Source organism: Nocardia lijiangensis NBRC 108240, from assembly GCF_001613045.1.
GTDB classification, from domain to species: Bacteria; Actinomycetota; Actinomycetes; order Mycobacteriales; family Mycobacteriaceae; genus Nocardia; species Nocardia lijiangensis.
The window spans coordinates 1-56,651 of record NZ_BDBP01000064.1 but is presented as its reverse complement, the minus strand read 5'-3'; the positions used below and the strand labels follow the sequence as shown (position 1 = coordinate 56,651).

Here is a 56,651-nt window from a genome sequence, read left to right as displayed (position 1 = left end):
GCACCGTCGACATCGTCGCCGATCCGGCGCACCTGGCCGCGGATTTCGCGGCGATGACCCACACCGCAATGGCGAAGGCGATACCCGAACTGACGCTGCGGGTGTGGACTCCGGCCGGTGCGACGGTGCGTTTCGTCAAGCAGGTCGCGCCCGCCATCGAGGACCTCACGGCCCGCCGCCTCGAGACGGGCGCACAGGTGGGGGAGTATCCGCTCGGGGCGTGGGGCGCCGAGGAACGCGACTATCACGTGCAGGTGCGGGTGGAGCCCGCCGCGCCGGGACGGGAGAAACTCGCGGCGCGGATCAGCGTGATCGCGGACGGCGAGATCATCGGGCAGGGGCTGGTGCGCGCGGTCTGGACCACCGAGACCGAGCTGTCGGCCCGGATCAGCAGGCGCGTCGCGCATTACACCGGTCAGGCCGAGTTGGCCGACGCGGTGCAGGAGGGTCTCGCCGCCCGCAAGAACGGCGATGTGGAGACCGCGACGGCCAAACTGCGGCGCGCCGTGCAGCTGGCCGCCGAATCGGGCAACGAGAGCACCGCGAAGCTGTTGCGTGGCGTGGTCGAGGTGGACGAGCGCGACGGCACCGTCCGGCTGCGGTCTCGCGTCGAGGCCGCGGACGAGATGGCGTTGGACGCTCGCTCCACCAAGACCGCGCGGGTCCGCAAGGGGTCCTGATGGTGACCTGCCCCGAGGGACACCTGTCGACGGCGGTCGACTACTGCGATGTGTGCGGAGCACCGGTTGGGGAGCCGCCGACGCCGGTGGCCGCGCCGCGCTGCCCGGCCTGCGGCGCGCCGAGCGGTGGGCGCTTCTGCGAGGCCTGCGGTCACGATTCGGCGCTCGCACCGCCACCCGAGCCGCCGCCACCCGCTCTGCCTGTACCCGATCCGGTCCCGCACGATCCGAGACCGGCTGCCGAGCCCGCGACGGTGCGGACCACGGGGGTCACCTGGATCGCCACGGTCACCGCCGACCGCACATTCTACGACCGGGTCCTGGCGCGGGAGGGGCCGGACGCGGACCGCGTCGAGTTTCCCGCGTACTATCCACCGCGCCGAATCACCTTGCAGGGCACCGAGATCCTGATCGGCAAGCGCAGCGTCTCGCAGGGTCTGCACCCCGATATCGATCTCGGCATCGCCCCCGCCGACGCGGGCGTCTCGCGCGCCCACGCACTGCTGCACCTGACCCCGACCGGCCTCACCGTCACCGATCTCGGTTCCACCAACGGCACCAGCCTCAACGACAGCGACGAGCTCATCCCCGCGGAGCAGCCGGTCGCGCTGCGCAGCGGCGATCGTGTCCACGTCGGCGCGTGGACCACCATCACGGTTGCCGCCGAGCCCGGCTGAGGTCTGCGATCATGATCGAATGGACTCCGCCGTCTATCTGATCACCGGTATCCAAGCCGCGGGCAAATCCACGGTGGCTCAGGCGCTCGCCGAGCGTCTGCCCCGTTCGGCGCACGTGCGCGGGGACACCTTCCGCAGATTCGTGGTGAGCGGCCGCGAGGAGATGGGCCCGGAGCCGTCGGCGGCCGCGCTCGATCAGCTGCGGCTGCGCCACCGCCTCGCCGCGTCGGTCGCCGACGAGTACGCCGCGGCGGGTTTCACCGCAATCCTGCAGGACGTGGTGCTAGGCGAATTTCTGCCGTACATGGTCGACCGGATCCGTACCGATCCGCTGTACGTGGTGGTGCTCGCACCGAGCCACGAGGCGATCGCCGCCCGCGAGGCCGCCCGCCCCAAGGATGCCTACGACACGTTCACGGTCGCGGCCCTCGACGCGGTGTTGCGGGAAAGCACACCCCGGCTCGGCCTGTGGCTGGACACCTCGGAGCTGACCATCGATGAGTCCGTCGACACCATTCTCGACACCGCCCGGCCGATCGTGCGGGAACCCTCCGGATTCTGAGCGCCAGCGCCGCTAGGACAGCGCCCGCGCCACTAGAACACAGCGCCTAGATGTCCTCGCGCAGCACCGAGCGGCGCGTGAGTGGCTTGGTGGCGGGACCCTCCAGCACCGCGCCGTCCGGCGCGAAACGAGAGCCGTGCAGCGGGCAGTCCCATGACCGTTCCGCGTCGTTCCACCGCAGGATGCCGTACAGGTGCGGACAGATCGCCGAGACCTCGGTGGTGACCCCGTCGACGGTGCAGATCCCCGAGGGAACCAGCCCGTGGCGCTCGACCCGGCCGCAGCCCTCCTCGGGCACGGTCGCCGAACCGCCGCCGACCATGCGCAGCCACCCCGTCGAGAGCTGTTGTGCCACAGCAGTATTCGCCCGCGCGCCGGAGAGCAACGAGCGCAGTTCGGCGGGCCGCCAGGTGGCGAACGTGGCGGCCCACAGCGGCGGCTTGCCTGTGAGCCTGCCCGCCAGCGCGAGCGCGGCGGCCACACCGTTGGTGAGGCCCCATTTGGCATAGCCGGTGGCGACCAGGATGTCGTCGTGTCCCGGCAGCAGCGGACCGACGTAGGGCAGTTCGCCCACCGGGTGGTAGTCCTGGGCCGACCAGCGGTGCAGCACTTCCGCGCCGGGGAACCAGGCGGCGGTCCAGTCCAGCAGTGCGTCGGCGTGCGCGGCCGCGGCGTCGGTCCGCCCGACCGCGTGCCCGCTGCCGCCGACCAGGAGCAGGTCGCCCTCGGGCGTCGGGTGGTAACGCAGCGAGCGGATCGGCTGTCCCGCGCTGATGTACATGTCGTGCGGCACCGGCCCCGGCACACGGAAGGCCGCGAGATACGAGCGCTGGGCCGTGAGCCGTGCGAAGAACCCGCCGCGGTCCAGTATCGGCGTCCCGGTAGCCAGCACGACCGTGCGCGCGGTCAGGTCACCGTGTTCGGTCTGCACGACCAGCTCGCCGCCGGAGCCATGCACTGCCTGCACGCGGGTCGATTCGTAGATCGGGGCGGTGTGCGCCTCGACCTCGGCGGCGAGCGCGGCCAGTACGGTCATCGGATCGATCTGCGCCTGCTCGCCCAGCCGCACCCCGCCGTACGCCGGGAACGGCGTGTCGAGTTCGTCGATCAGCTCGGTCGGCAGGCCCGCCGCCGTTGTCGCCTCGAATTCGGCTCGTACGGCCTGCTTTTCGCGTTCAGTTTGGGCGTAGGTAACCGCCGTACTTCGCTGATTGGCGATGCCGCGCTCGTCACAGAACCGCAGCAGCCAGTCCTGGCCGTCCCGATTCGCCGCGATGTACTCCGCGAGGACGCCGATGCCGTGTTGTCCGGCGATGCTCTGCGCGCGAGTTCCCTGGAGCAGACTGAGCTTTCCGGTCGTGCCCCCTGTCGTCCCGACCCCGACGCGCCTGCCTTCGACCACCGCGACGTCGACGCCGCTCTGCGCCAATAGCAGCGCCGTGACCAGACCGGTGATTCCGGCGCCGACCACGACGGTGTCATAGTGCGAGCCCGGTGTCAGCCGCAGTCGCGCGGGTACTTGGGCGTCGTTCAACCACAGGGACGTCATAGTCGGGAGATAGCCGCTCGCTTCGGCCCGAAACCCGGCGCCGACCGGCCCGTCACCGCGCCGCCCCTGCCTACTGGGGGACGAAAATGCCCGTCAGATCCGCTTTCCGGATGGGGGTGTCCGGATTGGCCTGCGCGGTGCACATCAATTCGATCGAGGCGATGGCGGCGTCGACCATCCGGTCGTCGGGCGCCTCCTGGCCACTGCGCTCCTGTTCCAGGAACTTCGTGACGGTGGTTCGCTGCTTGTCCGCGTCCTGCTCGACGAACTCGTTGCACGGCGTGTCACCACCCTTGTTCACGGCCTTCTCGGCTTCCTCACAGCCCACCGCGAACACCGCGGCGGAGGCCAGCGCCGCGACGGCGAGGCTACGCATTCTCATCGGGACCCTCCTTGTCCGGGCACGCTCAGAAACCGGCGAGGCCTGCGCGTGCACCCCGGTCGGACGATCGGTGGTGCACGTGATCAGTGCCCGCGGTCGTCGTAGAGCGCGTTGTTGTCCTTGTTCCGGACGCGCTTGTGCTCGGCGAAGACCATTGCCACTCCGACGACGATGCACAGCCCCGCGGCGATGCCGGCGACGATCGCCCAGCCCTCGAAGCCGTAGCCCGCGGCGGTGAGCGTCAGCGCGACGAGGACGATGCCGACGCCGACAAGGACCATTCCCGGCAAGTTCTTGACGTCCTCGATCGCCTCGCCCGCGTGGGTCCGCGTGGTCCGGTGATGGTCGGGAAATTCGCCTTCGGGCGGCTTGTCGGGTCGGAACTGGTTCTCGGCGCTCATGGTGATCTCCTTCCGGTCCCGTCGAACGGGTGCCGTTCGACGGATACCCGGGAAAGCGCAGGGCAATCGGCCGGGCCGGGCAACGTCAGCCAAGGGAGGTGCTGCGGTGATCGCTGACGAGGGCGGCGAACAGCCGGTCCCAGCGCTGCAGGAAATCGACGAGGCCGAAATTGGCCTGCGCCCAGTGGCGTGCCGCTTTGCCCGCCAATTCGGCGAACATCGGCTCGTGCAGGAACTGGCGGACCGCCTCGGCCAGGATCGTCGGCTCGGTGGATACCACGCCGGCTTCGGTCGGAATCGAGGCGGAGACCTCGGTGGTGCCGAGCGCCACGATCGGCATGCCGAGATACATCGCCTCCAGCACCGACATGCCCAGCGAGGTCCAGCGCGGCACGTGCAGGAACACCCGGCGGCGGGCCAGCTCTTCGTGCAGCCGATCCTGGGCGAGGTCGCCCGCGCCGGCGATCCGTTCGGGCGGACAGTGCAGCGCCTCGGCCAGCCGCTCGGTGCCGGAGCCGTAGACGTCGATCGGCGCGGCTTCGGACAGCGGCGCGAGCAGATCGGTGCCGGTGATCCGGCAGCGGCGAACCGGATCGTGGATGATCGTCGCGGCCCTCGGCAGTTCGCCGGTGTACAGATGGCCGGGATCGGGGATCCCGTAGGGAATCACCATGCTGGGGCAGCGGCCGTTGTCCCACATCAGCCGGTTGAACTGGGTGACGTGCACCAGCTGGATGTCGGAGCGGCCCGCCAGCGGATGCCTGGTCAGCGCCGCGTGCTGGTGCGGTGTGTTGTGTTCGACGTACACGGCGGGCACGTCGATGCCTGGCGCGCGGCCCAGCCATTCGTGCGCGAGATCGATTTCCCTCGGGTGTTGCAGGACAACGAGATCGATGTCGGCGTCGACCAGGTCGGCGGGTGCGATCTCGATCGCGTTCGCGGGCCAGGGACGACCGCACCGGCCACGCGCCCACTCGCCGCGGCGTGCGTCGTAGGGCACCAGATAGCGGTGCCCGCCCTGGACGAAAGCTGTCATCCACGGGCTGTGCGCATGCCACACCAGGACGTTCAGCGGTCCGGCCGCCCCGTTCGAAGTGATCGTCGGAGCTTCCATGGCTGCCGGATGCCCCGGCAGGTCCGCCCGAAACCTGGGCGGCGCGCGCTCAGGTGGTGACGGCCCGCTGCCTGGCCGGTTCCAGCTCGTAGATGGCGTATGCCGCCCGGATCACCGGCTCGGCGACATTGCGCACCCGGATGCCGCCCGGCGTGGTCCCGCGCTCGGTGCCCGCGTGCGCGTGCCCGTGCAGCGCCAGATCCGCGCCGAACTCGTCGATCGGTTCGCCGAGCAGATAGGAACCCAGGAACGGGTAGATCTCCCTCGGCTCGCCGTGCAAGGTGTCGCTGACCGGCGAATAGTGCGTCAGCGCGATGGTGACGTCGGTGTCGAGGCCGGCCAGCGCGCCACGCAGCGAATCGGCCAGTTCCACCGTGTAGCAGGCGAATTCGCGCATCACCCGCTCACCGAACACACTGGCGCACTTACCTGCGAAACCGCCGCCGAAACCCTTCGTGCCCGCCACCCCGAGCGTCTGCCCGTCGATCGAGACGGTGGTCGCACTGCCCTCGAGCACGGTGATGCCGTAGTCGGTGAGCAAGGCGGTGACGTCGTCCTGGGCGTCGCTGTGGTAATCGTGATTGCCGAGTACGGCGATCACGGGCACACCGAGATCGGTGAACTCCGTCGCCACCACGCGCGCCTCGTCCAGGGTGCCGTGCCTGGTCAGGTCTCCGGCGAGCAGCAGTACGTCGGCGCGCAGGGGAAGTTCGCGCAGCACGGGCCGCAGCTGGCCGGAGGACTCCGCTCCCAGATGTATGTCGCCTACCGCGGCGATCCGCATGGCGTCAGCTCCCTTCGTGCGACGACAGATGTTCGGTTCCGGTCGGTGCGGTAGGCACCGTGACGCGCACGTCGTTGTGGATGACCACGCCGGGCAGCTGTTCGCGCACCACCTCCTCCATCTGCTGTTTGCGCTGGGCGCTGGTCACTTCGCCGTCGAGCACCACCACTTCGCCGCGAATGGTGACCTGCACGCCGAGTTCGGCGGTGCGCGGGTCCTCGGCGAGCGCGCGGCGCAGACGGGCCACGAGATATTGGGGTTTCTCCATCGGCTCAGCCTTCTCCTCGATGCTGTTGCCCGGCGGCGGTCCAGCCCGCGTCGGTGATGCCGAGGTCGTCGACCAGGCCGAGAAACGCTCGGGCATACGGTGATTCCTTCGTCTGACTGCGCACGACAGCCCAATCCACCTGCTCGCGCAGATCGCGCGCGATGTGCAGCAGCGGGCTCAGATCCAAGCGGTGCGCGTCGAAGACGAGCAGCTTGTCGATCATCAGATCGGTCGCGCTGATCACCGGCGCCACCGTGGGCCCGACGCGCATGACCGTGGCCCGGTCCAGCAACTCGTCGGTGACGTCCCGGCAATTGGGGCGGTAGATGACGTCGACGAGGGTGTCGCCGTCGTAGACCTTGGACAACCAGTCCTCGGGCGGCTCGCACACCCGCAGGCCGGACTTGGCGAGCACCTGGATGGCCTGCGAGATGTCGGCCGGTTTCACGAAGATGTCCACATCGTGATCCGTTGCGGGACCGCCGCGGGCGTACACCGCGCAGCCGCCTGCCACCGCGAACCTGATCTCCGCCTCGTGCAGCGTGTTCGCCGCGCGGGTCAGCGCGTGCAGCAGTTCGTCCATGGTGGCGACCATGCTGCGGTGGTACCCGGCGGATACCGGGTTAATCAGGGGCTGAGCGGGTACGCGAAGGCATGCGCCCCGATGGTGACGACGAGGGCAGGCACGAAACCGAGCTCGAACGACTGGACCGCAACTGGGCCAGCCTTGTCCAGGAGTTGCGCGTCGTGCAGACCGGCGTGCAGTTCCTCGTCGGCGCGCTGCTGCTGTTGCCCTTCCAGGCCGAGTTCGCCGCGGTGTCGCAGCAGATGCGGGTGCTCTATCTGGTGACCGTCTGCTCGGCGTTCGGCGCCGCGGTGTTCCTCGTGGCGCCGGTGTCCTGGCATCGCATTCTGTTCCGCAGGCATCGGCTCGGCCATGTGGTCGCGGCCGCGCATCGGTGTGCGCTGGCGGGGATCGCGCTGCTGGGTGTCGCGCTGACGGGATCGTTGATCCTGGTGGTCGACGTGGTCGCGGGCGACGCGGCGGGAGTCGTGGCCGGTATCGTGACCGCGGTGCTGTTCGCCGCGACGTGGCTCATCGCGCCGTGGCGGTGGCGCGCCCGGAGCCGGCCGCACCCGTGACGACGGCGGGACGCGCGGGAGCGGCGCGGCGGTAGGCCGACAATGTCGCGGCGGCCACCTGATCCCACGAGTAGCGACTGCTCGCCCGCTGCCTGCCCGCCGCACCCCAGGTTTCGCGCAGGGTCGCGTCCTCGAGCAGCGGACGTACCGCGCGTGCCACGGCCTCCGGCTCGGGCGGGGCGACGAACTTTCCGGTGACGCCGTCCACCACCGTGTCGAGCATCCCGCCGACGGCGGTGGTCACCACCGGCTTACGGCAGGCCATCGCTTCCAGGGGAACCAGGGCGAACGGCTCGTACCACGGCGTGCACAGCACCACGTCGGCCGAGCGGTAGAGCCGGGGCATGGCGCTGTGCGATACCTGGCCGAGCAGCCGGACCCGTTCCTGCACACCGTGTTCCATGGCGATGCGGCGCAGCCGCTTGCCTTCGGCATCGTCGGCGACGTCGTCGCCCACCGCGCCGCCCGCGATCACCAGTTCGGTCTCCGGCAGGTCGGGCAATGCGCGCACCGCGAGGTCGAAGCCCTTCCTGCGCACCAGCCGTCCGGCCGCGAAGATCCGGTGGCGCGTCTTGCGGTCGGCGACGCCGCCCTCGGGACGGAAGGCCGCGAGGTCGACACCGCACGGCGCCACCGAGATACGGAACCGCGGCACGCCCATCCTGACCAGTTCGACGGCCTCGTCGGCACTGGTCGCCAGCACGTGCGCGGCCCTGGTCGCGATGAGCCGCTCGAATCGGATCCGCGAGCGCGGGCTGGTGTCGGCCAGCCCGTGGTGGCGGCGCTCGACGGTGCCCAACGCGTGAAAGGTCACCACGACCGGGATGTCGTGTGCCCTGGCCGCCAGCTCGGCGGCGAGTGCGGAGATCCAGAAGTGCGCGTGCACCAGATCGGGGGTGTCGCTCGCCCAGTGCTTGCGCAGGTAGGTGCCGAATTCGCCGAGGTGGGGCAGCGTCCGGTCGCCGCTGAGGGGCCGCGGTGGTCCGGCGGGGACGTGCACGACCTGGTATCCCTCGCGGGTCGTCACCTCGGTACGGACGTGCGGGTCGTCGCGCCTGGTGTAGACCGTGACCCGGTGCCCGCCGCGGACCAGCGCCGCAGAGAGCGCCGCGACATGGATCTGTTGACCGCTCGCGCCGCCGCCGGAATCCGCGAGGGGACTGACGTGTTCGGAAACCATGGCGATCTTCACGGCTGCTCCGTTCTGGAGAGAGGCGGACGCACGACGACACCCGGCGCGGGCGATGCCCGGCCGTGCCGTCGGCGATATGTGCGAGATATGCCCGCCCGAGCGCTCCGCAAACGGTGGTGGCGACGTTCCTGACCGATCCCGCCGTGCGCACCCCGGTTTTCGTGCGGTTCTCCACCGTCGCGGGCTCGCGCGGCTCTGCCGACACGGTACGCGACGTGCGCGGATTCGCCACGAAGTTCTCTACGGCGCAAGGCAATTACGATCTGGTCGGCGGTGCCTGCGTGAGTGCCGCGCTGCACGCGTGGGGCCGATAGTCCTCGGACGCACCGAACGCTCGCCGCTCACCCGGCGACGACGGATACTTGCCCTGTGACGGAGAGTGGTTCGGTTCCGCCCGGAGATGCGTCCGTGCTGAACCGGGTGATCGGTATGGGAACGCCGCAGAATGCCGGTAGTTTCCGGTTCTGGTTCGCGGACCAGCGGTGGGAGTGGTCGGACGAGGTGGCGTTGATGCACGGATACTCGCCGGGAACGGTGCGGCCGACGACGGAATTGTTGCTGTCCCACAAGCATCCCGACGACCGGGAGCAGGTCGCGACGGTGCTGGCGAAGAGCATCGAGACCGCCGAGCCGTTCTCCAGCAGGCACCGGATCATCGACACCAGGGGGACGGTGCACCACATGATCGTGGTGGCCGACCGGATGACCGACGAGTCCGGCGAGGTGGTCGGCACCGCGGGCTACTACATCGATGTCACCGAAACGCTCGAGGAGCATCGGCAGGAGACCCTGGACGACACGCTGCCCGAGCTGTACGAAGCGCGCGCGGTCATCGAACAGGCCAAAGGCGCGCTGATGCTGGTGTACGGTGTGAGCGCGGAACAGGCGTTCCGCGTGCTGAGCTGGCGTTCCCAGGAAACCAACGTGAAGCTGCGGGCCCTGGCCGCTCAGTTGATCGCCGATATGAGCGCCGCGACGCAGGCCGCCGTGGGGCTGCGCACGGAATTCGATCACCTATTGCTCACCGCGCACGAGCGAACGCAGTGAGCGAGTAATGTGACAGCGCGCCTCGCGCATGCCGGAGCCGAGCGCCAGCGAGGCGAAGGCATAAGCGGGTGCGGCAGTAGGGTTGGTACCCACGTCGGCGGTGACCGACGTTTCAGTTCGTGTCCGATGGGTAAGCGCAACGATGAGGGACGCCGCGGTCGCCTGACCGCAACGCCGGGTGATCGTTGCGCGGTCGCCTGACGGATCGGCCGCGCGAAACAAGGTGGTGATGGGTGATGGGGGAGTGGACCTCTCAGTCCTCGACAGAAACGACGACCATCGGTGTCCGCGTGCCCGCGCGGCTCGAACAGCTGACGATGCTGCGCGCCCTCGCCGAAACCGTGGCTCTCATCGCGGATTTCGCCATCGACGAGGTCACCGACATCCGGCTCGCACTCGACGAGGTCGCCACCGCGTTGATCTTGGACGCGGTGCCGGGCTCGGACGTCGACTGTGCTTTCACCTACGACGAGAACCGCATGTTCGTCCACGTGTCGTCGGTGGCGACGACCGAATCGGTAGTGGAACAGGCCGGTTTCGGATGGCACATCGTGCGGACCCTCACCGAATCCATCGCCGCGCGGCAGGAGCCCTACGACGGGTCGCTGTCGGGTTATTCGACGATTGTCGACTTCACCTGGGTGCGAGGGGGCGCCGATGGCGGGTGAATCGAAATCGGCGGGCGACAGCTACGACAACATCGAGCCGCTCTTCGAGAAGATCGCCGCCCTCGGCCCTGACGACCCGCGCCGCGCCGCCCTCCGGGAGGAGCTGATCGGGCGTTGCCTGCCGTTGGCCGAGCACATCGCGCGCAAATTCTCCGGGCGCGGTGAGGTCTTCGACGACCTGCTGCAGGTCGCGCGGCTCGGGCTGGTGCAGGCCGCCGACCGGTTCGACGTGAGCCGCGGCTCGTCCTTCCTCGCCTTCGCGGTGCCGACCATCATGGGCGAGGTCCGCAGGCACTTCCGCGACAACACGTGGGCCGTGCGGGTGCCGCGGCGCACCAAGGAGATCCAGCTCAGCATCGGCACGACGGTGGAGGCGCTCTCGCAGCGGCTCGGCCGGATGCCTCGGGCCCGCGAGATCGCCGACGAGCTCGACGTCGACCTCGTCGAGGTCACCCAGGCGCTGATCGCGGGCAATGCTTACCAGTCGTCGTCCATCGACGCCGTCGCCGGCGACGACATCGACAACGCGCCGCTGCCGCTGCTGGAAAGTCTCGGCGCCGACGAACCCTCCTACCACCTGGTGGAGGACTACATGGCGGTCAAGCCGCTCATCGCCGACCTGCCCGACCGCGAGCGGCAGGTGCTCGTCATGCGCTTCTTCGAGGGCAAGACCCAGACGCAGATCGCCGACGTGCTCGGCGTCTCCCAGATGCACGTTTCCCGGATCCTGGCGAAGACCCTGCGCTGGCTGCGCGAGGAAGCGCTGCGCGACTGATCCGCGCCGCCGTCAGCGGGATTTCCAGCTCACCTCATCGCGGGTTCGGCGGTGCGGGTGCCGGATCGGGTCCAGGCACCGGTGGCGGACCGGGTTCGCCCGGCTCCGGGCCGGGCACCGGCGGTGCCGGACGATCGGGCTCCGGCCGGACGGGGTGGGCCGGTCCCGGCTCCGGTTCCGGCGGCAGCGGAGAGGGGCCAGGATCGGGCGGGAACGGTGGCGGAAACGGATGCGGCGCCGGATCCGGGTCCGGAATCGGTTCCGGCTCCGGCGGCGTCGGCACCGGGTCCGGCTGCGGAATCGGGGGTACGGGATCGGGTATCGGCGGTGGCGTGTGGTCGTCCATGCGGCATCTCCTCGGTGGCGCCGTGACCCGCGCCGACGCGAAACTCGTGGCGGCACAGGCCGATCATCGAGCCGGATACCCACCGAACACCGGACGAATCGGGTGCGGCAAACGCCTCACTCCCGTTTGCGGACGTTCCGGTTCGGGTACGTGGTGAGACAACCGGACAAAGAGATACGAGGGCGCAGAGGGAGTCGTCATGGACGATCAGCGACGACCCGCCACCCGGACTCCGCACGCCGGGCCGGGGCATTCGCGGTCGCTGCAGCAGGCACAGGAGATCACGTCGCCGACCCAGCGACCGGACCGAGCGGGCCGAACCCTGGTCACGCGCAATCACGAGGTGATCCGGCGGTGGGCCGAGGAGCGCGGCGCTCGCCCCGCCACCATGCCGGGCAGCGAATACAACGGCCGTCTCAACGTGCTGCGCTTCGACTTCCCCGGCTACGGCGGCGCGGTGCTGCGCCCGGTCGGATGGGACGAGTGGTTCGAGACCTTCGACGACCGGCGGTTTCGCTTCCTCTACCAGGAGCAACGGGCCGACGGATCGCCAAGCAATTTCAACCGGCTGGAACGCTCGCGCCACGAGGATCGCTGACCCGTTTCGGCGGCCCGCCGAGGGCAACTCCCCGAATATGAACGAAGCAACCGGCGAGGATTCGCTGGACTACACGACGACGTGGACCGATCAGATCCCATCCACCACCGAACAGCTCGACGAGGACGAACTCGACGCCGATCCGCTCGAGGAGGCGATGGACCCGCCCGACGCGTGGACGGCCGCCGAACGCTACGCCACATCGCCCGCAGAACAGCGCGCGGGCGAGTCGATCGGCGAGCGTCTGTCAGCCGAGGAGCCGGACGTCGTCCCGGACCAGCCTCCGCTCACCACGGGCCCGAACGAGGCCTGACCGCGCGAGCCGGGTGATCGGCGCGGGCCACAGTGCCGCGCCGATCCGAATCGCGCGACGGTCTAGCCGTCGGCGGTCGGTGCGGGCAGGAAGCGGGGGAGTAGCACGGAGCCCGCGGTTGCCGCGGCGGCGGTCGTTGCGGCGATGGTCCAGCCGATCGGGCCCAGCGGGGTGCAGCCGAAGTAGTTGCACACTCCCGGTGTCATGACCACGGCGCCGAGCACCGCACCGCTGGCCGCGGTGGTGACCCAGACCAATGGGCTGCGGTGTCCGGAGACCAGGGTCTGGCCGAGCTGGGTGCCGATCAGCGCGACCAAGCCGATGGTGGCGGCGCGCCGGTGCGACCCGGTGTAGCGGCCGATGGTCCACGCGGTCGCCGCACCCGCGGCGGTGGCGATGCCGCGCACCGCGATGGTGTGCGCCAGTTCCGGCCCGAGTCGCGCGGGCGGGATCTCCGAGAGCTGCCGCGCCCGCTGTTCCGGATCGGCGGCGTCCTGCTCCTCGCGGTCGGGGGACAGGGCGAGGGCCAGCGCGGGGAACATGTCGGTGAGCATGTTCACCAGCAGGAACTGGCGGGTGCCGAGCGGGGCGTGCCCGCTCACCGCGGTCCCGTACAGCGTGAAGGCGACCTCGCCCGCGTTGCCGCCGACCAGCACGCCGACAGCGTCATTGATCCGCTGCCACATGCCACGACCCTCCACCAGGGCGTGCAGCAGGACGGTCGGGTCGGGCTCGGTGAGAACCAGGTCGGCCGCATTGCGCGCGGCCGCGGAACCGTGTGCGGCCAAACCGATTCCGACGTCGGCGCTGCGGATGGCGGCCGCGTCGTTGCTACCGTCGCCGGTCATGCCGACGACATGCCCGGCGCGGCGTAGCGCGGTGACGATGCGTACCTTCTGCTCCGGAGCCACCCTGGCGAACACCGAAGTCTTCTCGATCAGCCTGGTCTGAGCGCTGTCGTCGAGCTGGTCCAGATCGGCGCCGGTGGCCACCGACTCGGCGTCGATGCCCAGCTGCCGCGCGACGGCCGCGGCGGTGACCGGATGATCGCCGGTGATCATCCGGATGCCGATCCCGTTCTCGCGCAATGCGGTCACCAGCGGCAGGGTCTGTGGCCGCGGCGCGTCGGCCAAGCCGAGAAAGCCGAGCAAGGTGAGGTCGTCGACCGCTTCCTCGACGTCCTCCGGCTCCTCGTCGAGATCGCGGCGCGCCACCACCAGCACCCGCAGACCCTGTTCGGCGAGATCCTGAACGACCGCCTGCGCGCGCTTGCGATATTCGTCGGTGAGCGGCTGTTTGTCCTGCTCTCCCGTGTGCACCTTGGCGCAGCGCGGCAGCACCACCTCGGGAGCACCCTTGACCACGAGGCGCAGCCTGCGAGTGGTGTGGCCGAGCGCGGCGGCGTAGCCGCGATTGGACTCGAACGGAATCTCCTCGATCGGATCCCATTGTGCGTCGTCGCCGAGGACGTCGGCGGCGTCGATGACCGCGCGATCGGTGGCGTGCAGCACCGGGCCCTCGTCCGGGTCGGGACAGGCCCGCGCGGCGGCGCGCAGCAGGCGGCGCGGGGTGTCGGAATCGGCGTCGTGCGGCCACTGCTCGTCCAGGTCGGCGAGCGTGGTCAGCCGCAATCGCCCTTCGGTGAGTGTCCCGGTCTTGTCGAAGCACAGGGTGTCGACCCGGCCGAGCGCCTCGACGGTGCGGCTGGCCCGGACCAGCACACCGTGCCTGGACAGCCGACGTGCGGCCGCCAGCTGAGCGACGGTGGCGACCAACGGCAGACCTTCCGGCACCGCCGCCACGGCCACGCCGACGCCGTCCGCGATCGCGGTGCGCAGCAGCTGTCCGCGCAGACTGCCCAGCGCCGTCACCGCGCCGCCGCCGCCCAGGGTGAGCGGCAGGACGCGATCGGTCAAACGCCGCAATTGCGCTTGGACGCCGCCCTTTTCGGGCGGTATCGCACCCGCGGTCGCGCGGCCTGCCTGCGTGTCGGCCCCCACGGCGACGACGACGGCGCAGGCCTCGCCGCTGACCACCGTGCTGCCCTCGAACACCATGCACGCCCGGTCGCCGAGTTCGGCGCCGGGGGTTCCGGCCAGCTGCTTCTCCACGGTCACCGATTCGCCGGTCAAGCCGGATTCGTCCATCTCGAGATCGTCCAGCCACAGCAGGCGCGCGTCGGCGGGCACGACATCGCCCGCCCGCAGCGCGACGATATCGCCGATCATGAGCCGGTGTGCGGGCACGACGTTTTCGTCGGCGCGGTCCGCGTCGGGCTCGGTCCCACCATCCCCGAGCACGGCGCGGCCCAGCAGCCGGGCGGTCACCTGTTCGTCGGCCAGGAGCTGGTGCAGGGCCTGCTCCGCCTTCTGGCGTTGCCTCGCGGAGACCAGCGCGTTGACGGTCAGCACCGAGGAGAGCAACACCGCGTCGGACGGCGCGCCGAGTATGGCGGTGGCGACCGCACCGACACCGAGGATCGGCGTGAGCGGATCGGCCAGTTCACGCCGAATCTGCCCGGCGAACGAGGTCAGAGCGGCAAACGGCGCGAGAACCGCTGGAGTACGGGATGTTTCGGTGCCCCGCTCGTCCAGCGCCGGTGGTTCCGGCAGCCGGGACAGGACCTCGTCGGGTTCGAGCGCGTGCCACGGCAAGAGCGGCGTCGAGGTGCCGCTCGGTTCGGTGCGCACGGCCCGCCAACCCGCGACGGCGCCGTGCAGCAGGCCGACGCAGTGCGCGGTGACCATCGGTGAGTAGCGGCCACGCCGCGCGGGCCCGGTCGCCAGCAGCAGTCCGCCGAGCGCGCACGCCGAGAGCGCCATCGCCCGGCCGCGTTCGCTGACCTGCCGCGCCGGGGTCACGGCGGCGAGCACCCGCTGGGCCTGGGTCAGATCACGGCAGATCAGGTCGGCGCTCCACGGCAGCCGGATCGACCCGCAGTCACCGCCGCACAGACCGATCGCCACGTCGGCCCAGGCCAGCGCCTTGTGCGCCCGCGGGCTCAGCACCGCGACGACGTGGCCGTCCTGCTGCGCACCGTGCACCAGCTTGCTCATCGACACCCCGGCGGAGGCGAATTCGTCGGCGAGGGAACGCAACTCGGCGACGTCCTCGCCGCCGACCAGGGTCACCCGCAGACCGGCGCCGCGCGCCGCGCCGAGCACGTCATGGGCGCGGGGGCCGGACCCGTTGGCCGACACGCGGTGTGCGTGCTCGGACGCCGATCGTGGCGCCTCGCCGGAACCGTCGCGGGTCGTTGCGCCCGCACCGTCTGCCTCGGCCGAGCCGCGATCCCGCCGACGACGCCGGTGCGGGTCGCGCCACCGCGGATCGATGGCCTCGGCGGCGAGCACCAGACGGCGCGAGGTCAGCAAGGATTCGCCGTCCACCACGACGGCGCTGAGGCGGTCCAACCGACGCCAGACGACCGGTTCCAAGGTGAGCACGCCCGCACGCGACAGGGTCGTCGACACCGCGGCGGCGAACGCCTCCCTGGCGGCGCGGGCGGCCTTGGGTGCGCCGAGTTCCAGCGCCTCCGCCGCGGCGCCCACGCCCCGGGTAGCGCCGAACGCCGCGGCGCTGAGCAACGCGCTCGCGGAGGTCTCGTCGGCGACCCGCTCGACGGGTCCGCGCGGCAGGTCGACGGGCCTGGTGTGCGGCGGCAGCGGATCGTCGACGGAGAGCGCCTCGTGCGTGGTGAGTTCGCACTCCCAGCTGCGCCACTGGGCGCGCCGCGCCACGACCTCGGTGAGCACCATCGTGCGCTGCACCGTGTCGGCGAACAGGTTCGCCATGCCTTCGGCGGGCGCGTTGCCGAGCGCGTTGCCGATCGCCGTCGCTGTGCTCAGCACCAGATCTGTTCTGGGACGGCCCAATCGCTCTTCCAGCACGCGCCGCAACCGTGGCTGGGCATCGGTGAACGCGGCCACCGAACGCAGCGCGCGCACCGGCGGCTTGATCGGCAGCAGCCAGGCGGTGCCCGCGACGGCCATCGCGCACAGATCCCCGGCGACCTGAATTCCGGCGACCAGCAAGGGTTCCCGATCCGCGGGAAACTCGTCGCGGCGGCTCCACTCGCGGTCGGCGACCGCGGCGTCACGCTCGGTCCGCTCGACCTCGGCGAGCAGCGCGGGCAGGTCCGCCGCGCCGCCGGCGAGGGCCGCGACCACCCGTCCGGTGATCGCGTTGACCTCCCACCAGCGCACCGCGCGCAGGCGATCGAGTCGCTTGCCGAGCGCTTTCGTGATGGCCGGGTTGTCCTCGTCGGTGAGGCCGCGCACCTCGACGGTCGCGCGGTCCTCGCTCACGGCGATCCGGCGCTGGGTTCGTCCGGGGTGCGGATCGACGAGGTCGGCCAGGTCGTCCCGCAGGTGTCCCGCGGCGTCGGGAAGCACCAGTTCGGCGCCCGCGACGGCCGCGCGCACGCCGGTCTCGGCGACGCGGAGCGGCACGGTGGCGACCTTCACTCCGGCATCGAACGCCAATCCGGCCCCGGCCCGTGTGACATCGACCGCCGTGCCCGCGACGGCGGAGACGAGCGGGTTGAACACCATTCCTCGCACCGATGCACCCATGTCGGTCAGCTACCCGGCAGTGCACCCGGCAAACAGCTGCCGAAGGTGCTTCAGACCCTGTTCCGGGCGCTGACGGTGCATGTACTGGGCGTGCCGCTCCCTGGCGGCCGAACGTGTCGTAGATCACCGTCGACTTGCGATCGCCACGGCCACAGGCAAGGGTAGACAACCGGACGCACACCACAAGCCCGGCAATCCGGGCATGGAAAGGGAGCCGCAGATGCGTGGAACGGTGACGACATTGTCGGCACTGGCTGCGGCCGCCACCGCGCTCACTCTGGGCGCGGGCGCTGCCTCGGCGATCGCGGTGAACCCCATTCCGAACGGCACTCGCGTCGACCTGAACCAGGCCGAGGCGGGCGCCATCGCGACCCTGAACCTGGGACCCGCGCTGGGTGCGTTGCCGCCGAACTACACGCCGCTGGGCAAGCAAGCCCTCGGACAGACCCTCGCCGAGGGCGCCGCGCAGGCCGCGCGGACCCCGGGCGGCACGCTCAGCGTGCTGATTCTGGGGGAGCTCACCGCACCGTCCGCGGTGGGCGTAACGGTCCGGTAGAACCGGCTCACGACGGTCACCGCGACCGTCTGGAGCAGCGCGCACCGGCTACCCGATGTTTACCGAACGGTCGCTACGGGTATCCGTGTGGTCGGCAAGCTGCTCGAAGCGGACTGTCGCGTGCTGGGTATGCGATTTCCGCATCACGCCGCGCTTTCCGCCTGTCTGCAAGGGATGAGGTCTTGAGCGCGAACCTGATGATCGTGGATGACGACGACCAGATCCGCGGCGCACTGCGTGTGGCCATGGAGGACGAAGGGTACGACGTCTCCGAGGCGCACGAAGCCGAGGACGCGCTGATCCACCTGCGCAGCAACGGCGCACCCGACGTGATGATCGTCGAGCTGATGCTCGGCGACATGGACGGATTCGATTGCATCCGAGAGATCCGACGCGACCATGACGTCCCGATCATCGTGATCAGCTCGCGCGACGACACCCACGACGTGGTGGCCGCGCTCGAGGCGGGCGCCGACGACTTCGTCACCAAACCTTTCGAAATCAAAGAAATCTCCGCCCGCATGCGCGCATTGCGCCGCAGGGCGCGATTGGCGGCCGAACGCGACGCACCGCGGGAAATGGTGCTCGACGCGTTTCCGGGCGCGCCTTTGATTCTCGACCGCGACGGCGGAGCAGTGCGCCGCGGCGATTCGGAAATTCGCCTGACCATTACCGAATTTCGCCTCCTCTGTGAACTCGCGGAATCGCCGGGACGGGTGCTCAGTCGCACGCTGCTACTCGAACGTGTCTGGGACGACGGATTTTTCGGCGACGAGCGCATTGTAGACGTTCATATGCGCCGGCTGCGCACAAAAATCGAGCGCGACCCTTCGGAGCCGTGCGTCGTAGTTACTGTGCGCGGGCTCGGATATCGCCTCGACGTGCAACGTTGATCACATTTTGTTTCGGCTCGTGATCTGTTCGTAATACAACCGCAAAGAGATCGACCACTTCAGCTCAAAGTTGGTTGGCAAAGCTGGACAAGTACTGCAGACCCGACCTGGGAGTTGTATGTCACTGCCAACCTTGTCCACGGAAACGATCGATCGCGCCGACATCCCGTCGGCATGGCGCAGATCCGACCGAATCGGTGTTCCACTCCTGCGCGCGCCACAGCTGGGCGATGCCGCCCAGATCTGGCGGATCGCCAAGGATTCGCACGTGCTCGACACCAACTCGAGCTACGCGTACCTGCTGTGGTGTCGGGACTTCCCCGGCACGACGGTGGTCGCCGAGGTGGACGGCAGAGTCGTCGGCTTCGTCATCGGCTACCTGCGTCCGCAAGCGCCGGACACCGTATTCGTCTGGCAGGTGGCGGTTTCGCACAGCGAGCGCGGCCGGGGCACCGGCACCGCGATGATCGAGCACCTGCTCGACGCCGTCGCCCCGCACGGGGTCACGGCGCTGGAAACCACCGTCTCGCCGGACAATCCCGCCTCGGTCGCGATGTTCGCGGCGGTGGCCCGCGGTCGCGACGCGCGGATGACCAAGCGCCCCTTGTTCGATCCTGGCGTCTTCCCCGACAACCACGCCGCGGAAGACCTCTATCGCATCGTGCCGACCGCACAGCGAAAGCCTGAGAAGGAGCTTCGATGATCACCGCCGAAACCACCGTCTTCGAGTCACTGGAATCGAATGTCCGCGGCTACTGCCGCGCCTGGCCCACCGTGTTCACCACCGCGAAGGGCACCTGGCTGCGCGACGAGGACGGCAAGGACTACCTCGACTTCTTCGCCGGCGCAGGCGCGCTGAACTACGGCCACAACAACCCGGTCCTCAAGCAGCCGCTGCTGGACTACATCGCCGGTGACGGCATCACGCACGGCCTCGACATGTCCACCGCGGCCAAGCGCAAGCTGCTGGAGACCCTGCGCGACACCGTCTTCGCGCCCCGCGACCTGGACTACAAGGTGCAGTTCCCCGGGCCGACCGGTGCCAACGCCGTCGAGGCGGCGCTCAAGCTGGCTCGCAAGGTGACCGGCAGGGAGACCATTCTCAGCTTCACCAACGCCTTCCACGGCATGACCCTCGGCGCGCTGTCGGTGACCGGCAACGCCGCCAAGCGAGCGGGCGCGGGCGTGCCGCTGGTGCACGCGGCGCACATGCCCTACGACGGGTACTTCGACAACACCACCGCCGACTTCCAGTGGATGGAGCGGGTGCTCGACGACACCTCCTCGGGCTTCGACCGTCCCGCCGCGGTGATCGTGGAGACGGTGCAGGGCGAGGGCGGCGTGAACGTCGCTCGCGCGGAATGGCTTCGGCACCTCGCGATGCTGTGCGAGGCGCGCGAGATCCTGCTGATCGTCGACGACGTGCAGATGGGCTGCGGACGGACCGGTCCGTTCTTCTCCTTCGAGGTCGCCGGGATCACCCCCGACATCGTGACGCTGTCCAAGTCGATCGGCGGCTACGGATTGCCCATGGCGCTGGTGCTTTTCAAGCCGGAGCTGGACCAGTGGGCGCCCGGTGAGCACAACGGCACCTTCCGCGGCAACAACCCGGCCTTCGTCACCGCCCAGACCGCGCTGCAGCACTACTGGTCCGACGACGCGCTGGAGAACGCGACGCAGGACAAGGGCACCCGCATCGCGCAGTCGCTCGGCGAGGTGGCCGATCACTTCCCCGGCCTGTCGACGCGCGGGCGCGGCCTGGTGCACGGCATCGCCTTCGACGACCCGTCGCAGGCGGGCAAGGTCTGCCAGGTGGCCTTCGAACGCGGCTTGCTGGTGGAGACCTCCGGTTCCACCGACGAGGTGGTGAAGCTGTTGCCGCCGTTGACGATCACCGACGAGGAGCTCGACCACGGTCTGCAGCTGCTCACCGGCGCCATCGACACGGTGTGCACCGGGTGGGGCCGTCTGCACCACCGCGGCCCGGTCGAGGGAGGTGAGCTGCAGTGATCGTGCGCAGCACCGCGGAGATCACCGGGACCGACCGCGACGTCGCGGGTACGGGCTGGCGCAGCAAGCGCATCGTGCTCGGCGGCGACGGCGTCGGGTTCTCCTTCCACGAGACCACCATCGCGGAAGGCACCGTGCACGAGTTCCACTACCGCCACCACGTGGAAGCGGTGTGGTTGATCGAGGGCGAGGGCACGCTCACGGACCTGGACAACGACGTCACCTACGAGCTCGGCCCCGGATCCATGTACCTGCTCGACGGCCACGAACGCCACCGTCTCGAGGTGCGCAGCACGATGCGGATGATGTGTGTGTTCAACCCGCCGGTCACCGGGCAGGAGGTTCACGACAGCAACGGCGTCTATCCGCTGGTCGCGGCGCCGATCGGCTGAAAGGAGCGGTGAGAAGTGTTACCACAGACCGTCGAGCGCGACGAGGTCGAGCGCATCGATCGGTATCCCACCCGCACCGGTGCGCGCGCACGGCACATCGAACGACCCGATCCGACGGTGTGGGGCGACCTCGAGTCCGAGGAGCTGGCCACGTTCGATCGCGACGGTTTCGCGGTCGTCGAGGATCTGCTCAGCGCCGACGAGATAGCGCTGTTCAGTGCCGAGATCACCAGGCTCGCCGCTGATCCCGCACTCGCCGAGGACGACCGGCTCATCGTCGAGAAGACCTCGCGGCGGGTCAGGTCCATCTTCGAGGTGCACGAGCTCAGCGGCGCGGTGGCCGATCTGGTGCGCGAATCGCGGGTGGCCGGGCTGGCCAGGCAGGTGCTCGGATCGGAGGTCTACCTGCACCAGACCCGGATCAACTACATGCCGGGTTTCCGCGGCACGGGCTTCTACTGGCATTCGGATTTCGAGACCTGGCACGCCGAGGACGGCATGCCGCGCCCGCGCGCGGTGAGTCTGTCGATCGCGCTGACCGACAATCACCCCGTCAACGGGAGTCTGATGGTGATGCCGGGCTCGCACCGCACCTTCGTGCCGTGCCAGGGCAGCACACCCGCCGAGCACTACCGGGAATCGTTGCAGGAGCAGGAGATCGGGGTGCCGACCACCGACGACATCGCGACGCTGGCGAGCAAGTACGGCATCGTGCAGTTCACCGGCCGAGCGGGGTCGGCGCTGCTGTTCGACTCGAACATCATGCACGGCTCGTCCAACAACATCACTCCGTTCCCGCGCTCGAACATCTTCCTGGTGTTCAACAGCGTGGAGAACACCTTGGAGGAGCCGTTCGCCGCGCCGGGGCGGCGCCCCACCTACATCGGCAGCCGGGATTTCACGCCGGTATAGCCGGGTGATCCGACGCCGCGGCGTGTGATGTCGGGTCGGCGCCGCGGCGGGATTTCGCACAGTGTCGTGCGGGATTCCGACACCGCGCCGTGCGCGTCCCGCAGGGAGACGCGCACGGCGCGGTGTTTTCGGCTGTTCCGATGGGCGACGACGTCAGCCGTAGATGTTCATCGTGACGGTGAGCGTGGCGAGGCGGGTGTCCAGCCGCAGCTCGCGAACCCGCCGTTCGAGCATGTCCCGTTCCGCGGCGGGCAGTTTCGCCCACACCTCGCCGAGACGGGTCTGCGTCTCGGCGTCGATCTCGGCCAGGATCCGCAGCAGCGCGGGCCAGAGCCTGGCCTCGGTGACGATCGCGGGCAATTCGGCGAGCACCGGGTCGTCCGATTCGAACAACCGCCTGCCCCAGCGCCGCGTCGTCTCGGCGTCGGTGCGCTCCAGCAGGTTCACCAGACCGCGCAGCGTCGCGGGTTCGGGCCGCTCGGCGACCTCGGCCACCAGCGCCGACATGACGGCGTGGTCGCCGGTGACCGGATTGGCGGCCAGCGTGTCCAGTGCCGAGGGGCCGAGATGCCCGGTGAACGTGAGCAATTCGCGGACCGCGCCCGCCTCGACCGCGACACGGACGAAGTCGGCGTTCTGCTCGGGCGAGCCGACATCGAAGGTGACGTCACCGAGCGCGGCGATCACGTCCTCGTCGCAGCGCGCGTACACCGACAGCGCGGTCGACCGCAGCTCCGCGGAGCCGGACAGGACGGCGGCGGTCAGGCGCGGGATTCGTTGCGCGGGACCGTGCAGCATGTGCCGGATGATGGCACTGATGTTCGCGCCCGAATAGGCATAGGCGGCCGACCGGATCATGCCCTCGTCGTCGTGCACCCCGGCTTCCACGGCGCGGATGAGAGCCGGTGTGGCGTAGGCGAGGAACGGTCCCGCGGTGACGTAGTCGCCGCGGCGCAGCAGCTCGTTGGTGATGGCAACGACCGGCCCGGGCGGCGCGACATCGGCCAGCGCGCCCACCGTGCGCGGATCCACGTACGGCACGCAGTCGGCGGCGTAGGAGACGTCGAGCATGCCGAGCGCCTCGGCGGCCTTCTTCGGATGCTGGACGCCGACCGCGCCCGCGGCGCGCCCCGCCATCGTCGGCGGCACCACGCGCTGAACCAACGGCAGCGAGATGCTCAGCGGAATCACCGGAACCAGCATGGCGAGGCGCCGGAAGGTGGTCGCGTGTTCGTCGAAGATCCGGCGCGCGATGCGCTGTTGCAGTTCGTGTAACCGTGCGGCGCCGAGTTTCTCGAAGTGCGCGAGACGCTCGGCGGGGACGTGCAGGGTGCGGGCGAGCAGGACGATCTGGGCCCTGGTGACCAGGTCGCTCATCAGCCGAGCCGGTTTCCGAACATGATCTTCTTGGCCGCCGTGCGCAGCGGCCACGGCAGGGCGCTCACCACCGCGTCGACGGAGTCGGTGAGGGTGGCGGTCTCGGTGCGCAGCGCGGCGTCGACCGTCGCGGCCAAGTCTCCGATCTCCTGATCGGTCAGCAGATCGAGGGCCGCCAGCGGTCCGCCCAATTCATGCTCCAGGTCGGCTCTGGCGGTCATCGTTCTCCCGTCGTGCAGTCCCGTCGACCGGGTGCGGCCGCGAAGCTCTTCTCGATCACATTGTGCAGGTCCGCACGAAATGCGGGACGGATTCCCAAAATTGGACATTCGACCGAAAAGTCACCGGCCCTTCCCTGGCGCAACACCGGGCCTTGACCTAACTGTTACTCATCGGTACAAATACGTGACCACGCCGACCCGCGCACACGGGTGGGCCGGAGAGAAATGCACACAGTTGGTTACCGATGTCATCACCGTCGATGCCGAGTACGCCGTCGACCGCAGGGCGATGTGGGATCTGCTCACCGAGTCGCAGACCTACGCGCGAATGTTTCAGGGGGTCGGATCCTGTGAACGCACCGAAACATCAGAAACGCAAACCGTTCTGATAATCCGCGCCGGTGGACCCGACATCGAGATCACCGTACCGCCCATTCATCTGGTTGTCGCGCGGGAGCGCGAAATACTCGAATTTCAATGTCGCGCCGCGGGCGGATTCGCCTCGGTGCGGCTGCGCGGCGACGCGCGACAGACCCGGGCGACGGTGACTTATGTCGGTGTGGGACGGGTACATCCGAGCATCGCCGCGTTCGACAAAGCCCAGGTGATCGCGTGGACCAGGGCGGGCCTCGACCGGATCGCCGACGCGCTGCGCGGTGCGCCGACCTCGGTGCTGGTCAACGGCGAGGACTCCCTGGCGCGGCTGCAGGTCGGCATCGCACGGCAGCTGGTCACCACCGGCGTGGTGCGCAGTTACCGACCCGACCGCGGGCTCAAACAGCTGGGCGGACTGGCCAAATGGGGCTTCACGCTGGCGGGCGGCTACGCGGCCGCCGCGGCCTACACCCCGAAGCGTCCCGCGCTCGTCGACGCGCGCACCACCTACACCTTCGCCGAAGTGCACAGCCGCACCCATCGGCTGGCAGGCGCGCTGGTGGCGGCCGGCGTAGGGGAGGGCAGCGCGATCGGGGTGCTCTGCCGCAACAGCGCCGCCATGGTGGAATGCATGGTCGCTGCGGGCAAAGTCGGCGTCGACGCCGTGCTGCTGAACACCGGGCTTTCGGCGCGCCAGATTCGCGAGGTGGTCGAAAAGCACGATCTCGCCGCGATATTCCGCGACGACGAGTTCGATCCGCTCCTGCGTTCGGTGTCGCCCGAGCTGCCGCGCTACTCCACCTCCGACCCGTATCAGGGCGGCCCGGCGACGGTCGACGACCTGGTCGCGTGGGACACCCCGCCCTTCACCAGGCCACCGCAACCCGGACGGCTGATCGTGCTCACCTCGGGCACCAGCGGCGCACCGAAGAGCGCACGACGCCCGCAGCCCAAGGGTTTCGGCACCGTCGCCGCCCTGCTCTCGCGCATTCCGTTCCGGATGGACGAGACGATGCTCATCCCGGCGCCGCTGTTCCACACCTGGGGCCTGGCCGCGCTGCAGATCAGCACGCCGATCCGGGCGAGCGTGCTGCTCACCGAGCGCTTCGACGCCGAGGAATGCCTGCGGCTGATCGATGAGTACCGCGTCACCGCAATGGTGGTGGTGCCGGTGATGGTGAACCGCATTCTGGATCTGCCCGCGCACGTCAGGGCTCGCTACGACACCTCGTGCCTGCGCATCGTGGCCAGTTGCGGTGCGCCGCTCTCCGGTTCGGCGGTGCTGCGATTCATGGACGCCTTCGGCGACATCCTCTACAACATCTACGGCTCCACCGAAGTGTCCTGGGCGACCATCGCCGATCCCGCCGACCTGCGCGCCGCGCCGACCACCGCGGGCCGCCCGCCGCTCGGCACGAAAGTGGCGGTGCTCGACGCGGATCTGCGCCCGGTGCCGCGCGGGGTGACCGGGCGCATCTTCGTCAACAACCACATGCTCTTCGACGGCTACACCGATGCCGCGCCGCCCACCGAATCGGGCGGCATGCTCGACACCGGCGATCTCGGGTACGTCGACGCCGACGGTCTGGTGTACGTCGCGGGCCGCGACGACGAAATGATCATCTCCGGCGGCGAGAACGTCTTCCCGCGCCCGGTGGAGGAGGCGTTGCTGCGCCTCCCGCAGGTCAGTGAGGTGGCCGTGGTCGGCGTGCCGGACCGGGAGTTCGGCCAGCGCCTCGCCGCGTTCGTGGTGACCCGCGAGGGTGCCGGGCTGGATCGCGACATGGTGTGCGACTACATCCGGCATCGGCTCAGCCGGTTCTCCGTGCCGCGCGACGTGACGTTCCTCGACGCGCTGCCGCGGAACGCGACCGGCAAAATACTCAAGCGCGCTCTCGTCCGTCCCGGCTGATCACCGCGCGACGATGCGCTCCAGCGCGGCCAGGTCCTTCTCCAGCATCCGGAACAACCAGTACACGCCGACGAAGGCCGCGGCGCTGCCCACGCACAGCACGCGCAGCGCCACGATGACCGACGGAATGTCCTCGGCGGGAATGAAGGTCGCGCCCGCGACGCCGAGCAACGGCACCGCGGCGGCGATGGCGAGGAAGTAGGTACTGCGCTGGTCCAGCCGCTCCAACTGGTCGGTGTCCGCCTGGCCGAGACCGCCGTGCGGCAGGAACATCGGATACAGGCTGCGCACGGCGTAGAAGCTGACCAGGAAGTACGGGTAGGCCATCGCGATGGCGCCGCACACGATCTGGGTGATGAAGAAGTGCAGGTAGGCGTCGGCGCTGAGTTGGCTGCCCGAAGCCTGCACCGTCGCCGGCACGACGACGCCGGACAACGTCCACAGCGCGAAGCACGTCAGCACGTTGCGCTGGGCGAGTTGCAAGGTGTCCGAACGTGCCCTGGCGAGCCGAGCCGCGTCGTACTCGCGACCCCTGTGCAGCCCGAAGGCGATGAACATGGGGCCGGCGATCAGCACATTGGTGACGATGAAGCCGATCAGGAAGCACAGACCGTAGGCGTTCACCGCGATCTCTTCGAATTGCCGCTGGGCCCGATCGTCGAGTTTGTCGATGATCAACGTCCGGTTGTGGTGATAGCTGTAGAGGATGGCCAGCGAGTTCGGGATGCCGATGGCGACGGCCATGACCGGAATCATCATCAGCCGGGCCCGCAATCGCCAGCTGCCCGGCGGCGGATCGACCAGGTCGCGGGCGCGGGCGTCCAGGCAGACGTCGAGCTGCTGGGCCATGTCCGCGCCGGTCGCCCAGCGCCGGTCGGGATCGGGTTCGAGCGCACGCACCAGCGTGCGGCGCAGCGCGGCCGGGCAATCCGGCGGCAGATCCTCGTAGGGCAGCGCGGCCGGGCCCGCGGCGCGACGACCGAGCATGCCGTCCAGGGTGGTGCGGTCGCCTCCGGTCACCGACTCGTCGTGGAAGGGCTTGCTGCCCGTCAACAGCTCCCACAGCACCACCGCCAGCGAGTACAGATCGGCGCGGGTATCGAGATCGGCTGCCGTGGCGGGCTTGTCGGGATGTACGGCCGCCAGCTGCTCCGGCGACATGTACGCCAGCGAACCGCCGAAGTAGGCCACCGGGCTGGCGCCGGAGACGTTGCCGCTGAAGCTGATGTTGAAATCGGCGAGCTTCGGGATGCCCTCCGCGGTCAGCAGGACGTTCGCGGGTTTGATGTCGCGATGCAGCACCCCGGAGCGGCCCGCGTAGTCCAGCGCTTCGGCCAGTCGGCGGCCTAGCCAGGCAATCGTCTCCGGCCACGACAACGTGGCCAGTTCGGCGCGCACCGACGACTCGACCCGTGTGATCTCACCTTTGCCCGCCAGCACCGCGTCCACGACGTCCAGCAGCATCGCACCGCTGCGTTCGGCGGGCGGCGTCGCGCGCACCCGCTCCAGCACCGAGAACAGCGTGCCGCCCGGCACGTACTGCATATAGAGCAGGCGCAACCGGCGCGAGGGCAGCACCCGCTGATCGAAGACCCGCACGATGTACTCGTGGTCGAGCTGGGCCAGGGTTTGCGGCTCCGAGCCTTTGTCGTGCGAGATCTTCACAGCGACCAGCCGCTGCATGGACCGCTGCCTGGCCAGGAACACCCGCGCGAAGGCGCCGCGGCCGAGGCTGGTCATCAAGTCGAAGTCGTCGATGCGCTGGCCGACGTCGATGTCGTCGAGGCGGACCGGTTCGGTGGCGGCCGTCAGCATGGTGCTGTGATAGTCGTCGGTCGCCAGCATCTCCGAAAGCTCTTGGGCCTGCGCCGGATACGCCGAGGTGTATTCGCCGACCTGCACCGAGCTGCCCGCCTGCCTGCGGACGTGGAACTCCTCGTAGATGAGATCCGGCGGCAACGGCCAAGTGCTCAGCTCGGGCAGTTCCTCGACGTATTCCGCGAGCCGCTTCGGTTCGGTGTTGCGTGACCACCGATTCACCAGATCGACCTTGATCAGCTCGATCAGCGACACCCGGCGGATGGCGGGGGAGTCGGGCAAGAACGCAGGCAAGTCCGGTGGCGTCGGCGCGTCCCGCCATGCCTCCACGAACCGGGCCACCACCTCCGCGACACCGGTGCCACGCCCCGCCGCCGCGGGCGACGAGGCCGGTGCGACCGTCGCCCCCGGCACAGGTGTAGCGGGGTGTGCCATGTGCGCATACTAACGCCGCGCCGGGTCGGCGGCCCGCGCATTCTGGAACGAGATCGGCGAAGCGGCGTCACGACAGGATCCGATGGAGTGCGATCCACCGTTCCGGGTCGATCGTGCCCACCGGTTCGTCGGTCGGCACGCCCGCGATCCGGCAAGCCGCACGCACTCGGCGAGACGGAAATGCGGTCGCCAACGACGCGGCGAGCGAGCCGCCGACGCCGGAGAAGCCGAGTTCCACCAGGCGCCGATACTCCCGCAGCGCCCCCGGGGCGAGCAGCGGTCGCGGCCGGTTGCGCAGGTGCAGCACCGCCGAGTCGACTCGCGGAACCGGGCGGAAACACGTGCGGTCCACGCGCGGACCCATCGCGAACTCGGTGCTCGGCCAGTGCGTGATCGCCAGCTTGCTCCAGCGGCCGTAGCCGCCGGAGTGCTTGCGCGCGAATTCCAGCTGGGTCAGGAGGGTCGCCGAGGTCAGGTGCCGCGCGGCGAGGCACCAGCGAACGATGTCGGTGGTGCTGGCGTAGGGGATGTTGGCGACGACCGCGAACGGTTCGCGCGGCGCGGTCACCGACCGGAAATCCGCCTGGAAACAGCGGACCCTGTCATCGGCGGCGTAGCGCTTGCGCAGCAGCGCCGCGTAGTGCGGGTCGATCTCGTAGGCGAGCACGCGACCGGCCGCGCCTGCGAGCTGACGCGTCAGCATGCCCGCGCCGGGTCCGATCTCGAGCACGAGATCCCGGGAGCCGATGCCGGACGCGCGTACCAGCAGGCGCGCGGTGCCCGCGTCGGCGAGGAAGTTCTGGCTCAGCCGCTTGCGCGCGCTGAGGCCGGAGTGATCGCGCGCGTCGCGGGCGCGCGGCAGGGAACGAGGGCGGGACATGGGTGTCCTCCGAACGGAGTGGCCGAATCAGGAAAGGTGATTCGCCCGGACCCATGCCAGGGCACGGTCGACAGACCGCGGACGCGCGGTCGTCGTGCGGCGCGTTCAGCGCCGAGGGAGCCGGATCAGAGTGATACCGGAGCGATGCGGTGCGCTGGCAAGGCCGGGGCCTCCGCGCGCAGCCGAATGTAGAACGCGCCGACCGCGCACGCTCCGTTCATGCCTGGACCTCCCATGGCGGCCAACCTACCGGCGGGCCCAGATCCGATGCCACTCCTTTTCCGGCGATCACTTCGCGATTAATCGGAGGCGTGCATCGTGCCCCGTCGGGCAGACTCGCGACCATGCGTTCGGTCGACGATCTGATCCGATTCACCGCGGCGGGTGGCGCCGTGAAGTATCTGCCGTTCTGGGGCCATCGCCCGCAGGCCGACGGCAGCGTCGGCAAGGGCTGCTTCAGCCAGTGGTGGCCCGCGCCGTTCGACGTGGACGGCACGCCGTTCCCGACGGCCGAGCACTACATGATGTGGCGCAAGGCGCTGCTGTTCGACGACACCGAGACCGCGGTGAAAGTGCTCGCCGCCGGGCATCCCAAGCAGGCCAAGGACCTCGGTCGCCAGGTTCGCGGCTTCGACGAGAAGCGCTGGGAGGCCGAATGTTTCGAGATCGTCGTCGCCGGAAACCTGGCGAAGTTCGGCCGCCACGACGAGCTGCGCCGATTCCTGCTCGGCACCGGCGTCCGCGTGCTGGTCGAGGCCAGTCCGGTGGACCGGGTCTGGGGGATCGGATTGGCCGCCGATCACCCGGATCTCGCGGAACCGACGCGCTGGCGTGGCGCCAACCTGCTCGGTTTCGCGCTGATGCGGGTACGGGAGGAGCTCCGCGCGGTTCAGTAGGGGCCGATGGGCTGACCGGCTTCGGCGGCTCGCTCGTCGGCGGCGCGGGCGCGCCACATCCGGGCCTCCGCGTGATCGCCGCGCCGGTCCAGCAATTCGGCGAGCCCTGCCATCGCGCGTATGTCGCGCAGTTCGGCGGCCGTGCGCCACCAGCCTTCGGCCCCACCGAGATCGCCGCGCCGGAACAGCACGACGCCGAGATCGTAGCCCGCGCCCGGGTGTCCGGCTTGGGCCGCCTGCGCCCACAGTCCGCACGCCTGCTCTTCCTCGCCGCGCCCGAACATGGCGACGCCGAGATCGTAGAGCGCGCTGCGATATCCGGTCTCGGCTCCGCGTTCGGTCTGGGGTAGGTGCCCTCCGAGATCGTCGTCCGGCCACGCGGCGGATTCGGGGGCGGCCGAGGCTGTCCCGTGTGGCGGGGTGGGCATAGCGGTGTTCGTAATCGTTTCGGCCACAGGTTCTTTCGGTGTATCGACGACAGGAGCGGCCGTGGTTGCGAGACCGACGACCAGGTTGGCGAAGTTGGGCGGCCCCTCGCCGACGCTGCACCACAGCGCAATCCGGCCGTCGGGGGTGTCTTCGATGAGGATGCCGTAGTTGCCCATCCACGAGCGCTGCACGCCGGAGCGATCCACCCAGACGGGTGTCAGCGTGAACAGCGCATCGGGCCCGGTCGGCACGAGTGTCACGGTGGTGCCGCGGATGAACCCGTCGCTCCACACGTCGATGCTCTCGAGCTTGCGCCCTTCGAGGTCGACGTACCCATCGATCACCGAGAGCCCCATACCGTGTCCGCGCAGCCCGGCGGGGGGCGCCGCCGACAGCAGGGTCATGCTGAGCTGGGTGGTCGCCTGCCCGAAACGCTCGGTGTACATCGGGTAGACCATGCTGCCGTTCCAGCGAATCGGATCGGCGCTCTGGTAGCGCGCGGCGAGAGGCGGGTCGGTGGCCGAATTCTGGGCATGCCATTGCGAATACGGCTCGTTCATATGTTGGCGTCCCGCCTTTCCCGCCGGATGCTCGTCCTCACGTCTGTGCCTCGCGGCGGGCTATACCGTACTAGTCGCGACCGCCGTCGGCGGTCCAATCCGGCGCCGATCGGCTCTCCCTTGCAGGACTGTTACGAAGTTGAGTTCTTTGGCCGCTCAGAAGGCGATTTTCGGGGGTGCGGCACGCGGTGGCGAACAGGTTCCGAACGGAAAGAAAGTATGTGCAACTAAGGGTTACATGTAACCTTGGGTTACAGATAATGTTCTTCTGATTCGAAGATGCCGAACGGCGAAGCGCCATCATCGGGCGCTGACTAGCCCTCACGTTACCTCACGCGCACCGGTCCCGCTCACCGAAAGTGAGCTCGATCTTGCGAACTCGCGGACACCGAACCAAGCGCTTGCTACGCTCGCGCGATGATCCCCACGATCGTCTGGGGCACCGGCAATGTCGGCCGCGCCGCCATTCGTGCCGTCGATGCCCACCCGGCGCTGGAACTCACCGGCGTGCTCGTCCACAATCCCGCCAAGGTCGGATGCGACGCGGGCGCGCTCGCCGATCTCGACCGCGAGCTGGGCGTCGCCGCCACCGACGACATCGATGCTGTGCTCGCCGCGCGCCCGCGTGCGGTCGTCTACGCCGCCTCGGGCGACATCCGGCCGGACGCGGCCCTCGCCGACGTCGTGCAGGCCATCCGCGCGGGCGCTGTCGTGGTCACCCCGGCGCTCTACGCCCTCTACGACCCGCGCAGCGCGCCACCGGAATTGCGCGATCCGGTGCTGGCCGCCATCGCCGAAGGCGGCGGATCGCTGTTCGTCTCCGGCGTCGACCCCGGTTGGGGCAACGATGTGCTGCCGCTGCTGGTCAGCGGGCTCGCGAGCACCGTGGATGTGGTGCGCTGCCAGGAGATCTTCGACTACACCACCTACGACCAGCCCGACTCGGTGCGCTATCTGGTCGGCATGGGCCAGCCGATGGACTACCAGCCGCCGATGCTCGCCCCGACGGTGCCGACCATGGTGTGGGGCGGCCAGATTCGGCTGATGGCCCGCGCGCTCGGCGTGGAACTCGACGAGATCCGCGAGACCCTGGACCGCCGCCCGCTGGAGACCACCGTGCAGACGGCGAAGATGGGCGAGTTCGCCGAAGGCACCCAGGGCGCAGTGCGTTTCGAGGTGCAGGGCATCGTCGGCGGCGAACCGCGCATCGTCGTCGAGCATGTCACCCGCATTCACGCCTCCTGCGCGCCCGACTGGCCCGCGCCGGCCGACGGCGACGGCGCCCACCGGGTGATCATCGAGGGCCGCCCGCGCATCGAGGTGACGGTCGAGGCCATCGACGAGGGCGGCAACCGCTCCGCGGGCGGCAACGCCACCGCGGTGGGCAGGCTGGTCGGCGCCATCGACTGGCTCGTCGACGCGGAACCAGGTCTCTACGACGCACTCGACGTCCCGCTGCGCCCAGCGGTCGGCAAACTCGGAAGGAAGCACTCATGATCGTCGACGTCCCCGCCGGCAAGGATCCCATCGGTTACGTGTGGGGAGAGATGGTCCCCGGCATCGGCATCGCCGCGTCCGGCTTCTCGCTGGCGGTGTACGAGCACAGCACGCTCGGCCTGCGCGAATTCGAGGCGGCCCGGCTGCGCATCGCCCAGATCAACGGGTGCATCTTCTGTCTGGACTGGCGCACCGAGCGCGACGGCGTCAAGGTCGAGAAGGAATTCGCCGACGCGGTGACCGCGTGGCGCACCACCGACGCCTTCGACGATCGCACCCGCCTGGCCGCCGAGTACGCCGAACGCTACGCCACCGACCACCACAATCTGGACGAGGAATTCTGGGCGCGGATGAAGGCCCACTACAGCCAGACCGAGATCGTGGAACTCAGCATGAGCATCGGGTCCTGGCTCGCGTTCGGGCGGCTGAATCACGTGCTCGGCCTGGACACCGCGTGCGTGCTGCCCGGCCACTCCTGATTCCGGCCTACTTCTCTTCCCGTATCCATTCCACGCGGTCCAAGGTGGACCAGTCGTCGTTGGCCCACTCCCAGATCAGCCGTGCGACGAGGTGCGGGTCCGAGAACGCCGCCGCGAAGAAATGGTCGGTGTGGGCGCTGTCGTGGATTTCCAGGGTGTAGTTCGTCGGCGCGCCGCGATAGGTCTGGATGAACGTCTCCCGGTCGTCGGTGCGGCTGACGATGAGGAACGGCGTCGAGGCGAGTTCGGCGAGCTTCGGAATCCATGAGAACACTTGGCTTTTCGTCATCGACCGGTAGCTGCGCTCGCCACCGATATCGACGTCGACGACGCGGAATTCCGGGGCCGGGGTAAGGGTGTGGTTGTGCCCGTCGTACAGCTCGTAGTCGAAGCCAGTGATCAGATCCTCGAGCAACTGCCGCACCGGGCCCGCCGCATAGTCGGTCGCCGACCCCCTGGACCGCCTGCGATCCACATCGTCGGCGGCCGTGACCCGTACCGCGCCGCCCGCCGCCTCGATCCGCACGGCGGCGTGCGGCCGTGAAGCCGGGATCGCCGCATTCCACGCCGCCAACCCCGTGAGCACGATGATCCGCAGATCGTCGTCGACGGGCCGTCCCTGTTGTGATCGGAAATAGGACGGCACTTCCACCGCCGATGCGACGACCCCCGCGGGTACGACGACGTACTCGTAACTCACCCAACCAAACTAACCGCGCCGAGCCGCCGACGCACCCCGGCGAATATGCGAAATGGGCGGAGTCGCAAACTTTTACACAAACCTTAGCGCTGCGGAAAGTTCGCTCGTCGTTTTGCTGACAATTGGCAAACGGCAGCGCGGGGGCAACCCGCGCCACCGCCGCGCGTCAGGCGATGACGGACGCCCGTTCGATATTCGGATGTCAGCCTCCGATCGCGGCCAATGCCTGTTCCGCCATCTTCTCCATGCCGAGCGCGTTCGGGTGGATCGGCACGAAGTTCGTACCCCACACGGCAGGCTCGACCCAGCGGGTGCCGATGGGCTTGCAGGCGTCGTGGCCGATGGAACTCTGCATGTCGACGAAGGTGGTACCCGTCTCGTCGGCGGCGCGCTTGACGACGCCGTTGAGGGTGTCCTGGATGTTGTTGATGTAGGGGACGTCGCCCTTGGCGATCGGCATCGTCAGGAAGCAGTTGCTGTTGTCCTCGGGCATGACCTGGGGGTACGCCAGAATGACGACCTTCGCGGACGGCGCCTTGGCATGGATGTCGGTGAGCGCCTTCTTCACGTCGGGGTAGGTCTTGTTCGAGATGTCGTTGGTGAACTTGTCGCCGTAAAGGGTCTTGCAGGGACTGCCGAAGCCCGCGGTCCCGGTCCCCGCGGTGATGCAGGAGGAGATCACCTTGATCAGGGTGTCGTTGTTGTTGCCGCCGATGGTCAGGGTGACGAGCTTGGTGTCCTGGGTGACGGCGTCGAGCTGCGGGATCAGGCTGGGGTACTGCTTGTCGTAGAAGTCCTGGGTCTTGGCGTTGGCGCAGGTGACGTCGGTGAACGACTCGATGCCGAGTGCGTCGGCGATGAGGTTCGGATAGTTGCGGGTGGTCCGCGCGCACACCGGGGTGACAGTGAGATCGGGCGGAAGGATGCCCGATCCCGCGCTGTAGCTGTCGCCCATGGCGACGTAGGGGCTCAGGCTGGGGGTGGCCTGAGCCGGGATGGCCGCAGCGAGGGCAACGCCCGCCGTGATAGCCGTGGTGAGTGCTGCAGCGATCCGCGTGCGAACAGCCGTGACCATAGAAAACTCCTGCATCGAACATTTGCAGTTACCGATTGGTAACGATCTGGCGAAGGAACTGTGACACGGCGCACACGGTTTCGCAACGTGCATCAATCACCCGTTGTTTACTTAATTGGCCCAGGGCGCGGTCGACGCGGGACGAGTTGGGGCGATGTGGGTTTTCTACGCAAGACTTACCCGGAGGGGCGAATGAACGACAGCCCGTCCGGGATGTTGCCGGAATCGGTTGCCGCCGAATGCATCAGGCCGCGGATCGCGTAGTGCACGCACAGGTGGCCGTAGACCTCCTGGAGCACTCCGTCGGGTGTCTTCGACCGCAGCACCACCCCGCGGCCGCGTCGGTGGGTCTCGAGCCCGCCGAAGATGAACTCGATCTCCCCCCGCTGTGCATACAACCGGGCCAGCTCGTTCGCGGGTGCCGCCTCGGGATCGGTGATGGTGGTCAACAGCCGGTCGATTCGCTCCTCGGGATGGTCCGCGGAGCTGGAAGGGGTGCGGACGAACTCGACGACGCGCACAGCGATGCCCGCTGCGTCGCCGTCACGTGCCCAAGGACGCAGGTGGGAAGCGAAAGACCCATCTGGATAACGTTTTTCGACAGGAAGGGCGAAAACGGACGGCATCCGCCACAGCAGGTCCGCGCCGGAGGATCGGCACAGGTCCCAGAGGCGGTAGCTGAAGAAGGTGCGGTCGGCGAGCAGCAGCATCGCCGGGTGCAGCGACCGCACCACCGATTCGGTCAGCGTCTGATCATGCTGCTCGAAGGTCCCGAGCGCGGCATCGATGATCGCGTGCGAACCCAGCTCGACCAGCCCCAGGACCCGCACCCGAGGGACCACCGCGCCCCGGCCACCCCGAGGAGACGGCGTCCGGCCGAAGTGCGCGATATTCGCGTCGCTGGCCGGCGCATCCAGGGTTGCTCCGTGGAGGCTCATCAGTCGCCACGACCGGTAGAAACCTCGCGGGACTCGTGCATCGGACAGTGGCACGGCCACCTTCTCGTACAACGCGCGCAGCGGTTCCGGGCCCAGCCGCTTACGGGCCTGGAACAAGGCGGCCTTCGTCGGGATCGTCCACTGATCAGACCATCCCGACGCCCACGCGAGCCCGGCCGCGAGCTTGCGCATCACCTGCTCGTACGAGCAGGACGCGAACAGTGCCAGCGCGAGCACGTAGTAGACCACCACCCGCGCGGGCAGCATTCGATTCCGGCGCTCGACCCGTCCACACTCGACCAGCACCTCGTCGACTACCTCGGGCGCAAATACCCTGGTCAACACGGCCAATGCGACGTGGTCGGACAACCGCTGATCAGTCTGCGGCTTCACCGATCGCGCACGCGGCACAGCGCGAGAATATCCACGACCGCGAAATTAAGTAAACAATTTCCCAGTCAAGAATGTGTCTCATGTAGTGAATTTCCGCGACCCGCGCCGCCGCGCGTCAGGCGTTGACGGGCGTCTCGTCACCGCTCGGATCGGTGGTCTCACCGACCGTGCGCTTCGGCCCGGTGAACCAGCGCCGGGCCGAGACGAACCACCAGACGGCGATCGCACCCACCACCCCCACCAAGGTCAGTGGCGCGTAATTCACCGTGGTCCAGGTGAATTCGCCGTTCCAGGGGTAACCGCGGTCGTCGGTGGGCAGGATGAACAACACGCTGATCACCGCGATCCACGCCAACGCGACGATTCCGACGGGCCGATACCATTTCCCGAGTTGCCACGGGCCGGTCTGGAAACGCGAGCCGTGCGATTGCCGCAGCAGGATCGGGATTCCATAGGCGATATAGAGGCCGATGGTGGCCACCGAGGTCGCCGCGGCGTAGGCCGTCGGCGCGTTCGCGGCGGGCACCAGCATCGACGGAATCAGCAGCACGAACGCGAAGAACGAGATGAACAGCACCGCGTGCACCGGCACCTTCTTCGCCGAAAGCTTCGACCAGTAGGCCGAACCGGGCACCGCGCCGTCGCGGGAGAACGCGAACAGCATCCGGGAGGCGGAGGTCACCGAGGCGTATCCGCAGAACAGCTGCGCAACGGCCGCGATGATCAGCAACAGGCCCGACCAGAACGAGTCGAGCGAATTCTCCAGAATGTAGATCACCGGATAGCCGCTGTTCTTCTCCGGATCCAGCGCGTCGTCCAGATTCGGAATGGCGAAAGTGACGGCGAGGATGAGCAGATAGCCCGCGACCGCGGAGACCAGAATGGTGTTGATGATGCCCTTGGCCGCCGCGCGTGCGGCGTCGTGGGTTTCCTCGGACATGTGCGCGGAGGCGTCGTAGCCGGTGAACGTGTATTGCGCGTGCAACAGGCCGAGCAGGAAGCTGAATGCCACGCCGCCGAAGCCGACGGCGCTGTTGTCGACGGTCTCGGTGAACACGAATCCGACGCTCTGGTGGTTCTTCGCGCCGAAACCGAGCACGAGCACGAAGATCGCGACGCCGCCGACGTGCCACCACGCGGAGATATTGTTGATGACCGCCGACAGGTGCGGACCGATCACGTTCAACACCGCGTGCAGCACCAGAATCGCCGCGAAGACCAGAAAGATCGCCGTGCGGTCGGTGCCGATGTCGATGCCGATCACGTTCAGCACCACGGTGGTGAAAATCGCTGCGCCGTAATCGATGGCGGCGGTCACCGCGATCTGGCCGATGAGATTGAACCACCCGGTGAACCAGCCCCACACCGGGCCGCCCAATTCCGAGGCCCACCAGTAGAGTCCACCGGAGGTGGGGTAGGCGGAGGCCAATTCGGCCATGGCCAGGCCGACGAACAGCACCATGATCGACACCAGCGGCCAGCCCCACGCCATGGTGATCGGACCGCCGTTCGCCAATCCGATTCCGTAACTGGCCAATCCGCCGGTGAGAATGGAGACGATGGTGAAACTGATGGCGAAGTTGGAGAATCCGGACCAGGATCGTGCGAGATCCTGTTTGTAACCGAGTTCAGCGAGCCTGCGTTCGTCGTCGGACGGTGACGGGGTTTCGGTCATGATCGCTCCCGAAGTGAAAACACTGCCCTCATACAGTGTTTGCCAGAAGCTCAGTGTGAAGTAAACCCGGCTCGACCGTGGCGTAAAACGGACACTGGGTTCAGCGGGCCGGATCGCCGCCGTCGGCGCGGGCGCAGTCTCCGGCCGGCCCGTGCTCCCAGCCGAGCTTCGCCGACTCGGCCGGGCACGGACCGGCCGGCTCGCCGCCGCCGGGGGAGCGCACCGGCACCAATCCCGCGACGGAGGCGACGATGCCGACCGCCGCGAGAACGAGGCCGAGATCGGTGAGCTTGCGGTCCCAGCGCGTAGCCAGATCGGTATTCGCGGCAGGAGGATTCGCCAGTCGCCAGCTCGCGGCCAAGACGAACGCGACCGCCGCGAACACCAGCAGCGGGATCCCCAGACCCGCAAGCAGTTCCCGTGCGCTACCCATCGAACTTCACCCCTGCTTTCGTCCGGGCGATCCGGACGACCCGCGGCGACCTCCGGCGGCGGCCGTCACGCGGACGACCCCGCCCCCAGCGACGGGCAACCTATCGCACCCGTATCCGACCCGCAAGCGCGGCGTCCTGCCACGTAGCGTGACCCTCATGAGCGAACGCAGTGAGCGAATCGTGTGCCAGCGCGCGTCGCGCATGCCGGAGCCGAGCGCCGGCGAGGCGCAGGCATGAGCGAACGCAGTGAGCGAATCGTGTGCCAGCGCGCGTCGCGCATGCCGGAGCCGAGCGCCAGCGAGGCGCAGGCATGAGCGAACGTCTGGTCGTCATCGGCGCGGACGCGGCGGGTATGTCGGCGGCTTCCCAGGCCCGCCGCATGGCCGGCCCGCGAGAGCTGGAGATCGTCGTGTTCGAGCGCGGCGGCTTCACCTCCTATTCCGCGTGCGGGATCCCGTACTGGGTGGGCGGGCTGGTCCCCGAACGGGACGCGCTCATCGCGCGCACCGCCGACGAACACCGCGCCCGCGACATCGATCTGCGCCTGCACACCGAGGTGATCGAGATCGACGTGGCCGGACGTCGCGTCCGGGTCCGCGACCTCGGGTCCGGCGCCGAATCGTGGACCGGCTACGACAAACTCGTGATCGCCACCGGCGCGCGCCCGATCCGGCCCGAGCTGCCCGGCATCGACGCCGCGGGGGTGCACGGCGTGCAGACCCTCGACGACGGTCAGGCGCTCATCGACACGCTGGACGCGACCGAGGGCAAGCGCGCCGTGGTGGTCGGTGCGGGCTATATCGGCGTGGAGATGTCGGAGGCGTTGATCAACCGCGGCTACGAGGTGACGGTCCTCGATCGCGGCGTCGAACCGATGTCGACGCTCGATCCGGATATGGGAGCGCTGGTCCGAACGGCCATGTGCGGCTTGGGTATCGAGATCGTCGGCGGGGCGGAGGTCACCGAGATACGCACCGATGACAGCGGCCGCGTCCGCGCCGTCGCCACCGCCGAGGGCGAGTATCCGGCCGACGTGGTGGTGCTCGGCATCGGCGTCCGCCCCGAAACCGCGCTGGCTCGCGCCGCGGGTCTGCCGCTCGGCGAGTACAGCGGCCTGCTGACCGACCTGTCCATGCGGGTGCACGGCCACGAGAACATCTGGGCGGGCGGCGACTGCGTGGAGGTCCTCGACCTGGTCTCCGGCCGTCTGCGGCACATCGCGCTGGGCACCCACGCCAACAAGCACGGCCAGATCATCGGCGCGAACATCGGCGGGGGCTACGCGACCTTCCCCGGCGTGGTCGGCACCGCCGTGAGCAAGGTCTGCGATCTCGAGGTGGCCAGGACCGGTCTGCGCGAGAAAGACGCGCACGCGGCGGGCTTGCAGTACGTGACCGTCACGATCGAATCCACCAGCCGCGCGGGCTATTACCCCGAGCCCGCGCCCATGACCGTGAAGATGCTGGCCGAACGGCGCACCGGGCGGTTGCTCGGTACGCAGATAGTGGGTCGCGAGGGCGCGGGCAAGCGGGTTGACATCGCCGCGGTCGCGCTCACCGCCCGAATGACGGTCGAGCAGATGACCGCCCTGGATCTCGGCTACGCGCCACCGTTCTCACCGGTGTGGGACCCGGTGCTGGTCGCGGCGCGCAAGGCCGTGTCGGCGGTGCAGCGGCGCGGCTGAGTCCGGTCCGGAAATCCCGCGGCTCAGTTCAGCGCGTCGAGCAGGTCCGTCTTGCCGAACATGGTGGCCGCTTCTCTCGCCGAGGGGGTACCCGCGTCCGGATCGGCGCCCGCCGCGACGAGCAGGCGGACGATCTCGTCCTCGCCCTTGAACACCGCGCCCGCCAGCGGCGTCTGGCCCTTGTCGTTGGCGCGGTTGGGGTCGGCGCCGCGCACCAGCAGCACCGCGACCGCGTCGCGGTGACCGTGGTAGGCGGCGAGCATGACGAGAGTGTCGCCGTGGTCGTTGGTGAGGTCCGCGGGTACTCCGGCGTCGACGTACCCGGCCAGCGCGTCGGCGTCGCCGTGGCGCGCCAGGTCGAAGACCTTGCCCGCCAGTTCGATCACTTTGTCCGCATCGGAATCGTCTGGGCTCACCAGCCCTTCCTACCAGGTTCCCGGTTTCGCGGGGCGGACGTCGGGTACCGCGGCAGCAGACCACGCCGAACCACGACAACCAGGAGGTGAGCTCGATGCCGGTATGCGACACCTGCGGCAACGACTACGAGAAGACGTTCACGGTCACCCGAAACGGCTCGTCGGCGACGTTCGACAGCTTCGAGTGCGCGGTCACCGCGCTCGCGCCGATCTGCGAGCACTGCTCGTGCCGGATTCTCGGCCACGGCGTGCAGGCGGGCGAGCGGATCTTCTGCTGCGCGCACTGTGCGCATATGGCGGGCTTCCGAGAACTCGTCGACCACATCTGACGCGGACGGCGTTCCGGCGCGGGTCGGCGGCAGGCAAGATGTCGACGACCCGCGCTCAGCCCGCGCCCATTGCGGCACGCGCAATTCGCAGATCCGCGACGAGCCCCGCGTAGGCCTTCGCGCGATCGGGTGCGTGTCCGCAACACCGCCGACGGATGCACCGTGGCGACCACCCGGTAGTCGCCCGCGGGACCTTCGCCGAATACGGTCTGCGTCGCGTCGCGGTACAGCAGGCAACCGTGGCAGCCGCACGAGGCGGCGCGCAGCGTATCCAAATCTGCGCCCTCGGGGACGAATTCCTCGGCGCCCTGCGCTTTTCCGGCAGCCATCAGCGGCTCCTCCGCCGACCATCGGCAACTACCTGAGCGGGCTACCCGCGCCCGCCTCGCCGAAACCGAGCGGCGGCTCCTCGGGCAGCGCACAGCCCTCCAGGGTGGCCTCGGACAGTTCGGCGACCACCGCGGCGATGTCACCGCCTGCGCGGAAGGCGCGCAGCTGACGCATCGCGCCGTTGCCGCGCTCGAGCACCGCGGCGATGGTGTCGGCGACGAACTCGCGATCACCGGTTTCCTTCAGGGCGGGCTCGACGTGTTCCACCAGTTCTGCCAGCAGCTCGCGGGCAGGCAGCACGCGCCCGTCCATCGGCGCTACCGCGTCGCCGTCGATGCCGCTTCTCGCCGCCTTCCAATAGGCCGCGCGCAGCATCTCCGCCGCGATGGGCGGAGCTACCCTGCCCTCGTCCAGCGACTCGCGCGCCATGATCACCGTCGCCCGCACCAACGTGGCCAGCAGCGTCGTCTCGTCCACCGTCGCGGGCACATCGCTGACCCGGATCTCCACGGTCGGATAGGTGATCGACCGGCGCACGTCCCAATAGACCATCCGCTCGTCGAGCATGATGCCGCTGGACATCATCATCTCGACCAGGTCGTCGTAGTCGTCCGCGCACCGGAAGTACGGCGGCGGTCCCGCGCTCGGCCAGCGTCGCCAGAGAATGTTGCGCCAGCTCTTGTACCCGGTCTCCACGCCGCGGTAGATCGCCGAATTGGCGGTCAGCGCGAGAAACAGCGGCAGCCACGGCCGCAAGTAGTTGCTCACCTGCACCGCGGTCTCGCGATCGGGCACCGCCACGTGCACGTGGCAACCGCACAGGCCCTGCTCGTGGGCGAGCATGCCGAAACCGTCGGCGATGCGGCGGTAACGCGGGGTGTCGGTGACGGGGTAGTGGAGCGGGACCGTCGGCGGGATCGCCACGGCGAGCAGGCGGGCGTCGTTCATCTCGGCGCAGAAAGCCACGCCGCGGCGCAGATCGCGTAACTGTTGGGCGAGGTCGCCGGTGCGGGTGTGGATGCCGGTGTTCGTCTCGATCTGACAACGCGTCAGCTCCAGCTGTAGATCGAGCCCGAGGTCCTCGGCGGTGCGAGCGACCGCGTCGTTCTTGGCGGTGGGCGCCCCAGTGCGTGGATCAGCGAGGAGGAATTCCTCCTCGACTCCGACCGTAGACGAGTCCACGTCCATGTGGGTAGGGTACCGCGCTGACCTGAGGCTATGCCTCGAGCTCCTGCTATTTCGCACGCTGACCCCGGTAGAATCGGACCAGTCGGTCACGCGTCGGCCGTGCACTCGTTCGGTCTGCGCAGCCACGGGAGAGTGGGAGATGAGCGCACGCGACGGGCTCGGTCTTCGGCGGTTGCCGCGCGGCATTCGAGTGCTGGTGATCACCGCCGTGCTGTTCGTCGCGACGTTGCTGATCCTGCCTCGCTTGGTCGGCGTCTACGTCAACTGGCTGTGGTTCGGCGAGGTCGGGTTCCGTGGCGTCTGGCTCACCGCGCTGCTCACTCGGCTGTCGCTGTTCGTCGTGGTCGCACTGCTCATCGGCGGCGCTCTTTTCGCGGCCATGTGGCTGGCTTTCCGGTTCCGCCCCCTCGTCGTACCGGCCTCCGAGGAGGAAGACGCCCTCCGTCCTTATCGCACCGTGGTGATGCGGCGCCCGCTGCTGTTCGGCGTGGGCATCGCCGCCGCGATGGGCATGCTGTGCGGTCTCATCGGGCGATCGGGCTGGACAACGGTTCAGCTGTTCGTGCACGGTGGATCGTTCGGTGTCTCGGATCCCCAATTCGGCCACGACGTAGGGTTTTACGTCTTCGATCTGCCCTTCTACCGGCTCCTGCTGAACTGGTTGTTCGTCGCCACCGTCCTCGCGTTCCTGGCCTGCCTCGCGGCGCACTACCTGTTCGGTGGCTTGCGGTTCTCGGGAAAGTCGCCGGGGCTGACCCACGCCGCCCGCGTCCAACTCGCGGTGCTCGCAGGCGCATTCGTCATGTTGAAGGCGGCCGCCTACTGGCTGGACCGCTACTCGTTGCTCTCGACCCGCAGCAAGGAACCCACCTTCGCGGGCCCCGGCTACACCGACATCAACGCGGTGCTGCCCGCCCGGCTCATCCTGTTCGCGATCGCCGTCATCTGCGCCGCGGCGGTTTTCGCCGCCGTGGTGGTCCGGGATCTGCGCATCCCGGCGATGGCCGCCGCACTGCTGCTGCTGTCGTCGATCCTGGTGGGCGCGGTCTGGCCGTTGGCCGTCGAGCAACTCTCGGTGCGCCCGAACGCCGCCGACATGGAGCGCACGTACATCGAGCGCAACATCGCCGCGACGCGGCAGGCGTACGGAATCGGCAGCGATCGTGTCGAATACCGGGACTATCCCGGGGTCGGTACGAAGCCGCCGCCCGAAGTACCCGCGGACGTGACCACGATCGCCAATGCACGCCTGCTCGACCCGAACGTGCTCTCGCGTACCTTCACCCAGCAGCAACAGCTCAAGAACTTCTACAGCTTCCCCGCGCATCTGGACCTGGATCGGTACCGCATCGAGGGACAGCTGCGCGACTACGTGGTCGCGGCCCGCGAGCTGACTCCGACCGCGCTGAGCGGCAATCAGCGGCACTGGGTCAATCGCCACACCGTCTACACCCACGGAAACGGGTTCGTCGCGGCGCCTGCCAACCGCGTCAACGCCGCGGTCCGCGAGGCGGCGGGCGACGCCGCGAGCAGCAACAGCGGATACCCGATCTACTCCGTGAGCGACATCGCCTCCCAATCCTCCGGGCACCAGGTGATACCGGTGGATCAACCGCGTATCTACTTCGGCGAAGTGATCGCCCAGGCCCACCCGGACTACGCCATCGTCGGCGGCGGCACCGAACCCCGCGAGTACGACACCGACGCGACCAAGTACACCTACACCGGATCCGGCGGGGTGCCGATCGGGAACTGGTTCAACCGCATGGCCTTCGCCATCTCCTACGCCGAACGAAACATCATCTTCTCCAAGGCGATCGGGCCCGGATCGAAGATCATCTTCAACCGCGATCCGCGCCATCGCGTGGAACTCGTCGCGCCGTGGCTGACGACCGACCACAACCCCTATCCCGCCGTCGTGAAGGGCCGGATCGTCTGGATCGTCGACGCGTACACCACGATCGACGGCTACCCCTACGCCAAGCACACCTCCCTCGAAGCCCTCGAGCCGGGCGAGGACACCGGCACAGGATCGGACCGGGAGATCTCCTACATACGGAACTCGATCAAGGCCACCGTCGACGCCTACGACGGCACGGTCACCCTGTACCAAGTCGACCAGCACGACCCGGTCCTCGCCGCATGGATGAAGGTGTTTCCCGGCACGGTCGAACCCGAATCATCGATCACCGAGGAGCTGCGGGCCCACTTCCGTTATCCCGAGGACCAATTCAAGATCCAACGCGAGATGCTCGCGAAATACCACGTGGACGAACCACGAGAGTTCTTCACCACCAACGCTTTCTGGTCGGTGCCCAGTGACCCGACCGTCGAGACGAACCCGCACCAGCCCCCGTTCTACGTCCTCGTCGGCGATTCGGACACCGCCCAGCCGACCTTCCGGCTCGCCACCGCGATGGTCGGGTTCAACAGGGAATTCCTGTCCGCCTATGTCTCCGCCCATTCCGACCCGGAGAGCTACGGCAAGATCACCGTCTTGCAGCTGCCCACCGACACTCTCACCCAGGGTCCGCAGCAGATCCAGAACTCGATGATCTCCGACACCAGGGTGGCGTCCGAGCGAACATTGCTGGAGCGTTCGAACCGCATCCAGTACGGCAACCTGCTGACGCTGCCGATCGCCGACGGCGGTGTGCTCTACGTCGAACCGCTGTTCACCGAGCGGATCTCGACGACGCCGGACGGATCGACGTTCCCGCAGCTGGCACGGATGCTTGTCAGTTACCGCGAACCAGGCACCGGCGGCGTCCTCGTCGGCTACGCGCCGACCATCGCCGAGGCGCTCGCCCAAGTGTTCGGCGCCGAGACCGGTCGGCTCGCCACCCCGCCCGGCGGCGGACCAGGCGCCCCGCCGCCACCAAGTCAGCAGCAGCCGCCACCAGCAGCAGCGGCGCCACCACCGCAATCCCCGCCGCCGGTGGATCCGGCGAAACTCGCCGAACTGAACGCGCAGATCGAGGCGATGCGCGAGGCCCTCGAACGACTGCAACAGCAGCTGAACGAACTCGGCATTCCCGGTCGATAAACGCTGTCCCCGAAGTCATTCGCGCCATCGACCCTCAGCGAGCAGCGAACCGGTACACCACCGGCAGCTCGTCGGGCCGCGCGGCGACGCGGGTGTCGAATCCGCGGCTGATGTGCGCGATCGTTTCGCACAGCCAACGGGATTCGTCGTTTCCGGCCCGTTCGAGGCGCATCTGCCGCATCCGCAGTGGAATCATGCGCAGTTCGACCTCGGAGTCCACCGAGACGAGGAACAGCAGACGAAGATTCGTGCGGTATCGCTCATAGCCGTGGATGCCTTCGTAGTCGTCCACGACATCGCCGCACCCGTACAGGATCGGTTTGCCGCGGTAGATCTCGATCGGCCGCGGATGGTGTGCGGAATGCCCGTGCACCACATCGACTCCGGCTTCGATCAACCGATGTGCGAAGCGTCGTTCACTCGGCGTCACGCGGTAGCCCCAATTGGGTCCCCAGTGGATGGAGACGATCGCGATATCCCGCTCGCGGGTGGCCGCCGACACCGACTCCGCCACCTCGTCGGCCGCGGCGATGCTCGGATCCTCACCGATTCGCCACAGTCCCGGCCGGTCGCGACGCGCCGCCCAATACTCCGGTACCCCACTCGATCCCGCGGCGACCGAGACGATCACCACCCGTCGGCCGTTGTCGAGTTCCGCTCTCGCGGGCGCCCTCGCGCCGTCGAGATCCGCGCCCGCTCCCGCGTGCTGGATGCCCGCGGCGTCGAGGGTGTCGACCGTGTCGGTCAGCCCGTGCACGCCGAAATCCAGCACGTGATTGTTGGCCAGCGCGCAGACGACCGGCGCGATGACGGTCAACACCGGCACGTTGTCCGGGTGCATCCGATAGTGGATGCCCTTGGCGGGGGCGAACACACCGTCGGCGGTGATCGCGGTTTCCAGGTTGATCAGCCGCACATCGGCCCGGGCGAGGAACGGGAGGGCAGCACCCCACGGCGCGCGGAAATCCACGGGGCGGGCGAACGCGCCGTTGGCGTCCTCGGCCAACTCCACATACGTCCGCGCGTCGTCGACATATCGTTCGTGCAGCGCCGGATCGCCGGGATGCGGCAGGATCTGATCCACCCCGCGGCCCAGCATGACGTCGCCGCCTAGCAGCACCGTCGCCATACCACCATTGTCGATCACCGATCGGCCGATCGCTCCGGGCCCTGGACGACAATGGTCGTATGACCGCCGGTGTCGAACTGCGCGTGTATGCCGAGCTGAACGACTTCCTGCCCCCGGACGTCCGGTTCACGGCGCAGCGGCGGCCGATGCGACCGCACCAGACCGTGAAAGACATCGTGGAGGCCGCGGGCATCCCGCACACCGAAGTCGATCTGCTGCTGGTGAACGGCGCATCCGTCGACTTCGGTCACCACCCGCACGCCGGCGATCGGCTCGCCGCGTACCCGATGTTCGAGACGCTGGACGTCGGGCCGCTGACCCGGGTGCGCGCCCGCCCGCTGCGCGATCCGCGTTTCGTCGTGGACGTCAATCTGGGCGGGCTCGCGCGGATGCTGCGGCTACTCGGGCTGGACGTGCGCTGCGAGTGGGATGCCGAGGACGCCGTGCTGGCCGAGATCGCGGCCGCCGAGCACCGCATCCTGCTGACCCGCGACCGCGGACTGCTCGAACGCCGCACCGTGACGCACGGCGTGTTCGTGCACGCGGATCGTCCGTTCGAGCAGATCGTCGAGGTGATCCGCCGCCTCGACCTGATCGATCGGCTCGCGCCGTTCAGTCGCTGCCTGCGCTGCGGCGGCGTCATCACCGATGTGGCCAAGAACGACATCATCGATCGGCTCCCGCCGCTGACCCGCCGCTACTACGACACCTTCCGCCGATGCACGGAGTGCGACCGCATCTACTGGGCGGGCTCGCATCAGCGGCGGCTCGACGACCTGGTCGCCCGCATCCGCGCCGCGACCGCCTCCGGACCGGCGCGCTGAAATCAGAGGCCGTTCGCCTGGCCCGCGAGGAACATGTAGCTCTTCTCCTCGACGCGTCGCCGAATGCGCCACTGGCCCTCGACGCGGGCGAAGGTGTCGAGATACCACAGCCCGCACAGCATCAGCGTCTGCGCGCCGTCCTCGCCCGCGACGAGCATCGGGTTGTGGCACATGGTGCGTGCGGTCGCGGTGTCGCCCTCCACCGAGATGGAGGAGTTGCTGACCAGGTGCTGGAAGGCGGGGAAGTTCGGGAGAACGCCGGCAAGGAACTCCTTGGTGGAGGCCAGATCACCCGCCGGTCCACCCATCGCGGTGTAATCGATGTGGGCGTCGGCGGTGAAGATCTCGTCGAGCAGGTTCCACTGCCGGGTGTCGACCGCGTGCGAGTACCGGACCATCAGATCCTCGATCTCGAGCCGATCCGAAATCTCCTGCAACGACAGCATGGGTGCCTCCGAAGGTGCGCTACGGCGGGGCGTCGCCCCACCCTCGAACACGTTCCTATCTCGCGAACCGGTCCGCGCGCTGCGGTTCGGTCGGAAATACCGCGCCGAGCCGTGCGGTGGGCGGGCACGATCCCTCGGCCTGGCCTGGTGCTCAAAATTTGCTCGAGTGACATTCGGCGGCGTTACGCTTGTGCGGAGCGCGATCCATCCGAATGCCACTGCGACCGAGTGGAGCATTGCCTCATGATTCGTGCCGGCGTGTTCATCGGTGTGGACCGAACAGGGAATCTCCAAGAGCTCTTCGACGCGGCATCGGGCGCCGAGAGCATGTACCGCTGGGCGCTCGGTCAGGGCATGAAAGACGGTGTGACCGCGGAACTCATCACCGACGGTAACAACCAGAGGGTGACACCGGATCGGATCTTCGACGCGATCACAAAGATCATCGACGGGCCTGGCGTGGATCAGCTGATCCTGTACTACGCGGGTCACGGCGTGAACATCAATCGCAACGAACACTGGCTGCTCACCGACGCGCCGCGCAACGCGAATGCGGCCGTCGACATGTCCTCCAGCGTCGAACTCGCGCGCTTCAGCGGCATCCCGCACGTGGTCGTCATCTCCGACGCGTGCCGAGTCGCGCCCGAGGGGATCCAGGCGCAATCCGTCCGCGGCGTCGACATCTTTCCGAACGACGGTGCGGCGATGCGGTCCAATCCGGTCGACCAGTTCTTCGCCTGTCTACGGGGCAGCACGGCGGCGGAGCTGCGGGATCCGAAAGACGCGGCCCTCAACTACACCGCCGTGTACACGCGGGCACTCCTCGACGCGTTGAACGGATCGCGCGCCGCGCTCCTCGAGCGCCTGGGCGTGGCGGGTGACACCGCGCGCTATCTCAAGATGCGGACTCTCAAGCGCTATCTCGAAGTGGAAATACCGCGGCGGGTCGAGGCGCTTCGGCTCGAGCGGCGGGTCAACCAGAATCCCGACGCCATCATCACCTCCGAGGACGCGTGGCTGTCCCGGATCGAAGACATCCCGGCGCTGTCCCGGAGAGATTGGGGCAGTGCGATAGGCCGAGGACCGGCCACGCCGACATTCCGCGAGACGGTGGTCGACCTGACGCATGCCGCGCTCGAGAATTCGGCCGCCGACTGGGCGGACACCGTCGAGCGTTCTGTGCGATCACCCGCCGTCGACACCCGCTTCGCGGCCACGCTCGACGCCGTTGCCCCGCAGTTCGGTCCGGACCATTTGGAGACGGAGTGCGGCATCAAGATCCGGGGAGCGCGGATCCGCGACGTTGTCGCGCCGCGCACTCACCTGCACCTCGGAGCGGAGGGCGACTTGGTTCGAGTGGAAGGAGGGTGGCGCGGCGGCAACAGCGTGCTGGTGCAATTCGAGGACGGTTGCGGCACGGTCGTACCCGCGATCGCCGGTTTCATCGCCGCGCTGACCATCGAGAACGGCGAGCTCGTCGACATCGGGTACGAGCCGTCGGCGAATTCCTGGCGATGGGAGTTCTACCAGGATCGGATCGCAGAACTTCGCTCGCTGCGGGCGGTGGCCGCCGCGTCGTCGCAGCAGGGTCGTTTTCAGCTCGCTCCCGCCGACGCCCCCACCGTGGCCCGGCGCATGCAGCTGGGCAAGGGAATCGATCCCGCGCTGGCACTGTACGCCGCGTACGCGTACTACGACCTCCAAGACATCGACCACATCCGCGAGATGTCCTCGTTTCTGGCCGGTGACCTCGGCGTCCGGCTGTTCGACATCGAGTTGCTGAGCCGACATCTGCTGGACGGATCCGCGGACCCCGCCCGAGACATCGTTCCCTTCGTCCCCATGCTCGCCCAGGGCTGGTCGTTGCTGCGGGCTCACCGTTTCCATCTCCATCCCGCCCTCGACGGCCTGGAGAGTGACTTGCAGGACTCCGTCTGGTCTCTCTACGGGCCGGCGGGAGTGAAGAAACTACGAACGGCATTGACCAGAGGGGAGCTGAAATGACTCGACAGCTGGTGCTGATCCATGGACGAGCCCAAGAACGCAAGGACTCCGTCGCGCTCAAGGCCGAATGGTTGGACGCGCTCGCGAAAGGCCTGGAGAAGAACAACCTGAGCCTGCCGATCGCGGAGCAGGACGTGCGGTTTCCGTACTACGGAGACACCCTCTCCGACTTGGTCGGAGGCAAACCTGACGAAGACGCTGCCGAGGTCGTCGTCCGCGGCGAGGACACCGACGACGACGAGAAGCGCTTCATCAGGGCGGTGCTGGAGGAAATCCGCGTGCGCAATGGCATCACGCGGGAACAGCTGGCGGCCGCGGCGGGCCAGGAGGCCATCGACAAAGGCCCGGCCAATTGGGAGTGGTTTCAGGCGATCATTCGTGCCATCGACCGAAACGTTCCGTTGGGCAGCGGGGCAGGGATCGCGCTCGCCACTGTCGATGTCTACCAGTACCTTCGGAACGCGGCGATCCGCGAGAAGATCGAGTCCGGCATCGCCCAAGCCATCAAGCCCGGGATCGAGACCGTCGTGGTGGCCCACTCGCTCGGCAGCATCGTCGCGTACAAACTGCTGAGGACCGAAGGGCACCTGCGGGACTGGAACGTTCCGCTGTTCGTGACGGTGGGATCGCCACTCGCCGTGACCGAGATTCGCAAGTCGCTGAAGAACTTTGCGACCACGCACTGCCCCGACTGCGTCGGCCGCTGGCACAACGCGATGGACGATCGCGACGTGGTGGCGCTGTATCCGCTGACGCCGCAGCACTTCCCGCTGAATCCGGACGAGCCGTCGATCGAGAATCGCACCGACATCCGAAACCACACCACCAACCGGCACGGCATCGCCGGATACCTCGACGATCCCGGCGTCGCGAAGCTGATCCACGACGCACTCGCCGGCTGATCCGCGCTCGGCCATGAGCCCGCAAGATGCCGCTACCGAGATCGCTCGAACGGAACGCTTTGCGCACCCGCACCACTGGTCCGGTTTCGTCGTGATGGCGACACCGCGCCACTCGTCGGCGCGCGGCCGTCTTCCAGGTACAGGTACCCGCTGCTGCTGCTACGACGATGGTTGATCCGTCGTAGCAGCGGTGTCGTGCGGTGAGGGCTCGTCGGTGTCAGGGCCGGGGGAGTAGGGCGAGACGATCGACTCGCTCCAGGCGAAGGGTGGTGTGTCGGGCGTCAGTGGCCGACCGGCCGCGAGTGGTTCGTTGTTCCCGGTCAGCCGGACGATCGTGCGTTCGAGTGCCGGGAGGATCTCGGTGATCGCGAGGTCCGCGTTCGCGAAACGGCCGACGAGGGCGTAGACCATATTGCTCAGCACGAGCCCGACGTCGGCGATGTAGTCGGTGTCGATACCCGCGAAGAGGGTGCCCGCGGCGGGCAGGACCGCGTTGAAGCCCTGGGTGTCCAGGCGCTGCCCACCGGGTCCGGACCGTGCGCGGTAGTAGGCCTCCAGCATGCGAGGGTTGCGCTCCCACGGCTCGAACACGTACCGGACCAACCGGACGAGACCGCCTGCCAGCGACTCGTTCTCGCGCGACGGCACAAGTTCGGTGTAAATGTTGGCGGCCATCCACTGTTCGACCGCGGCGAGGATCAGCTCGTCCCGGGTGGGATACAGCTTGTAGACCGTGGCCAGCGAGACATGCGCCTGCTTCGCGACAGCGCGCAACTGGACCGCGTCGTAGCCGTCGGAGTCGAGCAGCGACAACACGGTGTCGATGATCTTGCTTGCCGTATCGCTTTCGCCTGTCCTGGGCACCTCGCTACGGTAGTCCAGCGCACCGGTGCGCCCCGGCATCGGCGACTACGCCGGTGCCGCCGCCCCCCTCCTGTGCGGCGGCACCGACGCATCCCGTCAGATGCGCGTGCCCACGTCGCGGGCGACGAGGTTGTCCAACGCCCGTTCGGCGACCGCCGCGATGGTCATCGAAGGATTACAGGCGGCGGTGTTGCCCGGCATCAGCGCACCGTCGAGTACATAGAGACCCGGATGGCCGTGAACCCGGCCGTCCAGGTCGCACACCGCACCCATGCTCGCCCCACCCAGGGGGTGCCACGTCGAGGGGAACAGGGCGTTGGTGTCCAGCAGCACGCCGTCGGGCCCGGCGATCTTGTGGACCGCGGGGCCGATGTGGTCGTCCTGGATGTCGCGATCCCCGTGCTCCGGCCAGTGCAGAATCGCATCGTCGCGTGCCGCGTCGTAGGTGAACGCGCCGCGGCCGTCGCTGACGCCGTAACCGACCATCATCGTGCTGCCGACATCGAGCGAAAGCGGCGGGATCGACGCTTGGATCACGGTGTAGGCGGACCGCGGGTCGTCCCAGTTCTTACTGCCGTAGATCACCGGTCCACCTTGTGGCGCACCGAATCCCGCGGCGGGATCGCTCCAGACGTAGATGCGATCGGCGTTGGTGCCCCAGCCTCGGCCGACGCCGTCGGGCAGATCCGGAATCAGCCCCTTGGCGCCTGCTCGCATCAACAGTCGAGTGGTGTTCATACTCCCCGCGGCCAGGATCAACGCGCCGGTGGTGAGGACCTTGTGTTCGACCACGGCGCCGGTGGTGTCCAGGCGTTGCACGTGCACGATCCACCGTCCGCCGGGTGCGCGTTCGACGTCGGTCACCTCGTGCAGTGTCTGCACCCGCACCAACCCGGTGGCTTCGGCGGCGGCGATGTAGGTGACGTCGACGGAATGCTTGCCGCCGTTGTTGACACCCATCGCGCCGTCGCCGTTGGTGTAGGACGCCTTCATCTCCCCGCGTAATTCGGCCAGCGCGAAATCCCAGTCGATCGGCATCGGGATCTTCGACAGCGGCATTCCGGCCGCGCGCACCCGGTCGGCGAAAACCCGTGCCGCCCGGTAGTTCTCGGTCGCGATCAGTTCGTCCGGGGCTTCGGTCAGCCCGAGCATCTTCGCCACGCGCGGGTAGTGCACCCGGTTCATGGTCGCCCAGTCCAGGCCCTGCGGGAAATGCGCGTCGAACACATGCTCCGCGGGTTGCAGCGACATGCCCTGGTAGACCAGTGACCCGCCGCCGACGCCCGCGGCGCACAGGGCCGTCATGTTCACGCCCGGCACCGCCTCCACCAGGCCGGTGTAGGGCTCGAACACCAATGGCCTGCCGAACAGGTTGGGGCTCGACCTGCACCACAGCAGCCGCTTGTCCGGCGCCGAGGCGCGGGGGAACGTTTCCGCGTTCGGCCCGGTGGGCCAGCGCACTCCGCGCTCGAGCACCGTCACCGGCACCCCGGCTTGCGCTAGGCGCAGCGCGCTGACTCCGCCGCCGAAACCGGAGCCGACCACCACGACGCGATGTTCTTCGTAGGTGAGCGGAACGCTGTTGACCCGCGCGGCGACCGGAGCGGGCACACCGTTCGAACGGACGCCGAGGAGCACGGCGCCTGCTGCGGCGGCGCCGGTCAGCATCGACCGGCGCGAAATTGCTGTCATGACAGGACCTTCGGGGTGTTCATGGGCGCGAACCCGAGCGGTTCAGCGCCCCTCGACGTGCGCCGCACCGTTGCGGCGCACGGGAATTCAGTCGACGGTGCAGCCGGAAACCGGTTTGTCCGCGAGGCGATCCAGCAGATAGGTGATCGCGTTGTCCGGCCCGAAGCCGTCGATGATCTCCGGCCCGAAGTGGTTGGGCAGGGTGGCGCCGGGCAGAATCGGCGGCAGGTCGTTGGTGCGGAAGGTGACCGTGGCGCCCTTGGCGCACCAGTCCTCGGCGAGTTGCCTGGCCTGGTTGTAGGGAACGGTGTCGTCGTTGAGTCCGCTGGTGATCAAGACCGGCGTGGCCGGGGTCAGAGTTCCCACCCGAAGCTCGGCCAGCGCGGGCGCCGCCTCGGGAATCGCGTGCAGATGTTCGGTGAGCGAACGGCCGTCGATGGTCATCGAGCTGGTCTTCAGGAACGGATGCTTGGTGATGATGTCGGCGACGCACGCGCCGCTCAGCGTGTCCAGCATGGCGCGTCCGTCGGGGCTGGTCACCCGGTCGACCGCCGCGCGTAGCTCGGGGTAGCGGGCGAGCATGCCGTTGATGGCGAATCCGATGGTGCCGCCGATCAGCGCGCCGTCGATGCGTTCGAGGATCTTGGCCAGATCCGCGACCGGGCCGCCCGCCCAGGTGCCCTTGAGGTTCAGTTCCGGTGCGTAGTCCGGCTGCATCTCCGCGGCGGCTGCGGCCGCGCCGCCGCCTTGCGAGTAGCCCCAGAACACCACGGGGGTTTCGGCTCCGACGCCGGCCAGGTGGTTGGCCGCGCGAGCGCCGTCGAGCATGGCGTGCGCGCCTTCGATGCGGTTGGCGAAGGTGTGGATGCCCGGTGTTCCCAGGCCGATGTAGTCGGTGACCAGGACCCGAGCGCCCAAGCGGCTCCACACCGCCGACGACGGCAGCTCCTGGTTCGCCGACAGGCCCGGCTCGGGCTCGGCGAACAATGCCATCCCGGTCGAGAACGCCACCGACATCGCGCAGCGGTCGGCCTGGCCCGAGGTGCCCGGCCCGATGACCACCGTCGGGCGCGGACCCGAGCCAAGCCAGGGGCCGGTCGCATCGATGAACGTTCCGGTCACCGCGACCGGGGACCCGTCATGCAGCTGTGTCGTGTACATGACGTGCTGCGCCTGGCCCGGCCAGCCCTTGTCGCTGGGCGCCGTGGCGAACAGGGGCATCGGCTGGGTCTTGACGACAGTGCCCCGCTCGGACGGAATCCGGTCGGGCGGAGTGTAGAAGGCGCTCACCGGGTCGGCGACGGCCTCCCGCGTATGAATTCCCACCCCGGCCACCGCGGTAGCGCACGCCACGGCCACCGCCGCCGCCATCCGACCGGCCCGCGGTAGCGACCCACACCGCGAACGTCCTTCATGCTGTCGAAGCATCGATACTCTCCGTGAAATTCCACCCCCGGCGCCGTCGCCGGAGTGCCCTTCATCGCACTGTTTCCGGGGACATGACACCCGTCACAGCCGCGACCGGCAGTACAGTAACATGGTTACTGGCGGTATGAGCCCCTTCGGTATCAGAGTTGGGGGAATTCACTCGAAGGAGGACGCAAGATCCGGAACGTGTCGCGTGACCGCGTACTCGATCAGCGCGAAAAGTGATGCGCGCGAAGGGCATTCCGGAAGCCTGGCGAGCGCGTCCGTCGCTGTGTCGGCGTATTCGCGCGCCAGCGTGCGGGTCACGTCGAAAGCGCCGCTCTCCTCGATGATCCCGACGACCTCGGCGATATCGTCGTCCGTCAGACGCTCGCGACGCACCGGCCCGGGCTGCCTGGTCATCCTGCCTATCAGGTTCGCCAACCGGCCCTCCGGCGTGCGACGCAGCGCGACCAGCACCGAGTGCGACAGCGTGCCGTCGCGCAGCCCGGCGGTCGCGGTGTCGTCCGCCGGTTGTGCAGCGCGGGTGAGCCTTCGCATGTCCTCGGTCAGCCGGAACGCGACGCCGAGCGCGCGGCTGTAGTCCGCGAGAGCCGCGACATGTTCTCGATCCGCTCCGGCCAGGTGGGCGCCGAGCAGGCACGGCAGCTCGAACGAGGACGCGGTCTGCAATTCCACCAGCGACAGATGCTCGTCCTCGGTCATCCGCACGTCGAATGCGTGCTGCCGCTCGCGGATTCGGCCTGCGCACGCTCCGGTGACCGCCCGGGAGATGAGCTCGAGCGCCCGCTGGCCACCGTGCGTGGCGAGGTCCAACGACTTCGCCATCAGCAGATCGCTGACCAGAACGGCGAATCTGTTTCCCCAGCTGGAGTGCGGTGTCGAGGTGTTCTCGACGCCGAGTTGGGCCAGCGCCGCCAATGCGCCGAGTTCGATCGCGGCGCCGAGTTCGATCTTCCCGCGCACGCCGGGGTCGCCGAAACAGCTTGCCAGCAACAGCAACAGCGCGGGCCGGAACGGGACGCCGGGATCTTCCCGGCTCGAGGTGACCAGCCGAGCGAGGAAGGGCCACTCGTCGCGGACGGCGCTGGTCATGAGCTCACCGACACCGAGCAGATCGGTGCGCACGTCGACGCCGGGCGCCATGAGCGCGGCCACATCGTCGATCGTGCGATTCGTCCGGAGTTCGCCGATTCCCTCGGGGAGCAGAATCGCACGGCGACACAACGCGAACGGTGCGCGCTCGCTGTCGAATGTGCTCTCCAGGACCCGCCAGACGAATTGGTAGCGATGCGCCGACCTGCGGCCCGCCGCCAGCCATCCGGCGTACGAATGTTCCAGCAGCAGTGCGTAATCCAGCAGATCGGGACGTAGCGGATCGCAGGTCAGCGCACGGTCGACGACCTCGGCCGCGGTCCGTCCGGATTCGAGCGCGTAGCTGATGCCCTCCCCGGTGAACGGGCTCACCAGGCCCGCTGCGTCGCCGACGAGCAGAAGGCCGTCGGCGACGCAGCGATCGGGGGAGAAGTCCAGGCGAAGCGGTGCTGCGGCCCAGCCACCGCGCAATCGACCGCCGAAACCCGCTCGGCTCGTGCGCAACCGCGTGACGAAGCTGTGCAGCACGTCCTGCGCGCGGTGCTCGTAGCCCGCACCGAACAACCCGACGCCGATATTCGCCTGATTCGCGCCGGTCGGATTGATCCAGCCGTACGAGGGCAACAGATCTCGCCCGCCGACGTCGTCGAGCGGCAGGAAGACCTCTTGCAGGTCGAGCAGCCCGTCGAGCTCGGTCAGATAGCCGCGGATGCCGATGCCGAAGTCGTCCTCCCGCAGCAGCCCTACCGCGCGCGCCAGCCGCGAGCGCGCACCGTCGGCCGCGATCACCGCGGCCGCTCGGACGTCGATGAGGCGGCCGCGACGGCCCACCCGCACCCCGACGACCCGTCCGTCCTCGATGATCGGCGCGGTGACCGCCGCCTCCTCCCACAGGTCGGCGCCGACCGCCACGGCGCGGGCGCAGATCGTCTCGTCGAGCACGGCGCGCGGCACGACGAGGCAGTGGCTGTCCGCACCGCGGTCGGCGTCGTATCCGAAATCGCGCCAGCCACGGCCGCGCATGTGCACTCGCGCTCCTCGCATGCGCTGTGCCGGGGGCAGCGAGTCGAGGACGCCCATCTCGGCGAGGATCCGAACCGCGCGCTGCGTCAACGCATCACCGCACACTTTGTCCCGCGGAAAGCGTTGCGCATCGAGCAGCAGGACCCGGCGGCCCCGGAGCGCGAGATGGTAGGCGGCGGCGCTGCCCGCGGGTCCCGCGCCGACCACCACCGCGTCGTACCCGCTTCGCGCGTTCATCGCGACCGGCTCAGGGTTCGGCCTGCCAGGTCGGCGAGCTCGTCGCGACCGGGGAAGCACGGCAGCTCGGCGAGCGCCGCGGCC

General features: G+C 68.6%; 53 protein-coding genes and 1 pseudogene (1 of these 54 running past the window's edge). 26 read left to right on the top strand and 28 right to left on the bottom strand.

Features of this window, described 5'->3' with window-relative positions; all coding sequences use genetic code 11:
• The 3 genes in view from NL1_RS23065 to NL1_RS23055 are tightly spaced (at most 19 nt apart) and all read left to right on the top strand, a layout consistent with a single transcriptional unit that may run on beyond the window.
• Positions 1-680, top strand: partial view of a vWA domain-containing protein gene (locus NL1_RS23065; protein WP_067842981.1) — the 3' portion only. Its footprint begins 607 nt before the window's first position; the window shows 680 of its 1,287 coding nt (coding positions 608-1,287); the start codon falls outside the window, past its left edge; the stop codon is at positions 678-680.
• Positions 680-1,357, top strand: a complete 678-nt coding sequence (locus NL1_RS23060) for a double zinc ribbon and FHA domain-containing protein (RefSeq protein WP_067842978.1) — start codon at positions 680-682, stop codon at positions 1,355-1,357. The genes NL1_RS23065 and NL1_RS23060 overlap by 1 nt, the downstream gene beginning before the upstream one ends.
• Before the next feature lie 19 nt (positions 1,358-1,376).
• Positions 1,377-1,919 carry an AAA family ATPase gene (locus NL1_RS23055; RefSeq protein ID WP_067842975.1) on the top strand — a complete coding sequence of 181 codons (543 nt, stop codon included), beginning with the start codon at positions 1,377-1,379 and terminating at the stop codon, positions 1,917-1,919.
• Between the two features lie 46 nt (positions 1,920-1,965).
• Here the strand turns inward: NL1_RS23055 and NL1_RS23050 are convergent, their stop codons facing one another.
• From NL1_RS23050 to NL1_RS23020, 7 genes are all read right to left on the bottom strand, one after another.
• Positions 1,966-3,468 carry an FAD-dependent oxidoreductase gene (locus NL1_RS23050; RefSeq protein WP_067842971.1) on the bottom strand — a complete coding sequence of 501 codons (1,503 nt, stop codon included), beginning with the start codon at positions 3,466-3,468 and terminating at the stop codon, positions 1,966-1,968.
• A 70-nt stretch (positions 3,469-3,538) separates the two neighbouring features.
• Positions 3,539-3,850 carry a hypothetical protein gene (locus tag NL1_RS23045; protein WP_067842967.1) on the bottom strand — a complete coding sequence of 104 codons (312 nt, stop codon included), beginning with the start codon at positions 3,848-3,850 and terminating at the stop codon, positions 3,539-3,541.
• Positions 3,851-3,933: 83 nt separating this feature from the next.
• Positions 3,934-4,251, bottom strand: a complete 318-nt coding sequence (locus tag NL1_RS23040) for a hypothetical protein (RefSeq protein ID WP_067842964.1) — start codon at positions 4,249-4,251, stop codon at positions 3,934-3,936.
• An 85-nt stretch (positions 4,252-4,336) separates the two neighbouring features.
• Positions 4,337-5,287, bottom strand: a complete 951-nt coding sequence (locus NL1_RS23035; RefSeq protein ID WP_245673479.1) for a glycosyltransferase — start codon at positions 5,285-5,287, stop codon at positions 4,337-4,339.
• Between the two features lie 127 nt (positions 5,288-5,414).
• Positions 5,415-6,149 carry a metallophosphoesterase family protein gene (locus NL1_RS23030; protein ID WP_067842961.1) on the bottom strand — a complete coding sequence of 245 codons (735 nt, stop codon included), beginning with the start codon at positions 6,147-6,149 and terminating at the stop codon, positions 5,415-5,417.
• Positions 6,150-6,153: 4 nt separating this feature from the next.
• Complete coding sequence (locus tag NL1_RS23025; RefSeq protein ID WP_067842958.1) at positions 6,154-6,417, bottom strand: BON domain-containing protein; 264 nt, start codon at positions 6,415-6,417, stop codon at positions 6,154-6,156.
• A gap of 4 nt (positions 6,418-6,421) precedes the next feature.
• Complete coding sequence (locus tag NL1_RS23020; RefSeq protein WP_067842955.1) at positions 6,422-7,012, bottom strand: nucleotidyltransferase family protein; 591 nt, start codon at positions 7,010-7,012, stop codon at positions 6,422-6,424.
• A 59-nt stretch (positions 7,013-7,071) separates the two neighbouring features.
• On the opposite strand from NL1_RS23020, the gene NL1_RS23015 reads away from it, so the two are divergent.
• On the top strand, positions 7,072-7,560 hold the full coding sequence (locus NL1_RS23015; RefSeq protein ID WP_067842952.1) for a DUF6328 family protein: 489 nt from the start codon (positions 7,072-7,074) through the stop codon (positions 7,558-7,560).
• Here NL1_RS23015 and NL1_RS23010 read toward each other — a convergent pair.
• The gene (locus NL1_RS23010; protein WP_067842949.1) at positions 7,514-8,752 is read right to left on the bottom strand and encodes a glycosyltransferase; all 1,239 of its coding nucleotides are present in this window, start codon (positions 8,750-8,752) and stop codon (positions 7,514-7,516) included. The genes NL1_RS23015 and NL1_RS23010 overlap by 47 nt on opposite strands.
• Positions 8,753-8,895: 143 nt before the next feature.
• On the opposite strand from NL1_RS23010, the pseudogene NL1_RS23005 reads away from it, so the two are divergent.
• From NL1_RS23005 to NL1_RS22990, 4 genes and pseudogenes are all read left to right on the top strand, one after another.
• A pseudogene (locus tag NL1_RS23005) lies at positions 8,896-9,024 on the top strand (catalase); the annotation flags it as partial.
• Positions 9,025-9,121: 97 nt separating this feature from the next.
• Entirely contained in the window at positions 9,122-9,799 is a 678-nt protein-coding gene (locus NL1_RS23000; RefSeq protein WP_067842940.1) for a PAS and ANTAR domain-containing protein, read from the top strand.
• Between the two features lie 236 nt (positions 9,800-10,035).
• On the top strand, positions 10,036-10,467 hold the full coding sequence (locus tag NL1_RS22995) for an ATP-binding protein (RefSeq protein WP_067842936.1): 432 nt from the start codon (positions 10,036-10,038) through the stop codon (positions 10,465-10,467).
• Positions 10,457-11,242, top strand: a complete 786-nt coding sequence (locus NL1_RS22990) for an RNA polymerase sigma factor SigF (RefSeq protein WP_067842933.1) — start codon at positions 10,457-10,459, stop codon at positions 11,240-11,242. Before NL1_RS22995 ends, NL1_RS22990 begins: the two co-directional genes overlap by 11 nt.
• Positions 11,243-11,276: 34 nt before the next feature.
• On the opposite strand, the gene NL1_RS22985 is transcribed toward NL1_RS22990, so the two are convergent.
• Complete coding sequence (locus NL1_RS22985) at positions 11,277-11,588, bottom strand: hypothetical protein (protein ID WP_156094997.1); 312 nt, start codon at positions 11,586-11,588, stop codon at positions 11,277-11,279.
• Between the two features lie 199 nt (positions 11,589-11,787).
• On the opposite strand from NL1_RS22985, the gene NL1_RS22980 reads away from it, so the two are divergent.
• Entirely contained in the window at positions 11,788-12,186 is a 399-nt protein-coding gene (locus NL1_RS22980; protein WP_067842929.1) for a hypothetical protein, read from the top strand.
• A 37-nt stretch (positions 12,187-12,223) separates the two neighbouring features.
• Positions 12,224-12,499 (top strand): hypothetical protein, encoded by a 276-nt coding sequence (locus tag NL1_RS22975; protein ID WP_067842926.1) that lies wholly within the window; start codon positions 12,224-12,226, stop codon positions 12,497-12,499.
• A 62-nt stretch (positions 12,500-12,561) separates the two neighbouring features.
• Here NL1_RS22975 and NL1_RS22970 read toward each other — a convergent pair whose 3' ends face one another.
• Positions 12,562-17,052 (bottom strand): cation-translocating P-type ATPase, encoded by a 4,491-nt coding sequence (locus NL1_RS22970; protein ID WP_084510878.1) that lies wholly within the window; start codon positions 17,050-17,052, stop codon positions 12,562-12,564.
• A gap of 241 nt (positions 17,053-17,293) precedes the next feature.
• On the opposite strand from NL1_RS22970, the gene NL1_RS22965 reads away from it, so the two are divergent.
• The 6 genes from NL1_RS22965 (at position 17,294) to thpD (ending at position 21,836) form a co-directional block, all read left to right on the top strand.
• Positions 17,294-17,629, top strand: a complete 336-nt coding sequence (locus tag NL1_RS22965; RefSeq protein ID WP_156094996.1) for a hypothetical protein — start codon at positions 17,294-17,296, stop codon at positions 17,627-17,629.
• A 182-nt stretch (positions 17,630-17,811) separates the two neighbouring features.
• Positions 17,812-18,522, top strand: coding sequence for a response regulator transcription factor (locus NL1_RS22960; protein ID WP_067842916.1), 711 nt, complete (start codon positions 17,812-17,814; stop codon positions 18,520-18,522).
• Between the two features lie 118 nt (positions 18,523-18,640).
• Positions 18,641-19,225, top strand: coding sequence for a diaminobutyrate acetyltransferase (gene ectA, locus NL1_RS22955; RefSeq protein ID WP_084510877.1), 585 nt, complete (start codon positions 18,641-18,643; stop codon positions 19,223-19,225).
• Positions 19,222-20,532 (top strand): diaminobutyrate--2-oxoglutarate transaminase, encoded by a 1,311-nt coding sequence (ectB, locus tag NL1_RS22950; protein WP_067842913.1) that lies wholly within the window; start codon positions 19,222-19,224, stop codon positions 20,530-20,532. The genes ectA and ectB overlap by 4 nt, the downstream gene beginning before the upstream one ends.
• Complete coding sequence (locus NL1_RS22945) at positions 20,529-20,924, top strand: ectoine synthase (protein WP_067842909.1); 396 nt, start codon at positions 20,529-20,531, stop codon at positions 20,922-20,924. The genes ectB and NL1_RS22945 overlap by 4 nt, the downstream gene beginning before the upstream one ends.
• 15 nt (positions 20,925-20,939) lie before the next feature.
• Positions 20,940-21,836, top strand: coding sequence for an ectoine hydroxylase (thpD, locus tag NL1_RS22940; protein ID WP_084510876.1), 897 nt, complete (start codon positions 20,940-20,942; stop codon positions 21,834-21,836).
• A gap of 153 nt (positions 21,837-21,989) precedes the next feature.
• On the opposite strand, the gene NL1_RS22935 is transcribed toward thpD, so the two are convergent.
• Together NL1_RS22935 and NL1_RS22930 are read right to left on the bottom strand one after the other, a co-directional pair.
• Positions 21,990-23,213, bottom strand: coding sequence for a hypothetical protein (locus tag NL1_RS22935; RefSeq protein ID WP_067842906.1), 1,224 nt, complete (start codon positions 23,211-23,213; stop codon positions 21,990-21,992).
• Positions 23,213-23,434: a hypothetical protein gene (locus NL1_RS22930; RefSeq protein WP_067842903.1), complete on the bottom strand. Its 222-nt coding sequence runs from the start codon at positions 23,432-23,434 to the stop codon at positions 23,213-23,215. The genes NL1_RS22935 and NL1_RS22930 overlap by 1 nt, the downstream gene beginning before the upstream one ends.
• 235 nt (positions 23,435-23,669) lie before the next feature.
• On the opposite strand from NL1_RS22930, the gene NL1_RS22925 reads away from it, so the two are divergent.
• Positions 23,670-25,721, top strand: coding sequence for an AMP-binding protein (locus tag NL1_RS22925; RefSeq protein WP_067842996.1), 2,052 nt, complete (start codon positions 23,670-23,672; stop codon positions 25,719-25,721).
• On the opposite strand, the gene NL1_RS22920 is transcribed toward NL1_RS22925, so the two are convergent.
• Both NL1_RS22920 and erm read right to left on the bottom strand, forming a co-directional pair.
• A complete protein-coding gene (locus tag NL1_RS22920) occupies positions 25,722-27,974 on the bottom strand; it encodes a serine/threonine-protein kinase (protein WP_084510875.1) in 2,253 nt (750 codons plus the stop codon).
• Between the two features lie 67 nt (positions 27,975-28,041).
• Positions 28,042-28,854, bottom strand: a complete 813-nt coding sequence (gene erm / locus NL1_RS22915) for a 23S ribosomal RNA methyltransferase Erm (RefSeq protein WP_084510874.1) — start codon at positions 28,852-28,854, stop codon at positions 28,042-28,044.
• A gap of 344 nt (positions 28,855-29,198) precedes the next feature.
• On the opposite strand from erm, the gene ybiA reads away from it, so the two are divergent.
• Entirely contained in the window at positions 29,199-29,750 is a 552-nt protein-coding gene (gene ybiA / locus NL1_RS22910; protein WP_067842900.1) for a riboflavin biosynthesis intermediates N-glycosidase, read from the top strand.
• Here the strand turns inward: ybiA and NL1_RS22905 are convergent.
• Positions 29,744-30,739, bottom strand: coding sequence for a tetratricopeptide repeat protein (locus NL1_RS22905; RefSeq protein ID WP_067842897.1), 996 nt, complete (start codon positions 30,737-30,739; stop codon positions 29,744-29,746). The genes ybiA and NL1_RS22905 overlap by 7 nt on opposite strands.
• A gap of 417 nt (positions 30,740-31,156) precedes the next feature.
• Here NL1_RS22905 and NL1_RS22900 point away from each other — a divergent pair, with 417 nt between their 5' ends.
• Both NL1_RS22900 and NL1_RS22895 read left to right on the top strand, forming a co-directional pair.
• Positions 31,157-32,236, top strand: a complete 1,080-nt coding sequence (locus tag NL1_RS22900; RefSeq protein WP_067842894.1) for an NAD(P)H-dependent amine dehydrogenase family protein — start codon at positions 31,157-31,159, stop codon at positions 32,234-32,236.
• Positions 32,233-32,715, top strand: coding sequence for a carboxymuconolactone decarboxylase family protein (locus tag NL1_RS22895; RefSeq protein WP_067842890.1), 483 nt, complete (start codon positions 32,233-32,235; stop codon positions 32,713-32,715). The genes NL1_RS22900 and NL1_RS22895 overlap by 4 nt, the downstream gene beginning before the upstream one ends.
• Before the next feature lie 7 nt (positions 32,716-32,722).
• On the opposite strand, the gene NL1_RS22890 is transcribed toward NL1_RS22895, so the two are convergent.
• The 5 genes from NL1_RS22890 to NL1_RS22870 form a co-directional block, all read right to left on the bottom strand.
• The gene (locus NL1_RS22890) at positions 32,723-33,415 is read right to left on the bottom strand and encodes a hypothetical protein (RefSeq protein WP_067842886.1); all 693 of its coding nucleotides are present in this window, start codon (positions 33,413-33,415) and stop codon (positions 32,723-32,725) included.
• A 202-nt stretch (positions 33,416-33,617) separates the two neighbouring features.
• The gene (locus tag NL1_RS22885) at positions 33,618-34,490 is read right to left on the bottom strand and encodes an SGNH/GDSL hydrolase family protein (protein WP_067842883.1); all 873 of its coding nucleotides are present in this window, start codon (positions 34,488-34,490) and stop codon (positions 33,618-33,620) included.
• A 176-nt stretch (positions 34,491-34,666) separates the two neighbouring features.
• Positions 34,667-35,839: an IS4 family transposase gene (locus NL1_RS22880; RefSeq protein ID WP_067842880.1), complete on the bottom strand. Its 1,173-nt coding sequence runs from the start codon at positions 35,837-35,839 to the stop codon at positions 34,667-34,669.
• A 97-nt stretch (positions 35,840-35,936) separates the two neighbouring features.
• A complete protein-coding gene (locus NL1_RS22875) occupies positions 35,937-37,496 on the bottom strand; it encodes an amino acid permease (protein WP_067842877.1) in 1,560 nt (519 codons plus the stop codon).
• 100 nt (positions 37,497-37,596) lie between these two features.
• Entirely contained in the window at positions 37,597-37,929 is a 333-nt protein-coding gene (locus NL1_RS22870; RefSeq protein ID WP_067842874.1) for a hypothetical protein, read from the bottom strand.
• A gap of 311 nt (positions 37,930-38,240) precedes the next feature.
• Between NL1_RS22870 and NL1_RS22865 the strand changes: the two genes are divergently transcribed.
• Positions 38,241-39,614, top strand: a complete 1,374-nt coding sequence (locus tag NL1_RS22865) for an FAD-dependent oxidoreductase (RefSeq protein ID WP_067842870.1) — start codon at positions 38,241-38,243, stop codon at positions 39,612-39,614.
• A gap of 23 nt (positions 39,615-39,637) precedes the next feature.
• On the opposite strand, the gene NL1_RS22860 is transcribed toward NL1_RS22865, so the two are convergent.
• A complete protein-coding gene (locus NL1_RS22860; RefSeq protein ID WP_218024475.1) occupies positions 39,638-40,033 on the bottom strand; it encodes an ankyrin repeat domain-containing protein in 396 nt (131 codons plus the stop codon).
• A gap of 92 nt (positions 40,034-40,125) precedes the next feature.
• Between NL1_RS22860 and NL1_RS22855 the strand changes: the two genes are divergently transcribed.
• Positions 40,126-40,359: a metallothionein gene (locus tag NL1_RS22855; RefSeq protein ID WP_067842864.1), complete on the top strand. Its 234-nt coding sequence runs from the start codon at positions 40,126-40,128 to the stop codon at positions 40,357-40,359.
• A gap of 357 nt (positions 40,360-40,716) precedes the next feature.
• Here NL1_RS22855 and NL1_RS22850 read toward each other — a convergent pair whose 3' ends face one another.
• On the bottom strand, positions 40,717-41,877 hold the full coding sequence (locus tag NL1_RS22850; RefSeq protein WP_084510872.1) for a glutamate--cysteine ligase 2: 1,161 nt from the start codon (positions 41,875-41,877) through the stop codon (positions 40,717-40,719).
• A 139-nt stretch (positions 41,878-42,016) separates the two neighbouring features.
• On the opposite strand from NL1_RS22850, the gene NL1_RS22845 reads away from it, so the two are divergent.
• Positions 42,017-44,923 (top strand): UPF0182 family protein, encoded by a 2,907-nt coding sequence (locus NL1_RS22845; protein ID WP_067842856.1) that lies wholly within the window; start codon positions 42,017-42,019, stop codon positions 44,921-44,923.
• Between the two features lie 34 nt (positions 44,924-44,957).
• Here NL1_RS22845 and NL1_RS22840 read toward each other — a convergent pair whose 3' ends face one another.
• The gene (locus tag NL1_RS22840; RefSeq protein WP_373862583.1) at positions 44,958-46,070 is read right to left on the bottom strand and encodes a CapA family protein; all 1,113 of its coding nucleotides are present in this window, start codon (positions 46,068-46,070) and stop codon (positions 44,958-44,960) included.
• Positions 46,071-46,111: 41 nt separating this feature from the next.
• Between NL1_RS22840 and NL1_RS22835 the strand changes: the two genes are divergently transcribed.
• On the top strand, positions 46,112-46,876 hold the full coding sequence (locus tag NL1_RS22835; RefSeq protein ID WP_067842851.1) for a Mut7-C RNAse domain-containing protein: 765 nt from the start codon (positions 46,112-46,114) through the stop codon (positions 46,874-46,876).
• Positions 46,877-46,878: 2 nt separating this feature from the next.
• On the opposite strand, the gene NL1_RS22830 is transcribed toward NL1_RS22835, so the two are convergent.
• The gene (locus NL1_RS22830; RefSeq protein WP_067842848.1) at positions 46,879-47,322 is read right to left on the bottom strand and encodes a nuclear transport factor 2 family protein; all 444 of its coding nucleotides are present in this window, start codon (positions 47,320-47,322) and stop codon (positions 46,879-46,881) included.
• 243 nt (positions 47,323-47,565) lie between these two features.
• Between NL1_RS22830 and NL1_RS22825 the strand changes: the two genes are divergently transcribed.
• Positions 47,566-49,326 (top strand): caspase family protein, encoded by a 1,761-nt coding sequence (locus tag NL1_RS22825; protein WP_067842845.1) that lies wholly within the window; start codon positions 47,566-47,568, stop codon positions 49,324-49,326.
• Positions 49,323-50,228, top strand: coding sequence for a YdbL family probable chaperone protein (locus tag NL1_RS22820; protein ID WP_067842841.1), 906 nt, complete (start codon positions 49,323-49,325; stop codon positions 50,226-50,228). Before NL1_RS22825 ends, NL1_RS22820 begins: the two co-directional genes overlap by 4 nt.
• A gap of 159 nt (positions 50,229-50,387) precedes the next feature.
• On the opposite strand, the gene NL1_RS22815 is transcribed toward NL1_RS22820, so the two are convergent.
• From NL1_RS22815 to NL1_RS22800, 4 genes are all read right to left on the bottom strand, one after another.
• Positions 50,388-51,092: a TetR/AcrR family transcriptional regulator gene (locus NL1_RS22815; protein ID WP_245673477.1), complete on the bottom strand. Its 705-nt coding sequence runs from the start codon at positions 51,090-51,092 to the stop codon at positions 50,388-50,390.
• 96 nt (positions 51,093-51,188) lie between these two features.
• Positions 51,189-52,784: a GMC oxidoreductase gene (locus NL1_RS22810; RefSeq protein ID WP_084510871.1), complete on the bottom strand. Its 1,596-nt coding sequence runs from the start codon at positions 52,782-52,784 to the stop codon at positions 51,189-51,191.
• Positions 52,785-52,871: 87 nt separating this feature from the next.
• Positions 52,872-54,212, bottom strand: a complete 1,341-nt coding sequence (locus tag NL1_RS22805; protein ID WP_067842834.1) for a lipase family protein — start codon at positions 54,210-54,212, stop codon at positions 52,872-52,874.
• Positions 54,213-54,368: 156 nt separating this feature from the next.
• Complete coding sequence (locus NL1_RS22800; RefSeq protein ID WP_067842831.1) at positions 54,369-56,567, bottom strand: geranylgeranyl reductase family protein; 2,199 nt, start codon at positions 56,565-56,567, stop codon at positions 54,369-54,371.
• Positions 56,568-56,651: the final 84 nt, after the last annotated feature.

Excerpts from the sequence above, each read along its gene's own strand:
- NL1_RS23060 (WP_067842978.1), top strand. The coding sequence starts at position 680 with ATGGTGACCTGCCCCGAGGGACACCTGTCGACGGCGGTCGACTACTGC.
- NL1_RS23055 (WP_067842975.1), top strand. The coding sequence starts at position 1,377 with ATGGACTCCGCCGTCTATCTGATCACCGGTATCCAAGCCGCGGGCAAA.
- NL1_RS23050 (WP_067842971.1), bottom strand. The coding sequence starts at position 3,468 with ATGACGTCCCTGTGGTTGAACGACGCCCAAGTACCCGCGCGACTGCGG.
- NL1_RS23045 (WP_067842967.1), bottom strand. The coding sequence starts at position 3,850 with ATGAGAATGCGTAGCCTCGCCGTCGCGGCGCTGGCCTCCGCCGCGGTG.
- NL1_RS23040 (WP_067842964.1), bottom strand. The coding sequence starts at position 4,251 with ATGAGCGCCGAGAACCAGTTCCGACCCGACAAGCCGCCCGAAGGCGAA.
- NL1_RS23035 (WP_245673479.1), bottom strand. The coding sequence starts at position 5,287 with ATGACAGCTTTCGTCCAGGGCGGGCACCGCTATCTGGTGCCCTACGAC.
- NL1_RS23030 (WP_067842961.1), bottom strand. The coding sequence starts at position 6,149 with ATGCGGATCGCCGCGGTAGGCGACATACATCTGGGAGCGGAGTCCTCC.
- NL1_RS23025 (WP_067842958.1), bottom strand. The coding sequence starts at position 6,417 with ATGGAGAAACCCCAATATCTCGTGGCCCGTCTGCGCCGCGCGCTCGCC.
- NL1_RS23020 (WP_067842955.1), bottom strand. The coding sequence starts at position 7,012 with ATGGTCGCCACCATGGACGAACTGCTGCACGCGCTGACCCGCGCGGCG.
- NL1_RS23015 (WP_067842952.1), top strand. The coding sequence starts at position 7,072 with ATGCGCCCCGATGGTGACGACGAGGGCAGGCACGAAACCGAGCTCGAA.
- NL1_RS22995 (WP_067842936.1), top strand. The coding sequence starts at position 10,036 with ATGGGGGAGTGGACCTCTCAGTCCTCGACAGAAACGACGACCATCGGT.
- NL1_RS22990 (WP_067842933.1), top strand. The coding sequence starts at position 10,457 with ATGGCGGGTGAATCGAAATCGGCGGGCGACAGCTACGACAACATCGAG.
- NL1_RS22985 (WP_156094997.1), bottom strand. The coding sequence starts at position 11,588 with ATGGACGACCACACGCCACCGCCGATACCCGATCCCGTACCCCCGATT.
- NL1_RS22980 (WP_067842929.1), top strand. The coding sequence starts at position 11,788 with ATGGACGATCAGCGACGACCCGCCACCCGGACTCCGCACGCCGGGCCG.
- NL1_RS22975 (WP_067842926.1), top strand. The coding sequence starts at position 12,224 with ATGAACGAAGCAACCGGCGAGGATTCGCTGGACTACACGACGACGTGG.
- NL1_RS22970 (WP_084510878.1), bottom strand. The coding sequence starts at position 17,052 with ATGGTGTTCAACCCGCTCGTCTCCGCCGTCGCGGGCACGGCGGTCGAT.
- NL1_RS22965 (WP_156094996.1), top strand. The coding sequence starts at position 17,294 with ATGCGTGGAACGGTGACGACATTGTCGGCACTGGCTGCGGCCGCCACC.
- ectA (WP_084510877.1), top strand. The coding sequence starts at position 18,641 with ATGTCACTGCCAACCTTGTCCACGGAAACGATCGATCGCGCCGACATC.
- ectB (WP_067842913.1), top strand. The coding sequence starts at position 19,222 with ATGATCACCGCCGAAACCACCGTCTTCGAGTCACTGGAATCGAATGTC.
- NL1_RS22935 (WP_067842906.1), bottom strand. The coding sequence starts at position 23,213 with ATGAGCGACCTGGTCACCAGGGCCCAGATCGTCCTGCTCGCCCGCACC.
- NL1_RS22930 (WP_067842903.1), bottom strand. The coding sequence starts at position 23,434 with ATGACCGCCAGAGCCGACCTGGAGCATGAATTGGGCGGACCGCTGGCG.
- NL1_RS22920 (WP_084510875.1), bottom strand. The coding sequence starts at position 27,974 with ATGGCACACCCCGCTACACCTGTGCCGGGGGCGACGGTCGCACCGGCC.
- erm (WP_084510874.1), bottom strand. The coding sequence starts at position 28,854 with ATGTCCCGCCCTCGTTCCCTGCCGCGCGCCCGCGACGCGCGCGATCAC.
- ybiA (WP_067842900.1), top strand. The coding sequence starts at position 29,199 with ATGCGTTCGGTCGACGATCTGATCCGATTCACCGCGGCGGGTGGCGCC.
- NL1_RS22905 (WP_067842897.1), bottom strand. The coding sequence starts at position 30,739 with ATGAACGAGCCGTATTCGCAATGGCATGCCCAGAATTCGGCCACCGAC.
- NL1_RS22900 (WP_067842894.1), top strand. The coding sequence starts at position 31,157 with ATGATCCCCACGATCGTCTGGGGCACCGGCAATGTCGGCCGCGCCGCC.
- NL1_RS22895 (WP_067842890.1), top strand. The coding sequence starts at position 32,233 with ATGATCGTCGACGTCCCCGCCGGCAAGGATCCCATCGGTTACGTGTGG.
- NL1_RS22885 (WP_067842883.1), bottom strand. The coding sequence starts at position 34,490 with ATGGTCACGGCTGTTCGCACGCGGATCGCTGCAGCACTCACCACGGCT.
- NL1_RS22875 (WP_067842877.1), bottom strand. The coding sequence starts at position 37,496 with ATGACCGAAACCCCGTCACCGTCCGACGACGAACGCAGGCTCGCTGAA.
- NL1_RS22870 (WP_067842874.1), bottom strand. The coding sequence starts at position 37,929 with ATGGGTAGCGCACGGGAACTGCTTGCGGGTCTGGGGATCCCGCTGCTG.
- NL1_RS22865 (WP_067842870.1), top strand. The coding sequence starts at position 38,241 with ATGAGCGAACGTCTGGTCGTCATCGGCGCGGACGCGGCGGGTATGTCG.
- NL1_RS22855 (WP_067842864.1), top strand. The coding sequence starts at position 40,126 with ATGCCGGTATGCGACACCTGCGGCAACGACTACGAGAAGACGTTCACG.
- NL1_RS22850 (WP_084510872.1), bottom strand. The coding sequence starts at position 41,877 with ATGGACGTGGACTCGTCTACGGTCGGAGTCGAGGAGGAATTCCTCCTC.
- NL1_RS22845 (WP_067842856.1), top strand. The coding sequence starts at position 42,017 with ATGAGCGCACGCGACGGGCTCGGTCTTCGGCGGTTGCCGCGCGGCATT.
- NL1_RS22835 (WP_067842851.1), top strand. The coding sequence starts at position 46,112 with ATGACCGCCGGTGTCGAACTGCGCGTGTATGCCGAGCTGAACGACTTC.
- NL1_RS22830 (WP_067842848.1), bottom strand. The coding sequence starts at position 47,322 with ATGCTGTCGTTGCAGGAGATTTCGGATCGGCTCGAGATCGAGGATCTG.
- NL1_RS22825 (WP_067842845.1), top strand. The coding sequence starts at position 47,566 with ATGATTCGTGCCGGCGTGTTCATCGGTGTGGACCGAACAGGGAATCTC.
- NL1_RS22820 (WP_067842841.1), top strand. The coding sequence starts at position 49,323 with ATGACTCGACAGCTGGTGCTGATCCATGGACGAGCCCAAGAACGCAAG.
- NL1_RS22810 (WP_084510871.1), bottom strand. The coding sequence starts at position 52,784 with ATGACAGCAATTTCGCGCCGGTCGATGCTGACCGGCGCCGCCGCAGCA.
- NL1_RS22805 (WP_067842834.1), bottom strand. The coding sequence starts at position 54,212 with ATGCTTCGACAGCATGAAGGACGTTCGCGGTGTGGGTCGCTACCGCGG.
- NL1_RS22800 (WP_067842831.1), bottom strand. The coding sequence starts at position 56,567 with ATGAACGCGCGAAGCGGGTACGACGCGGTGGTGGTCGGCGCGGGACCC.